Annotated in this window: 53 protein-coding genes and 1 tRNA gene (2 of these 54 cut by a window edge); 30 read left to right on the forward strand and 24 right to left on the reverse strand. The window is 49.1% G+C overall.

The features are described from left to right. Positions 1–1,315: the 3' portion of a sodium:proton antiporter gene (locus PHT49_02185; GenBank protein ID MDD5450690.1), read on the forward strand. 131 nt of this gene lie to the left of the window's left edge; the window shows 1,315 of its 1,446 coding nt (coding positions 132–1,446); the start codon falls outside the window, past its left edge; it ends in the stop codon at positions 1,313–1,315. 11 nt (positions 1,316–1,326) lie between these two features. Next, complete coding sequence (locus PHT49_02190) at positions 1,327–2,211, forward strand: universal stress protein (protein MDD5450691.1); 885 nt, start codon at positions 1,327–1,329, stop codon at positions 2,209–2,211. 156 nt (positions 2,212–2,367) lie between these two features. Here the strand turns inward: PHT49_02190 and PHT49_02195 are convergent, their stop codons facing one another. Next, positions 2,368–3,420 carry an FAD:protein FMN transferase gene (locus PHT49_02195; protein MDD5450692.1) on the reverse strand — a complete coding sequence of 351 codons (1,053 nt, stop codon included), beginning with the start codon at positions 3,418–3,420 and terminating at the stop codon, positions 2,368–2,370. 323 nt (positions 3,421–3,743) lie between these two features. On the opposite strand from PHT49_02195, the gene PHT49_02200 reads away from it, so the two are divergent. The 3 genes from PHT49_02200 to PHT49_02210 all read left to right on the forward strand — a co-directional run bounded on the left by PHT49_02200 (position 3,744) and on the right by PHT49_02210 (position 6,529). After that, positions 3,744–4,187, forward strand: coding sequence for a cytochrome c family protein (locus PHT49_02200; protein MDD5450693.1), 444 nt, complete (start codon positions 3,744–3,746; stop codon positions 4,185–4,187). Positions 4,188–4,308: 121 nt separating this feature from the next. Beyond that, entirely contained in the window at positions 4,309–5,988 is a 1,680-nt protein-coding gene (locus PHT49_02205; protein ID MDD5450694.1) for an ATP-binding protein, read from the forward strand. A 91-nt stretch (positions 5,989–6,079) separates the two neighbouring features. Then, complete coding sequence (locus tag PHT49_02210) at positions 6,080–6,529, forward strand: universal stress protein (protein ID MDD5450695.1); 450 nt, start codon at positions 6,080–6,082, stop codon at positions 6,527–6,529. 138 nt (positions 6,530–6,667) lie between these two features. On the opposite strand, the gene PHT49_02215 is transcribed toward PHT49_02210, so the two are convergent. Next, the gene (locus PHT49_02215) at positions 6,668–7,015 is read right to left on the reverse strand and encodes a TIGR02266 family protein (GenBank protein MDD5450696.1); all 348 of its coding nucleotides are present in this window, start codon (positions 7,013–7,015) and stop codon (positions 6,668–6,670) included. 292 nt (positions 7,016–7,307) lie between these two features. Here PHT49_02215 and recN point away from each other — a divergent pair, with 292 nt between their 5' ends. Together recN and PHT49_02225 are read left to right on the forward strand one after the other, a co-directional pair. Continuing rightward, complete coding sequence (gene recN, locus PHT49_02220; GenBank protein ID MDD5450697.1) at positions 7,308–9,023, forward strand: DNA repair protein RecN; 1,716 nt, start codon at positions 7,308–7,310, stop codon at positions 9,021–9,023. A gap of 5 nt (positions 9,024–9,028) precedes the next feature. Beyond that, positions 9,029–10,021 carry a 7-cyano-7-deazaguanine synthase gene (locus tag PHT49_02225; protein ID MDD5450698.1) on the forward strand — a complete coding sequence of 331 codons (993 nt, stop codon included), beginning with the start codon at positions 9,029–9,031 and terminating at the stop codon, positions 10,019–10,021. Here the strand turns inward: PHT49_02225 and PHT49_02230 are convergent. Next, complete coding sequence (locus tag PHT49_02230) at positions 10,016–11,791, reverse strand: hypothetical protein (protein MDD5450699.1); 1,776 nt, start codon at positions 11,789–11,791, stop codon at positions 10,016–10,018. The genes PHT49_02225 and PHT49_02230 overlap by 6 nt on opposite strands. Positions 11,792–12,105: 314 nt before the next feature. Between PHT49_02230 and PHT49_02235 the strand changes: the two genes are divergently transcribed. Further along, a complete protein-coding gene (locus tag PHT49_02235; protein ID MDD5450700.1) occupies positions 12,106–15,036 on the forward strand; it encodes a response regulator in 2,931 nt (976 codons plus the stop codon). A 112-nt stretch (positions 15,037–15,148) separates the two neighbouring features. Here the strand turns inward: PHT49_02235 and PHT49_02240 are convergent, their stop codons facing one another. Further along, positions 15,149–16,750: an MBL fold metallo-hydrolase gene (locus PHT49_02240; protein ID MDD5450701.1), complete on the reverse strand. Its 1,602-nt coding sequence runs from the start codon at positions 16,748–16,750 to the stop codon at positions 15,149–15,151. A gap of 74 nt (positions 16,751–16,824) precedes the next feature. On the opposite strand from PHT49_02240, the gene PHT49_02245 reads away from it, so the two are divergent. Then, on the forward strand, positions 16,825–18,051 hold the full coding sequence (locus PHT49_02245; protein MDD5450702.1) for a metallophosphoesterase: 1,227 nt from the start codon (positions 16,825–16,827) through the stop codon (positions 18,049–18,051). Here the strand turns inward: PHT49_02245 and amrA are convergent. Beyond that, positions 18,017–18,667: an AmmeMemoRadiSam system protein A gene (amrA, locus tag PHT49_02250; GenBank protein MDD5450703.1), complete on the reverse strand. Its 651-nt coding sequence runs from the start codon at positions 18,665–18,667 to the stop codon at positions 18,017–18,019. The genes PHT49_02245 and amrA overlap by 35 nt on opposite strands. A gap of 175 nt (positions 18,668–18,842) precedes the next feature. Between amrA and PHT49_02255 the strand changes: the two genes are divergently transcribed. The 4 genes from PHT49_02255 (at position 18,843) to PHT49_02270 (ending at position 22,099) form a co-directional block, all read left to right on the forward strand. Next, positions 18,843–19,358 carry a BON domain-containing protein gene (locus PHT49_02255; GenBank protein ID MDD5450704.1) on the forward strand — a complete coding sequence of 172 codons (516 nt, stop codon included), beginning with the start codon at positions 18,843–18,845 and terminating at the stop codon, positions 19,356–19,358. A gap of 273 nt (positions 19,359–19,631) precedes the next feature. After that, a complete protein-coding gene (gene purB / locus PHT49_02260; protein MDD5450705.1) occupies positions 19,632–20,924 on the forward strand; it encodes an adenylosuccinate lyase in 1,293 nt (430 codons plus the stop codon). 280 nt (positions 20,925–21,204) lie between these two features. After that, positions 21,205–21,759 carry an orotate phosphoribosyltransferase gene (pyrE, locus tag PHT49_02265; protein MDD5450706.1) on the forward strand — a complete coding sequence of 185 codons (555 nt, stop codon included), beginning with the start codon at positions 21,205–21,207 and terminating at the stop codon, positions 21,757–21,759. An 88-nt stretch (positions 21,760–21,847) separates the two neighbouring features. Continuing rightward, on the forward strand, positions 21,848–22,099 hold the full coding sequence (locus PHT49_02270; GenBank protein ID MDD5450707.1) for a zinc ribbon domain-containing protein: 252 nt from the start codon (positions 21,848–21,850) through the stop codon (positions 22,097–22,099). Positions 22,100–22,150: 51 nt separating this feature from the next. Here PHT49_02270 and PHT49_02275 read toward each other — a convergent pair whose 3' ends face one another. Beyond that, positions 22,151–22,738 carry a response regulator gene (locus tag PHT49_02275; GenBank protein ID MDD5450708.1) on the reverse strand — a complete coding sequence of 196 codons (588 nt, stop codon included), beginning with the start codon at positions 22,736–22,738 and terminating at the stop codon, positions 22,151–22,153. A 348-nt stretch (positions 22,739–23,086) separates the two neighbouring features. On the opposite strand from PHT49_02275, the gene PHT49_02280 reads away from it, so the two are divergent. The 6 genes from PHT49_02280 (at position 23,087) to PHT49_02305 (ending at position 28,604) form a co-directional block, all read left to right on the forward strand. After that, a complete protein-coding gene (locus PHT49_02280) occupies positions 23,087–24,751 on the forward strand; it encodes an ATP-binding protein (protein MDD5450709.1) in 1,665 nt (554 codons plus the stop codon). Positions 24,752–24,769: 18 nt separating this feature from the next. Further along, positions 24,770–25,606, forward strand: coding sequence for a response regulator (locus PHT49_02285; GenBank protein ID MDD5450710.1), 837 nt, complete (start codon positions 24,770–24,772; stop codon positions 25,604–25,606). A 51-nt stretch (positions 25,607–25,657) separates the two neighbouring features. Continuing rightward, positions 25,658–26,914, forward strand: coding sequence for a response regulator (locus PHT49_02290; protein ID MDD5450711.1), 1,257 nt, complete (start codon positions 25,658–25,660; stop codon positions 26,912–26,914). A 43-nt stretch (positions 26,915–26,957) separates the two neighbouring features. After that, on the forward strand, positions 26,958–27,323 hold the full coding sequence (locus tag PHT49_02295; protein MDD5450712.1) for a four helix bundle protein: 366 nt from the start codon (positions 26,958–26,960) through the stop codon (positions 27,321–27,323). Positions 27,324–27,403: 80 nt separating this feature from the next. Then, complete coding sequence (locus PHT49_02300; GenBank protein MDD5450713.1) at positions 27,404–27,754, forward strand: hypothetical protein; 351 nt, start codon at positions 27,404–27,406, stop codon at positions 27,752–27,754. Then, on the forward strand, positions 27,744–28,604 hold the full coding sequence (locus tag PHT49_02305) for an HDOD domain-containing protein (GenBank protein MDD5450714.1): 861 nt from the start codon (positions 27,744–27,746) through the stop codon (positions 28,602–28,604). The genes PHT49_02300 and PHT49_02305 overlap by 11 nt, the downstream gene beginning before the upstream one ends. A gap of 203 nt (positions 28,605–28,807) precedes the next feature. Here the strand turns inward: PHT49_02305 and PHT49_02310 are convergent. From PHT49_02310 to yedF, 10 genes are all read right to left on the reverse strand, one after another. After that, a tRNA-Pro gene (locus PHT49_02310) sits at positions 28,808–28,884 on the reverse strand. A 97-nt stretch (positions 28,885–28,981) separates the two neighbouring features. Then, positions 28,982–29,635 carry a metallophosphoesterase gene (locus PHT49_02315; protein ID MDD5450715.1) on the reverse strand — a complete coding sequence of 218 codons (654 nt, stop codon included), beginning with the start codon at positions 29,633–29,635 and terminating at the stop codon, positions 28,982–28,984. A 152-nt stretch (positions 29,636–29,787) separates the two neighbouring features. After that, positions 29,788–30,432 carry an MBL fold metallo-hydrolase gene (locus tag PHT49_02320; protein MDD5450716.1) on the reverse strand — a complete coding sequence of 215 codons (645 nt, stop codon included), beginning with the start codon at positions 30,430–30,432 and terminating at the stop codon, positions 29,788–29,790. Then, complete coding sequence (locus PHT49_02325; GenBank protein ID MDD5450717.1) at positions 30,422–31,366, reverse strand: FAD-dependent oxidoreductase; 945 nt, start codon at positions 31,364–31,366, stop codon at positions 30,422–30,424. Before PHT49_02325 ends, PHT49_02320 begins: the two co-directional genes overlap by 11 nt. Positions 31,367–31,687: 321 nt before the next feature. Then, positions 31,688–31,867: a DNA gyrase inhibitor YacG gene (locus PHT49_02330; protein MDD5450718.1), complete on the reverse strand. Its 180-nt coding sequence runs from the start codon at positions 31,865–31,867 to the stop codon at positions 31,688–31,690. Further along, positions 31,867–32,805, reverse strand: a complete 939-nt coding sequence (locus PHT49_02335; GenBank protein ID MDD5450719.1) for a universal stress protein — start codon at positions 32,803–32,805, stop codon at positions 31,867–31,869. Before PHT49_02335 ends, PHT49_02330 begins: the two co-directional genes overlap by 1 nt. Positions 32,806–32,845: 40 nt before the next feature. Further along, complete coding sequence (locus PHT49_02340; GenBank protein MDD5450720.1) at positions 32,846–33,244, reverse strand: YkgJ family cysteine cluster protein; 399 nt, start codon at positions 33,242–33,244, stop codon at positions 32,846–32,848. Between the two features lie 130 nt (positions 33,245–33,374). Next, positions 33,375–33,632 carry a DUF3343 domain-containing protein gene (locus tag PHT49_02345; protein MDD5450721.1) on the reverse strand — a complete coding sequence of 86 codons (258 nt, stop codon included), beginning with the start codon at positions 33,630–33,632 and terminating at the stop codon, positions 33,375–33,377. A 26-nt stretch (positions 33,633–33,658) separates the two neighbouring features. Then, positions 33,659–34,798 (reverse strand): aminotransferase class V-fold PLP-dependent enzyme, encoded by a 1,140-nt coding sequence (locus PHT49_02350; protein MDD5450722.1) that lies wholly within the window; start codon positions 34,796–34,798, stop codon positions 33,659–33,661. Between the two features lie 6 nt (positions 34,799–34,804). Continuing rightward, positions 34,805–35,431 (reverse strand): sulfurtransferase-like selenium metabolism protein YedF, encoded by a 627-nt coding sequence (gene yedF, locus PHT49_02355; protein MDD5450723.1) that lies wholly within the window; start codon positions 35,429–35,431, stop codon positions 34,805–34,807. 1,232 nt (positions 35,432–36,663) lie between these two features. Here yedF and PHT49_02360 point away from each other — a divergent pair. From PHT49_02360 to PHT49_02390, 7 genes are all read left to right on the forward strand, one after another. After that, complete coding sequence (locus tag PHT49_02360; GenBank protein ID MDD5450724.1) at positions 36,664–38,124, forward strand: sigma 54-interacting transcriptional regulator; 1,461 nt, start codon at positions 36,664–36,666, stop codon at positions 38,122–38,124. A gap of 405 nt (positions 38,125–38,529) precedes the next feature. Continuing rightward, positions 38,530–38,847: a hypothetical protein gene (locus PHT49_02365; protein ID MDD5450725.1), complete on the forward strand. Its 318-nt coding sequence runs from the start codon at positions 38,530–38,532 to the stop codon at positions 38,845–38,847. A gap of 80 nt (positions 38,848–38,927) precedes the next feature. Further along, positions 38,928–39,809, forward strand: a complete 882-nt coding sequence (locus tag PHT49_02370) for a hypothetical protein (GenBank protein ID MDD5450726.1) — start codon at positions 38,928–38,930, stop codon at positions 39,807–39,809. Positions 39,810–40,109: 300 nt separating this feature from the next. Beyond that, positions 40,110–40,760: a C39 family peptidase gene (locus PHT49_02375; GenBank protein MDD5450727.1), complete on the forward strand. Its 651-nt coding sequence runs from the start codon at positions 40,110–40,112 to the stop codon at positions 40,758–40,760. A 2-nt stretch (positions 40,761–40,762) separates the two neighbouring features. Then, a complete protein-coding gene (locus tag PHT49_02380; protein MDD5450728.1) occupies positions 40,763–41,350 on the forward strand; it encodes a hypothetical protein in 588 nt (195 codons plus the stop codon). Positions 41,351–41,378: 28 nt separating this feature from the next. Continuing rightward, positions 41,379–42,173 carry a hypothetical protein gene (locus tag PHT49_02385; protein ID MDD5450729.1) on the forward strand — a complete coding sequence of 265 codons (795 nt, stop codon included), beginning with the start codon at positions 41,379–41,381 and terminating at the stop codon, positions 42,171–42,173. Positions 42,174–42,235: 62 nt separating this feature from the next. Then, complete coding sequence (locus PHT49_02390) at positions 42,236–43,234, forward strand: transporter (protein MDD5450730.1); 999 nt, start codon at positions 42,236–42,238, stop codon at positions 43,232–43,234. Between the two features lie 167 nt (positions 43,235–43,401). On the opposite strand, the gene rlmN is transcribed toward PHT49_02390, so the two are convergent. From rlmN to PHT49_02420, 6 genes are all read right to left on the reverse strand, one after another. Beyond that, entirely contained in the window at positions 43,402–44,502 is a 1,101-nt protein-coding gene (rlmN, locus tag PHT49_02395) for a 23S rRNA (adenine(2503)-C(2))-methyltransferase RlmN (GenBank protein MDD5450731.1), read from the reverse strand. After that, positions 44,502–45,887, reverse strand: coding sequence for an NAD(P)/FAD-dependent oxidoreductase (locus PHT49_02400; GenBank protein ID MDD5450732.1), 1,386 nt, complete (start codon positions 45,885–45,887; stop codon positions 44,502–44,504). The genes rlmN and PHT49_02400 overlap by 1 nt, the downstream gene beginning before the upstream one ends. 102 nt (positions 45,888–45,989) lie before the next feature. Next, positions 45,990–46,664, reverse strand: a complete 675-nt coding sequence (locus tag PHT49_02405) for a thymidylate synthase (GenBank protein ID MDD5450733.1) — start codon at positions 46,662–46,664, stop codon at positions 45,990–45,992. An 8-nt stretch (positions 46,665–46,672) separates the two neighbouring features. Next, complete coding sequence (locus PHT49_02410) at positions 46,673–47,065, reverse strand: sulfite exporter TauE/SafE family protein (GenBank protein ID MDD5450734.1); 393 nt, start codon at positions 47,063–47,065, stop codon at positions 46,673–46,675. A gap of 66 nt (positions 47,066–47,131) precedes the next feature. Then, positions 47,132–48,295: an HD domain-containing protein gene (locus PHT49_02415; protein MDD5450735.1), complete on the reverse strand. Its 1,164-nt coding sequence runs from the start codon at positions 48,293–48,295 to the stop codon at positions 47,132–47,134. A 201-nt stretch (positions 48,296–48,496) separates the two neighbouring features. Continuing rightward, positions 48,497–49,507, reverse strand: a complete 1,011-nt coding sequence (locus tag PHT49_02420) for a C40 family peptidase (protein MDD5450736.1) — start codon at positions 49,505–49,507, stop codon at positions 48,497–48,499. Between the two features lie 240 nt (positions 49,508–49,747). On the opposite strand from PHT49_02420, the gene PHT49_02425 reads away from it, so the two are divergent. The 3 genes from PHT49_02425 (at position 49,748) to kdsB (ending at position 53,044) form a co-directional block, all read left to right on the forward strand. Continuing rightward, positions 49,748–50,914, forward strand: a complete 1,167-nt coding sequence (locus tag PHT49_02425) for an iron-containing alcohol dehydrogenase (protein ID MDD5450737.1) — start codon at positions 49,748–49,750, stop codon at positions 50,912–50,914. A gap of 26 nt (positions 50,915–50,940) precedes the next feature. Further along, positions 50,941–52,146: a DegT/DnrJ/EryC1/StrS family aminotransferase gene (locus PHT49_02430; GenBank protein MDD5450738.1), complete on the forward strand. Its 1,206-nt coding sequence runs from the start codon at positions 50,941–50,943 to the stop codon at positions 52,144–52,146. A 154-nt stretch (positions 52,147–52,300) separates the two neighbouring features. Continuing rightward, the gene (gene kdsB / locus PHT49_02435; protein MDD5450739.1) at positions 52,301–53,044 is read left to right on the forward strand and encodes a 3-deoxy-manno-octulosonate cytidylyltransferase; all 744 of its coding nucleotides are present in this window, start codon (positions 52,301–52,303) and stop codon (positions 53,042–53,044) included. A gap of 34 nt (positions 53,045–53,078) precedes the next feature. On the opposite strand, the gene PHT49_02440 is transcribed toward kdsB, so the two are convergent. Together PHT49_02440 and PHT49_02445 are read right to left on the reverse strand one after the other, a co-directional pair. Then, a complete protein-coding gene (locus PHT49_02440; protein MDD5450740.1) occupies positions 53,079–53,615 on the reverse strand; it encodes a hypothetical protein in 537 nt (178 codons plus the stop codon). A gap of 141 nt (positions 53,616–53,756) precedes the next feature. After that, entirely contained in the window at positions 53,757–55,091 is a 1,335-nt protein-coding gene (locus tag PHT49_02445; GenBank protein ID MDD5450741.1) for a radical SAM protein, read from the reverse strand. A gap of 415 nt (positions 55,092–55,506) precedes the next feature. Between PHT49_02445 and PHT49_02450 the strand changes: the two genes are divergently transcribed. Further along, positions 55,507–57,671, forward strand: partial view of a response regulator gene (locus PHT49_02450; GenBank protein MDD5450742.1) — the 5' portion only. The gene runs 601 nt beyond the window's last position; only the first 2,165 of its 2,766 coding nucleotides appear in the window; the start codon lies at positions 55,507–55,509; its stop codon lies beyond the right edge, outside the window.

Consider the following 57,671-nt stretch of genomic DNA (forward strand, 5'->3'; position numbering starts at 1 on the left):
CGCCATACCCTTTGCGGGAATGCTCCTTTCCATTGCCCTTATGCCGCTTTTCCTGCCCAAGTTCTGGCATCATCACTTCGGCAAGGTCTCCGCTTTCTGGGCGGTGCTGGTGGCTATTCCAATGGTTATCGCCTATACGGGTACGGCCGTGTATGAATTTATGCATGTGATAGTGGCGGATTATGTGCCCTTTATCATCCTGCTCTGGGCGCTGTTTACCGTCTCAGGTGGTATCCTCCTCAAAGGTTCGCTAAGGGGCACGCCGGTAGTAAATACGGTCATGCTCATCATAGGCACGGCGTTGGCCTCGTGGATGGGCACTACGGGAGCGGCCATGCTTATGATCCGGCCATTCCTTCGGGCCAACAGCTATAGGAAGAACCGGAGCTTTATGGTGGTTTTCTTTATCTTCCTGGTGGCCAATATAGGCGGGGCCTTAACCCCGCTTGGCGACCCGCCGCTCTTCCTCGGATTTCTGCACGGGGTGCCCTTTACCTGGACATTTAATATACTACCCCAGATGCTGGCGGTTGCGGCCATAGTCCTCTGCATATACTTTGTGGTCGATACCTACATGTATAAGAAGGAAGGGATAACCGCGCCGGTGGATGAGGGCGTCAAAGAGCCTCTTGGACTGGACGGGTCCCTGAATTTCCTTTTCTTGGCCGGTATCATTGGGGCAGTACTGATGAGCGGCCTGGTGGACTGGGGTTCCATTAATATGTTCGGCATACACCGTTCGGTGGCTGACCTGGCCCGTGACGGTATCCTGATCCTCATGGGCGTACTTTCCCTGGTGACTACCTCCAAGAAGGTCAGGGAGGATAATGACTTCACCTGGGCGCCGATACTGGAGGTGGCCTATCTATTTGCCGGCATATTCATCAGCATGGTTCCCTGCCTGCTCATCCTGAAGGCGGGAACCAAGGGCGCTTTAGCTTTTCTTATCGAGGCGGTGAAGGAACCGGCGCATTATTTCTGGGCCTCGGGCATCCTCTCCAGCTTTCTGGACAATGCCCCGACCTATTTGACCTTCTTCAGCACGGCGCTGGGGAGTTACTATCCGGGTATGCCGGAGGCACAGGCAGTGCCGAAGCTCATTGCAGAGAACGCTATATATCTCAAGGCCATTTCCTGCGGTTCGGTCTTTATGGGGGCCAACACCTATATCGGCAACGCCCCGAACTTTATGGTAAGATCTATTGCTGAGGAGGCGGGTACACCCATGCCGAGCTTCTTCGGATATATGGTCAAGTATTCTATCCCGGTGCTTTGTACGACCTTTGTGGCTATAACCTTTATCTTCTTCATGTAAGGGAGGGGTGTATGAAAAAGGTTCTGTTTGCGACTAAATTCAGGGAATTGGCCTTTGACGCCCTGGAGTCTCTTCTGGATTTGAAGGCGGCCGGGCTTAAGGAGGTAATCCTTACCTACATAATCCCACGTGAGGAAGTGGCCTTTGTGCCTTACGGGGGCTACATGAAGGATGAGGAGGAGCGCCTCAGGGAGCAGGCCCGGATCCGGTTTGAAGACTGGCAGGAGGCCCTTTCCAAGGCGGATGTGGATAGTAAAATCCGCATCGAGGTCGGTGAGCCGGTTCCAAAGCTAGTCAGAATTGCTGAAAAAGAGAAGGTCAACCTGATTGTAGCCGGACGGAAAAAGCGGACGGCCCTGGAAAAAGTCTATGTGGGTTCACATACCCTGGATTTATTGCGCCGGAGTACGGCCATCCCGGTCCTTATAAGCAAGTATATGGTCTATTGTGATATGGAGGGGCAATGTGTAAGGCGTGTTAATGAACACCCCTTCCAGAGGCCCTTGTTTGCTACCGACTGGTCGAAGCCTTCACAGAATGCTCTTGAATTTATTACAACTCTGAAGGGCGCCATGGATAAGGTGGATGTGGCCCACATCATTGGGGTTAAGATATCCAAGAGCCTCGATAAAAGTGAGCTGAACCGTATAGAAAAGGAGAGTAAGGTAAGGCTGGACAAATACTGCGCGACACTGAAGAAGGCGGGTATCAAGGCCGAACCCCATCTGACCGCCGGGCGTACTGCCAGCGAGATTATACGACTTTCCCGGGGATTAAACTCCACCATGATTGTACTGGGGACGACAGGAAAAGATCGCGTTAAGGAGTTTTTTGTCGGTAGCGTCTCTCACCGCATAGCCGAGGCATCTGAGCTTCCGACGCTGTTGGTGCCGTAAAATCCCCCCTGGCCCCCCTTTTCCAAAGGGGGGATGAATATTACCCTTCTTTAACGGGAAGGCGAGGGGAGATTTTAGTGAGATTAGCAATAAAAAACGCCAGCTCATTCTACATGACCTGGCGTTTTTGTTTTTGATATATCGATAAGTTATTTTTTAGGCCGTCTTCCAACCCTTAGAAGCGAATTTCTTATTCCCGCTGGTTATTATTACCATAGCCTCCACATTCGGCAATGCCTCTACAAGTCGCATGCCTTTTTCTATGCCTTCAACAAAGACGGTGGTAGAAAGCGCATCGGCCTCCATGACCGTGGGAGCGGTGATGCTTACACTGGCCAGATCCCTGGGAGACCGGCCGGTATGCGTATCAATAATGTGGTGGTAGAGCTTTTCCCGGTCAAAGTAAACCTCATAGTTACCGGACGTGGCCACCGCGCCATTGTTTAATGCTATTGTTTGAAGATATGGTTTTTGCTTCCTGGGATCGGTAATGCCGATTTTCCAGGACTTATTCGGGCCGTTCCCGCCGATAGCCCGGATATCCCCACCGGCGTTGATCAGTGCATACTGTACGCCCATTTTTTTCAAGGCGTTGGCGGCTTCGTCAACGATGTAACCTTTAGCTATGCCATCAAGGGTGATGCCCATGCCGTCTTTCAGAAAGCGGATACCTTGTTTATTGAACTGTATCTTATCGGCATCAACCAGGGCCAATTTTTCTTGGACTTTTTCTGATGACGGCGCATGGCCGGTCCTGGCAAACGTTTCTTTATAGAGGTCAACAAGGGGTTGGACTGTTATGTCAAAAGAACCCTGACTCAGGAAATGAAAGTAGGAGGCCTTGCTCATAACCTGTGCTAATTCCGGGCAGATATCCCTAAGCTGCCCCTTATGGTTTAACCGGGATACCGGGGTGCTGTTAGAGTAGCGGTCAAATACCTTGACCAGTTTCTCCATCCGTGCAAAGCCCTTTTCCACGGCCTCAAGGGCCTTGTCCTGAGATGGATGCAGCACGGTTATATTGACAAAAGTGCCCATAAGGGGAATGGTCCTGCTGACTTGATTAAGACCGTTAGAAAGTTTGGCCTCGGATGATGTTGGGAAAACATTGGGAACGGCCATACCGAGACCGAGCATGCCTATAATCTTAAGACAGTCTCTCCGGCTGGTTAAAGCCTGTGATCCATTTTTAATGCCAGTCTTATCCATTCTAACCTCTCCTTTCCGAATCTCCGTTAAACATTCTCACCAATGAGGTCCTTACAAAAGTCATTAATTGCGTCTGTAGCTGCAAACTTTAGCTTGCGCAGTTTACCAGTCAATACTTGATTTTCATAGACCATAACCATTCATTAGTCAAGGGTTTTCTGTGGCGTAATGGATAATTATTAATAGAGCAAAATGCCCGGTATTACAGCCCCGATTTGTGGATGGTTCATTGTGGGCTTGACTGGGGAGGGAAATACATTTAATGTATAATTTATAAATATTGCAACCGGTTATAAAAACAAATAACGGGGGGTTAGGGGATAATGAAAATATTTATTATGATAATCGCCTCTTTCTTATTTTTTACTTACGGCATGGGCTTGTTGTTTACCTTACAAACAGCGCAGGCGGCAAAGGGCAAGGCTACCTATGTGGGGATGGCAAGGTGTAAAGAGTGTCATCCTAAAGAGGTAGAGACATACTTAACGTGGAAGTACTCCAAGAATTTTCGAATTATCCAGATGAGAAAGAAAGACCGTGATCCGAATTGCCTTCGCTGCCATACTACAGGTTTTGGACAGCCGGGTGGTTTTTGCAGTGTGGAAAAAACACCGGATATGGCAAACAAACAGTGTGAATCCTGCCATGGCCCGGCCAGCCTGCATCTTAAGGCCCCAACGAAAGAGGAACATCAGAGGACTTTGACCATTCCTAAAAATCTCTGCACTACCTGTCATAGCGGACATAGACATCCAGGGTGGTACTGATTTATAGGCAATGTCACCGGGCATCAGTCATTAGTCATTGGTCAACTGTAGAGGATTGGCCGCTTTTAACGGTGGGAGATGACCGTTGACAAATGACGTTCACTACAGAAAGAAGGTCTGAATGGTGCATCTCAAAGAAAAACTAAGGGCTTTCCTCCTCTTGAGCAGTCTTCGGCTCAAGGTTATGCTGGGTATAGGGCTGATCTTGCTTGTAGGCATGGGCACCTTTACATACATAGATGTCATATCGCACCGTAAGGATTTCCTGGACGAAGAGGAGAGGAAGGCCGCAGAAACAAGCGATACCGTCATGAAGAGTGTTGAATATCCGATGCTCGACGGCGAGATGGAGCAGGTTCAGAGCATATTAGAGCGTCTGCGCATATTACGGGATATTGACGTTGTGCATCTGTGTGATACCAAAGGTGTTATACGCTATAGTGGTGTGGCAAAAGGTAACATAGGGAGGGTGACGGAATCCCGTATTACTCTGGAGGCCTTACGCACCGGTAAGCTGACCAAGGGGCTGGAGGTGCGGCGGGTAGAACATCCGGCGGAGGCGGAGAAAATCCTCCGCTATGCCCTGCCCATACATAACGAAAGGGCATGCTTTAAATGCCATGGAGAAGAGCCAGGGATCTTGGGGGTTTTGACGGTTGGTTATAAATGGACTCGTATTGAAGAAATGGTCGCTGGCCATCTGCGTCGCGACCTCTTTTATTTTATTATCTCTATTACCCTCATAGGCTTTTTTTTAAATAAGTGGCTCACAAAATCCATTACCCGGCCGATATCCGTGCTCACGGCGTGGACCGACGAGGTCAGTCGCGGCAACCTGGACGTTAAGCTTGATTTAGGCAAGAAGGTAAGGTGCTGGGAAATGGAAAATTGTGATAAGAAAGAATGCCCTGCCTATGGGCGCACCGATGTGATGTGCTGGTTTATTGACGGCACCCTCTGTAAGGGCCAGCCTATGGGGAAGTTTCCGGACAAGCTTGATGAGTGCCGTGAATGTCAAGTCTATAAGGAGCACGTGGGGGATGAGATAGTTCAGTTGGGTGATTCTTTTTGCCACATGGTCTCGGAATTAAAGAGATCCAGGGAAGCATTAAGCCGCGCGTACGAAAGGAACCTGCAGGCGGAAAGGTTAGCCACTATCGGCAAGGGCGCGGCCCATATTGCGCATGAGATCAAGAATCCCCTTATGCTCATCGGCGGTTTTTCCAAACAGGTCTTTGAGTCCCTGGGGCACGAAGACCCGAACAGAAAAAAATTGCAGATCGTAACCGACGAGATAAGGCGGCTGGAGAGCTTGCTTGTCGATGTATCAGATTTTGCGAGAATGGCCCAGCCCCAGAAGAGCATACAGAATATTAATGACGTGGCGTTGGATGTCTATAACTTGATGTCCGGAGAACTTCAAAAACAGGGGATAGAATTCACCAAATCATTTCGGCCTGATATTCCGTCCAGTTCTTTTGATCCCCGGCAACTTAAGCAGATCCTTATCAATCTGGCCAAGAATGCGGTCGAGGCCATGCCCCATGGCGGCAGGCTGGACATTGCCACGGATTTGGAAGGTCAGATGATCAAGATCGCGGTTACAGATACCGGTAAGGGAATTCCCGGTGAAAATCTCCAGGATATATTTAACCCGTTTTTTACCACAAAACCCAAAGGGACAGGGCTGGGGCTGGCTATTTCGCGGAAGATAATCGAGGACCACGGTGGGTCTGTCGAAATAAAGAGTAAGGTAGGAGAAGGCACCACCTGCATCGTTAACTTGCCGATTACATCCTAAGAGCGGGGTTTTACCTTGACAGGGGAAATGGCAATTGATAGCATAAATTATAAGGTAGTTGTCTTAACATCCCAGTGTCATGGAGGCGGCTATGAAAGAAATTAAGAAGATTTTGTGTCCGGTTGATTTTTCAGAGAGTTCAAAAAAAATCATTCCTTATGCCGTTACCTTTGCTGCGAAGTTTAGCGCCAAACTATATCTTGTTTATGTGGTCAGGGAATTGCGGCATTTTTCCGGCTTCTACATCCCACATGCCTCTATAGCTAACTTTGAAGCAGAGGTGTCCAAGGGCGCCGAGAAGAACATGCAGAATTTTGTGGAAGAACACCTGGAAGGTTTAAAAAATTTTGAAGCCCGTGTCCTGATTGGGGACGTCGGTGAGGAGATAAATAAATTAGTCACGGCCGAAGGGATTGATCTAATAGTTATGGGCACCCACGGACGGAAGGGGCTGGACAAGGCCATCTTTGGAAGCGTGGCCGAACAGGTTGTAAAATCCGCTCCCTGTCCGGTTATGACCGTAAATCCATATAAAGTTTGACGGCTTCGTAAAAAAGCCTTTGCACCGCTGAGCACGTAGAGTCCGCAGAGAAAAGCTGTAAACTATTCGATATGTTATCTCAGCGTTCTCTGCGATCTCTGCGGTAAAATTTTACTTTTTCAGCTTCTGCTCTTTGCATCAGATCTTCATGTCTCTGATAAATTTATTTATTCGTTCCTTGTCGTGGTTATTTAAACTTTCAAATTCTATTCCCATCCCTGCCCGGGGATGCCCGGCGCCTTTTTCCGGGGGACTGGTTGTGGACCAGACGACCACTCCATGCGTCTCGATGGGCTTATGGTCACCGGGTAGATAAAATTTTATCTCAACCACTGTCCCTATAGGGGCCGGCCTGTCGGTTTCGATAAAGATGCCCCCTTCATTCAGGTTTTGGCTGAGGCTGGTAAAAATATCCATTGGGGTTGAGTAATAGATCTCAAGCCTGACCGCCTTCCTGGAGACTTGCCTTCTTTCTTTTTTGTTCATTTAACTTTATGCCCTCTTTCTGTAGCCAATGTCATTGGTCAATGGTCACTTGTCACTGGCAATAGCGATCAGCTATCGGCATGAAGCCGATCCACCGTTCACTGTTGACCGTTTACCGAAAGAAGATGTCGGACAACGGTTAACGGATAACAATCATGCTGACGGCTGAAAGCTGATTGCTGAAAGCGTGAATCTGGAAACGGTATTCCCGGATGCATATAACTATCTTATCGGGAATTAACCCCCTTTTCCAAAATTTAGTCAGAGAGAGGATTGCAATCTTGAATGAAATATGTATGATGGGGTAAAACTAAAGTGCCTTTCATCTATGTTGCTTGAACTTACCATCCAGGATTTTGCCCTGATCGCTAACCTTAAGATTTCGTTTGGCCCGGGCCTGAACATCCTCTCCGGCGAAACCGGCGCAGGCAAGTCTATTATCATCCAGGCCATCCAGCTTGTCCTGGGTGGACGGGGAGGCCCACACCTGGTGCGCACCGGTAAGGAGGAGGCCAGGATAGAGGCTTATTTTGAGTATCCGGAAGACAGCCGGGTGGCTCAGAAGCTAACAGACATGGGCATAGACAGAGATGATGCCCTGATTATCCGGCGGACTGTTTCCCGTACCGGCAAGGGCCGGGTTTTTATTAACGGAACGGCCGCTACCCTGCAGATGGCAACACAGCTTGCCACTGAACTGATTTCCATCGCCGGGCAGCATGAGTATCAAATCCTCTTGCGTCCCCAAAATCATCTGTTTCTTTTGGATGCCTTCGGGGGGCTGACATATCTTCGCCTGGGGGTACAGAAGGATTATCGAAAGTGGCAGGAACTTCATGAACAGCGCCGGCAACTGATTGAACAGCAAAACGCTGCGGCTGCGCGTAAAGACCTTTTAGCCTTTCAGCTGCAAGAGATAAGAAAGGCGAATTTAAGGATTGGCGAAGAGGAGGAACTTATTCAGGAGAAGTCTTTGTTGGCTTCGGCGGAAAAACTGCGCGAGTGGGCCCAGCGCGCCTATGATTTGCTGTATGCCTCATCCGGTGCGGTTACAGAAAAGCTCAGCGAGTCCAGGACACTGGGTCAGTCGCTGGCCGGGATCGATGGCTCCCTGGCTCCGCTTGTGGAGTCCCTGGACGCTGCCTTTTTTCAGGTAGAGGATATAGCCTTACGGTTGAGAGATTATCTGCAGAAGATTGACAGCGACCCGGGGAGACTGGAGACCCTTGAAGATAGATTACAGGAATTGTCCCGGCTTAAGAAGAAATACGACGGAGACATTCAGAAAATCCTGGCCCTGAGCGCTGAAATGGAACAGGAACTGGCCGGCTTAGAAGGAAGGCAAGAGGAACTCGCCGGTCTTGAGGCATCCGCAGCCAGGGCCGAAGAAGAGGTCATCCGGCGGGCGCTGGATTTGTCGGCCAAGCGTAAGGCCGCGGCTTCACAATTGGCAGAGGCGGTCTGCCGGGAGTTGGAATCGCTCCACATGCCCCGTACCAGGGTTATGGTTGATTTCAGTCCGCTTAAGAAAGAGGTAAGGGATATACTTTCAGAAAATGGTATCGATGAAGTTCAATTTCTCATTGCCCCGAATATCGGCGAAGATTTAAAACCACTGGCGCAGATTGCCTCCGGAGGAGAGCTTTCCCGTATCACGCTGGCCCTGAAGAGCGTCCTTACAGAAAGGGATGGGGTGGAAACTACCATTTTTGACGAGGTTGACGCCGGTATAGGCGGGGCCGTGGCCGAGGTCCTGGGGCGCAAGCTGGGGGATCTGGCCGGACGCCATCAGGTTATCTGTATTACTCATCTGCCACAGATTGCCTGTTTTGCAGACAGGCACTACCGGGTAGATAAGGTGCACAAGGGGAACCGCAGCGAGACCATAGTCAAAGAACTCTCAGGGGAGGAGCGCGTGGAAGAGGTTGCGCGGATGTTGGGGGGTGTAGAGATTTCCGAAAAGACCAGGGCGCATGCCCGGGAAATGATAGAGCGGCGAAGGAGATAGGGTTTTTGACCAAGGTAAAGGCCCTGGCCCTCTTTTCCGGTGGCCTGGATAGCATATTGGCCTGTAAGTTAATGGAACAGCAGGGGATAGAGGTCGAGGCCTTACATTTTGTCTCTCCTTTCTTTGGCCGCAGGAAGGATCGGGAGTCATATCCTGAAGAGGTCTGGAGACGGTATGGAGTAAGGCTTTCTGTAATAGATGTCGGAGGAAGTTTTATAGAGGTCTTAAGAAATCCACCTCACGGCTATGGACGCTGTTTTAACCCTTGTGTGGACTGTAAGATCCTGCTGCTGACAAGGGCCAGGAGGGAACTGGCTTCGCGAGGGGCCTCGTTTCTGGTGAGCGGTGAGGTCCTGGGGCAGCGGCCCATGTCCCAACGCCGGGATACACTCCGCATAGTAGAAAGGGATGCCTCGGTTACGGGCCTGCTCTTGCGTCCGCTTAGCGCATTAAAGCTTCTGCCTACCAGTGTGGAAGAAGAGGGATTGGTGGATCGCACCAGGCTTCTGGGCATAAGCGGCCGGGGGCGCAAAGAACAGATGGCCCTGGCCCGTGAGCTGGGCATCCATGACTACCCTGCACCGGCCGGCGGGTGTGTACTCACTGACCCGGCTTTATCCCGGCGGATTAAGAATCTTTTTGGGGCCATGCCGGTGATTACGGAAAACGCCTGCCTTCTCATGCAAGTCGGACGACATTTTCTTCTCCCCGGGAAGGGTTGGCTGGTTGTGGGTAGAAACGAGGCCGAGAATAAAGAAATTAAAGGCCTTTTTCAACCGGGTGATCTGTTAATGAATATAACCGGTGGAGCAGGGCCGACCGGTCTGGTACGCGGGGCCGCTCCCTGTTCCGACAGGTCTCTGGCCGCCGGTATTGTGGCTGGTTATAGCCGGTTAAGGGGAGAACCAGAGGTGCAGATTTCAATCTGCGGGGATGGGTGCGAAACGATAAAGGCCGTGCCTGCGCCATCTGATGCGCTACGTTTATACCGGCTATAGGGGCATGTCCTCCAAGAAAGAGAGGTTTTGCCTGATCTCCGCAGGGATGACGGCAATTTTGTAATAAGCGCCCTCTTTTTTAGTCCGGCCGACGAAGAGGAGGCCATGCGACCGCAGGAGACCCAGGGGGGAGGTTGGTTTTCTTTTATCCCAGAAGTATCCATCGGTTTCTTCACTACCAAAGAGGTCGGTCAGTTTGTCATAAGGGTAAATCCCGCCATGGGTGTAAATAACCTTTAAGGCCTTTACTGCGGGCATAGATAGTGCGGCCAACCTTTCCACAATTCTGTTTAAGATTTTGAGGCTGGAGAGATTCTCCGCAATAATCTTAATATTCTTTCTTTTTGTGGTTTCCTGCGGGAGATCAAGATGTTTCTGAATGGCGGTTACCCACAGGGCCGGTATATTATTCAGCGCGGTGGTAAGCGAGGTGTGCGGGCTAACGGGTTTTTGCTCAATATTTTCACACCAGACTTTCTCAATTTCCCAGGTGACGGTATCAACCACATCTGTGGTAATGACCTGGCGGTGATCCCAGTTAGGGTCACCGATTAGCCCTTCAACTGTTTTCCTGCGCAGGTTGCCGGATAAGGTCTCTGTCTGTAGAATTTGCGTCATTTCTTCTATCTGTTCCAGTGTCCTGGTTAAAGCGGTTAGCTCTGTTTTTGTCCTTTTACCCTGCTCCAGGAAGTAAACAAGCCCTTGCAGCATGACATTTACTTCAGCCAGCCTTTGAGCCAGGGTGGTTGAGGTATTCCCCCCCGCCTTCTTAATAGCCATGATAAAACGCAGGTTGTTGTCGATCACGGTCATTATTTTTTCTTTTAGCTTTTGCCTTGTAATATGATCTTCCTGGAGCAGAGGGTGCCCGTTGAATCCCAGGATATCTATAAGACGATTGAAATCATAGAGACCTATCGACGACTTTTTAAAGGTAGCCAGGAGAGCAGCCAATCTATCCCGTTCTTTTTTGCGTTTGCTGCGGGCGCACTGGAGGGGCGTCAGCCCGTCCAGTGCCGGGATTCTTTCATGAACCCAGTGCACCTCAAAGTAGCTTTTAAAGAATTCAGGCGGCAGATGGGGAGATAGGTGATCGGGGAAGAGGGTATCTTTGCCAGCGGCTTTGCCTTTGAGAACAGAGGCCGGACTTTCACCAGAAAATCCCCCTGTATCCCCCTTTTCCAAAGGGGGAATTGATGAGACCCCGTCTTTCCCCAAAAGGGGACTTAACGGATTCCCCCCTTTATTAAAGGGGGGTGAGGGGGGATTAGTTTCATTGTTCTTTGTCTGCCGCAGGCGGATGGGTGTTTCATAGGTGGTTATCCGGTAGCGTAGATTTGGCCCGGCAACTGTTGATAGAATTTTTTGTCCCATAACGACGTGTGTTTTGGTTACACATTCCAGAATAAGTCTTTTGCGGCCCAGGGTTATAATCCCTAATAAGGGTTGACCGTCATCGCTTATCAGATGTGTCCTGTCCGGCCCTGCCTGCCGGCGGGCTATGCCACAGGTCGTGGCATAGGTCATGCCACAGTCAGATTCGCCGAGGCGAACAGGTTCGAAATCCGCCGGAGGCGGACATCCTCGACCTGGGCGAACCGGGTTGTGTATCCAAAGGATATTGGTTGCCCCATCCTCTTTTTTTTCTAATACCTTGAAATCAGGCCGGGCCTTTAACGCCTCGAGGAAATTTTCCGAATCCAGGACGTCGAAGATAACCTTACAGATGAGAATTGGGTCCCGATCCCTGTCGGTAGCCGTAAGCGGCATTGTGTACTCTTGCCTTTCGCAGATTAATATTTTAAATTAGGTTAGTTTCCATCCGAACCCCCCGGTTTTCTGGATGGAGCGGTCAGCAGTCAGCTATCAGCGTTCAGCTTAAGATGTTGTTTGTCTTATTTTTTGCTGACGGCTGAAAGCTGATCGCTGAGAGCTTTCATTCGGAAACGGCAGTTTCCGGATGAGCACTATGTTAACTTATGCCAGATATGGGCACATGGCAAGCATATTTTGTAAGAGGTTTTTAATCTGCTTGTGGCCGGGGTAATCATCTGTCATAATAAGACAAAAGACGGGCTGGATTGATGGGCATCAAGACGTTACCGTATTCTCCCCTTCGCCGGAAACTACTTTTCTGGTTTCTTCTCCTCTCCGTTATTCCCCTTATTATTGTCGGGGCGATGGCCTATTTTAGCGCCCGGAGCGCCCTGCAAAAAGAGATCGGCGAACAGTTGCAGGCTACGGCGCGCAATACCATCCAGAGCATCGATCACATAATCTTTGAGCGCATGGTGGACGTCAGGACACTGGCGCCGTCGCCTACCATCACGTTTGCACTTGAGAATAATAAAAAAGAAGAATTAACCCGTTTTCTGAACCAGCAGACGCTGGATCACCGGCTTTATGATTTCTTTCTTGTTTTCGATAAACAAGGCCGCCTTCTGGCCACAAATACCATAGACAGGCTTGGCCGCCCTATCCCCTCCCGGACGCTTTCTACGATACAAGGGCATAATTTTAGAGAAGAAGCCTGGTTTAAAAGGGCGCCCGTGCAGGGCCTGGTGGTCGGAGATTGGGACATCTCGCCTATCGGGGATGCCATTTATGGCGATGGCGGATATGGTTTAAATATAGCTACCCCTGTTATTTCTACATCTCAGTCCTATAGCCTGGCCGGGCTAACCCGCAAGCTTCTTTCCAGACCCATACCAGGGGCCGGACAACCCAGGATCATCGGTTTCTTGCTGGCCCGCCTTTCGTGGCAGCCGTTTCAACGGGTGATGGAGAATGTGCATAGGAATTTTTTACAATCAGGAATGGGTTCCAATTGCGTTTTCCTGACAACGGCTGACGGCGACAGAGTAATTGGTGACGCCGAAATAAAACTGGTAGGCAAAAGCCTGAAACGCGATGGCATCAGCATTGATTCGGGCAAGAGTTTGACTGATACCTACGGGCTTTTACGCTATTCCAGGGGCGGCCTGGCTAAAACCGCAGCTTATGCCGGCTCGGCAGGGTTTGAGGATTTTAAGGGACTCGGGTGGAAATTATTCGTCGAAGCTAATGAAAAAGAGATATTTGGCCGGATCCGTACACTTAGATATTGGTTTGCGGGCATTATGCTTCTGGTTGGCGGGGTCATTGTGTTTACTACAATTAGGGTGGGCCGGAGCATTGCCAGGCCCATTCTGACTATAACTAAGGCCTCTAAAGCGATTGCAGAAGGGCAATTTGGAGAGCGGGTCAGCGTCCCGTCGCGAGACGAGATCGGGGAGTTGGCGGAAAATTTTAATCAGATGGCCCGCAGCCTCGGTGAGTTTAAAAGGCAGGCGGAGGAATATCATCAGAGCCTTGAAAACCGTGTAGAAGAGAGGACGCGCGAACTGGAAAAGTCAGAGGAGCGCTACCGAACCCTTTATGATTTTTCTCTTAACTTGGGATCCATACTTGATTTCCAGGATGTCCTGGGTGTTATCTTAGACCGCATTTGCCGTTTCATAAAGGCACAGGCCGGTTTCATTGTTTCAGTCGGCCCCGAAGGTCAGACAAATATCGTGGCCAGGACTTCAACGCTGGATGAAAAAGTCGAGGGATTAAAAGAGAGGGTTTTGTCTGCCCCTGCCTTGCAGGCAGCCTTTAAAGACGGGGGAACGGTTATTTATCCCAAGGGGCTGTCTGAGATGGACATGTATGTTACCGGCAAGAAGATTCATTCTCTTATCGCGGTGCCTCTTGTTTGTAAAAGTAAGGTTATGGGAATGCTCTGTATCTTCAATAAAGAAGGAGAAGAGGATTTTACAGCGGATGACAAGGCATTTTTAGATGGTCTGGCCTCGCCCCTGGCCATATCTCTTGAGAATACCAGGTTATACGAGGAGTTGCACCGGGCCTTTGAGGAGCTTAAGTCCACACAGGATCAGTTGGTGGTATCAGAGAAATTTAAGGCCCTGGGACAGATGGCTTCGGGCATAGCACATGATTTTAATAACGTTATCATGTCTATTTTAGGCAACGCCCAGATATTGTTATTACAAATCGACGAACCCGATCTACGGGAAAGGCTCAAGGCCATAGAAAAGGGGGCCAGGGCGGCCTCGGATACAATTAAACGATTGCAGGAATTTACACGTATTCGCAAGGACGAAGACTTTGTCCCTATCAATATTAATGAGCTTATCCAGGATGTGGTCCAGCTTACCCGTCCCAACTGGAAAGAAAAGCCGCTGATGGAAGGTATAAATATCGATCTGGAGACGGAATTGGGTAAGATAGGGCCTGTAATGGGCAATCCTTCGGCGCTTAAGGACGTCTTTACCAATCTCATTTTCAATGCGGTGGATGCTATGACCACCGGCGGGAAGATAACAATCAGAACCGGCATACATAATGATCAGGTAGAGATTCGCTTTGCAGATACCGGCTGCGGCCTGTCCGCGGAGGTTAAGGAGAAGATATTCGATCCCTTTTTTACCACCAAGGGGAAGAAAGGTATGGGCCTGGGTCTGAGCGTTTCTTACGGCACCATCACCAGGCATGGCGGAGAGATAGAAGTAGAAAGCGAAGAAGGCCGGGGGACAGAATTTGTTCTCCATTTCCCCATAGCCAAGTTAAAAGGACAAGCAACGGCCGATGTCTCCGCTGATTTTTCTATGAAACAGGCAGATATCCTGATTGTGGATGACGATGAGGAGATTTTGACAGTGTTGGATAAACTCCTGGGCCGCGTTGGCCACCGGGTAGTTACGGCCACAAATGGCGAATCAGGCATAGAGCTTTTTCAGAAAAGCCGGTTTGACCTGCTTATGACCGATCTGGGTATGCCCGGCATGTCCGGACGGGTTTTAACCAGAAAGATAAAGGACCTGCGGCCTGATATACCAACTATAATGATTACCGGCTGGGGAGCACAGTTTGATACCGAGACCCTAAAGGACGACGGGGTGGACTTTCTCGTAACCAAACCCTTTGATTATGAGAAGATAATGCGGGTAATACAGGACGCCCTGGCCGGTTAGTGCTCCTCCGAAAACTTTCAAATCCCCCCCACCCCCCTTTGCTAAAGGGGGGAAATATTGAAATCCCCCTTTGGGAAAGGGGGATGCAGGGGGATTTTTGGATGAGAATCAACTAATTCGAGGTCATCTTGATAAGTTCCTGGAGCTCTTCATTTAATCCCTTCAGTCTGGCGCTGATTGTCTCCTCTTCTTCCAACCGGCCTTCACCCTTACTGTAGAGTTTGTTTTTTAGTTTGCGTATCTCCATCTCGATACGATTCAGATCGGGCATTACCTGTAACGCCTCAGTCTTGACGGTTTCAGCCTGTGCGGCTACAGGTGAAAGCTCTACGGTTTCCAGCCATTTTGGAGCCCTGGCCTCCAGCCAGAAGGTGCGCTCGATAGCCTTCACAAATTCCAGGCTGACGTCCTCTTCGCCGTGGACGACAAAGACCTTCAGGCGGGGATTGCTGAAGTTCCCAAGCCATTCCAGGAGTTCCCTTTGATCCGCATGGGCTGAAAAACCGCCCAAAGTGTGGATGTTGGCCTTTATGGCGATCTCTTCTCCGAAAAGTTTGATCTTTTGTGCCCCGTCGATGATCTGCCGCCCTGGTGTCCCCTGGGCCTGATAGCCGACGAAAACGATGTGAGCGCCAGGATGCCACAGGTTGTTTCGCAAGTGGTGTTTGATTCGGCCGGCGTCACACATGCCGCTGGCGGCGATGATAATGGCCGGTCCCTCACTCTGATTTATGCCCCGGGACTCTTCGGTCGTGCGCGTAAAAGAGAGGGTGGGCAAGGCCAGCGGATGATCTCCTCTTCCCAGAAGGACATGGGTTTGGTCATTCAGGAACTCCGTATTATTGCGGAAGACCTCGGTAGCGGAGATGGCCAGTGGGCTGTCTATGTAAATGGGTATTTCGGGCAGCAGCCCTTCGTGGTAAAAGCGGCTCAGGATGTAAATCAGTTCCTGGGTGCGTTCCACGGCAAAGGCCGGAATAATGACCTTCTCATGATTCTTTACGGCTTCCTGGATGGCATGCAAAAGTTCACGATGTGTCTTTTCCTTGCTCTTGTGCAGACGGTCGCCGTAGGTGGATTCCATGAAAAGGAAATCTGCTTCCTGGATGGCGGTCGGGTCGGAGACAAGCATTTGCTCTTTCTGGCCTATGTCACCGGAGAAGACCACCTTCATGGCCGGCGACGCGCTGTGATCCCAGATTTCAATGAAGGCTGAGCCCAGAATATGTCCGGCGTCCAGAAATCGGGCGCTAAGTTGCGGGGTAAGCTGGATGAGTTCACCGTAATCTATCGGTTTAAACAGGCGCATACTGGCTTCGGCATCTCTCACAGTATAGAGTGGGGCAGGGGGCAGCCCTTTTTTCCCTCTTCTTTTGTTGCGCTTGTGTTCCCACTCTGCCTCTGTCTCCTGAATATGGGCGCTGTCCCGCAACATAATTTTGCAAAGTTCATTCGTGGCCCTGGTAGTGATAATCTGGCCTTTGAACCCTTCTCTCACCAGTTTTGGCACCAGACCGCTATGGTCGATGTGCGCATGGGTAAGGAGGAGGTGGTCGATATCTCCCGGCGGATAATGAAATGCGCGGTTCCTCTTCTGTATCTCCTGGCTGCCCTGGAACATGCCGCAATCTATGAGGATGTGGATACCATTACTCTCCAGGAGGAATGATGAACCGGTAACGGTGCGTGCCGCACCCAGGCAGGTTACTTTCATGGGGATGTCCTTTTCGCGTGAGCCGTTGCTCTTTATTACTATTTTTTATGGATGGTTTTCAAGAGAATAGTGAATTGGCATTAGATAAAGCTCTTGCCTTTTCAACCACCTTAAGGCAGGTTATTATTATGAACCGCTGGCTGTCTTTTTTGATCTTCTTCTCGGTATTCTCATTGATTTACGGCGGCGTTCATTTTTATCTCTACAGACGCATTCGGTCCCATACGAATTTTCCGCGTGCTTTTTATAAGGTATTAGCCGTATTTTTCGGTATCATGGTGATCTCTCCGGTAGTGTGCCGGATGTTTGTCTGGGAAAGGTTTTTTGTCTTCGGTTATGTGCTGACCCATATCTCTTCTCTTTGGATAGGCTTTATTTTTTATTTCTTCCTGGTAAGTCTAATCTTTGATTTTGGAGGGTTGGCTTATGGTCTTTTGAGGCGGGTATGGGCCGGGAGTGGGAGTGTTGGTTTGCCCGGGAATTATAAGGTTTTTATTATGACCGTGATTATTCCCCTGGTTATATGCGTCTATGCATATTACGAGGCCCTTAACGTCCGGGTGACGAATGTCCATATCCATACTGCGAAGCTGCCGGAAGGGATAAAAGATCTGGTCATTGCCCAGATTTCAGATGCCCATCTGGGAGTCATTATCGGTGAGGTTAGGCTTAAAAAGATAACCGGGTTGCTTCGCAAGATTAATCCGGACATGATTGTTTCAACCGGCGATCTGGTAGATCAGGGGGTAGATAATATAGACCATTTGGCGGGCGAGCTTAGGTCTTTGACCCCGCCCCTGGGTAAATATGCGGTAATGGGTAACCATGAGTTTTACGCCGGGGTGGGAAAGTCTTCTGAATTTATAAAAAAGTCCGGATTTAGGTTATTGAGAGGAGAGCGCATTAATGTAGAGGGAATAATTAACATAGTCGGTATCGACGACCCGGCCGGCAGGCCTTTTGGGGGCAAGGGAGAAACCGGGGCGGCGTCATTGGTGGCCCGGTGCGATCCGGGGTTATTCACACTTTTTCTCTTTCACCGTCCGCCTGATTCGGAAGATTACGTAACTAATTTGCCCATAGACCTCCAACTATCCGGCCACACGCATGGCGGGCAGCTTTATCCATTTGGCTTTGTCACAAGGATTTTCTTTCCGCTCAAGACCGGACTTTATGTGCTAAACGGCCGGAGGCTCTACGTTAGTCGTGGAGTCGGCACCTGGGGTCCGCCTCTTAGGTTCCTGACCCCACCGGAGATCGTGGTGGTTAGATTGATCCGGGATCCTTTTCACCAAAAATAAGGGCAGTGAATACGTATATCTCGGCCCCGCTGCGCCAGCAATCCCCATCCAGACCGGCCTTGTAACAGGTATGTTCGAGGAAGGTAATTTTATCCCACTTCTGTTCGGTAGCCACCTGGGGGAGTAAAACACCGCGATTAAACCCTCTGATAATATAGAGTCCATGCTTTCCTACTTCTATTTGGTCGATATTATCGATCTTTCTTAGAGGCGATAGCACCGATATCTCGATGTCGATACCAGGGAGTTCGTCGGCCGTAAGCGGCGCAAACCGCGGATCCTTAACGGCAGCAGAATAGGCCATTTCACGCACTGTTTGATGAAGTGGTTGAGCGGAAGAAAATATGCCGATACAACCCCGAAGGCGCCCCTGTTTATGGAGGGTGACAAATGCCCCGTGAGGGGCATGGAGCTCCCCGCCGGCGGGCGGGGCTGTCTTTTCTCCGGCGCCCATCAGGTTTTTTGTGATCTCTTCCCTCGCTACCTGGAGGAGAATCCTCTTTTCTTCCGGGGTCAGGCTGAACTCTTTCATTCCCAAAATACCTTCACCGCTCGTGCCAAAGGCAGATTCGCCGTGGCGAAAAAGGCGCAAAGCACGCAGAGAAAAAATTTTCAAAGTTTAGAGAGGCTCTTATTATACATCAATCAGGATAAAATTGGGCTCTTTTTTGTAGTTGCCACACCACGATAATTTTATTAAAGTCATTTTGGTTTCTGCGAGGCTGGATTTAGCCATGCGCCACTTTTTGCTGATTATTTTAACATGTATAATTTTTAGCACATCGGGCTGTATGACTACGGCCTATCGGTTGGCAACAGACGAACGAACGGTTTGTTGTTGTGTCGATGATACGGTCATTGCAACCAGGATACGCAAGAGCTTCATCAATGACCCTATACTAAGTGTCTTTGACATCAAGGTCATGGTTCACAAGGGGCATGTGGTCTTAGCCGGAATTATTAAACCCGGCCCCCAGGTTAAACGCGCTGTTTTTCTGGCGCGGAGAGCGCCTGGGGTGCGTGAGGTGAAAACTTATTTTTTGTCCGGACGTAAACCGGGGCATTCCCTTAATGGCTTTATTGACGATTGCCTGATTACGAGCCGGATCAATACGAAGCTTATCGGTGATCCTAATCTCCGGGTTTTTCAGATAGATGTGTATACGGTTTGCGGGCATGTGGTTATGGCGGGGATAGTAAACAGCAAAGAACGCGCCGGTCTGGCTATAAAATATGCTTATGGAGTCTCGGGGGTGCGCAAAGTCCAGTCTTTTATCATGGTCGGTAAAGGAGACAGCCTTTTTTAGATAGCCTTCAGCGCTCAGCTATCAGCATTCAGCTTTCCGTTATGAGTTATGAGCCATCAGCCGTGAACTATCCGCAAACGTCACACCGGTGAAAACCGGTGTCCAGAAGGGCTGTAACTGCTTGAAAGGACTGAATTCCGGCATTCGCCGGAATGACGGGAAACGATATTTTTCGACTTTTTACGAGACCATCTCTATTAATACGTTATTGTTTCTCTGTGTGCTCTGTGGTTAATCTTTTGACAAAATGGCTCTGGATGGAGGGAAGATGAGATGATCGAACGGTACACACGGCCGGAAATGGCCCGTATATGGTCGCTGGAAAATAAATACCGCACCTGGTTAAGGGTGGAGATATTGGCCTGCGAGGCCTGGTCCAAACTGGGGGTTATCCCTAAGGAGGCCTTGCAGGTAATAAAGAAGAAGGCATCTTTTTCTGTATCCCGCATAGACGAGATAGAAAAAGAAACGAGGCATGATGTCATAGCCTTTTTGACCAACGTGGCTGAGAACGTCGGGCCGGAGGCCCGGTTTATCCACTGGGGGCTGACCTCATCGGATATCCTGGATACGAGTATGGCCCTTCTTCTCAAAGAGGCGGCAGACCTTATTATCGAGGATGTGCATAAGCTGCTCTCGGTTATCAAGAGGCGGGCCCTGGAACACAAGGACACGGTTATGATCGGCCGGTCGCACGGCATCCATGCCGAGCCCATTACTTTCGGCCTGAAGCTGGCCATCTGGCATGATGAGATGCGGCGCAACCTGGCCCGCTTAAAGGAGGCCAGAGAGACCATTGCCTGCGGGAAGCTTTCCGGCGCAGTGGGCACTTTTGCCAATATTGACCCGGGGGTAGAGGCCTATGTCTGCAAGAAGTCCGGTCTCAAACCGGCCCCGGCTTCGTCACAGATTATCCAGCGTGATCGCTACGCCCACTTCTTTAACACCCTGGCCGTCCTGGCCGGTTCTTTAGAAAAGATCGCGGTTGAGATCAGGCATCTTCAGAGGACAGAGGTTCTGGAAGCCGAGGAATATTTTAGCGCCGGACAAAAAGGCTCTTCGGCTATGCCCCATAAACGCAACCCTATCAATTCTGAAAACATCTGCGGGTTGGCGCGATTGGTGCGTTCCTATGCCGTAGCCGCTATGGAGAATATCCCTCTCTGGCATGAGCGAGATATAAGCCATTCCTCAGTGGAGCGGGTTATTGCCCCGGATGCCACTATACTGGTTGATTTTATGCTGCATCGCGCTACAAATCTCCTCGATCGTTTGGTCGTTTATCCCGAACGGATGGCGGAGAACCTGCGGAAGACGGGCGGACTGATATTTTCGCAGCAGGTCCTTCTCCTTTTGACGCAAAAGGGGGTAAGCCGGGAAGAGGCATACCGTATAGTGCAAAGAAATGCCATGCAGGCCTGGGAAAGGGGAGGGGACTTCAAGAAACTCCTTCTGAAGGATAAAGATTTGGCGCGTTATATAAGCAGAGCAGAACTTGAGCAGACTTTTGATCTCAGGCATCATCTGAAACACGTGGATACTATATTCAAGCGGGTGTTTGGGTAGAGTATTTGGACGCAGATGAACGCAGATTGCCAAGATTTTAAATATAGAAAATAAGTATCAGTTTAGCTGTTTGAAAAAGTATTCTTAAATCCCTCCCAACCTCCCTTTTTCAAAGGAAGGAGAAAGACTTCCCCCTTTGGAAAAGGGGGATTGAGGGGGATTTTAGTTCTTATAACGCCTTGTTTAGGCATATTTTTCAAAAGCCTAAAGTGTTACGAGAATAATTTTCTGCGAATATCAGCGAAAATCTGCGTCCTATTTAACCTGTTAGGAGAAACACATGGATAGTGAAAAAGAGCGCCTTAAGGCCATCCTGGTTGAAAAATCTTACCAAAAACGGAAAGTTGTCCTTACTTCCGGCCGGGAGAGTGATTTTTATATAGACTGCAAGCAGACTACGCTTTCGGCGGAAGGGGCTTATTTAGTGGGAAAGATGATGTTTGAACGTATCCGTAAGGCCCCGGTGAAGGTCCAGGGCGTGGCGGGAATGACCTTGGGCGCTGATCCAATGGTTGCGGCCATAGCCGTGGCCAGTTATATGGCCGGGGATCCCATCCATGCCCTTATCATCCGCAAGGAACCCAAGAGGCATGGAACGGCTTCCTGGATTGAGGGTAAAAATAACTTACCAGTAGGGGCCGCAGTGACTATAGTGGAAGACGTGGTAACGACCGGCGGCACACTCCTTAAGGCCATAGAGAGGGCCGAGGCGGAGGGATTCAAGGTTGTCCAGGTATTGGCCCTGGTTGATCGTAACGAAGGTGGAAGGGAATTACTTAAAGAGAAAGGCTATGATCTTGAAGCTGTTTTTACGCGTGAGGATTTAACTAAATAGTACAAATCCCCCTGTATCCCCCTTTAGCAAAGGGGGGCAGGGGGGATTTTCAGATGAAAATGCAGGAAATAGCTGAGGAGGACGACGGATGCCAATTTATGAATTTCGCTGTCTGGATTGCCAGCATATCTTTGAGCTCCTGGCGTTAAATAAAGAGGACCGGATTGAAGCCAAGTGTCCCAAATGCGGATGTGATTCCTTCGAGCGAGTTATGAGCCGCTCTAATTATACTATGGGCGGCGGCCGGTCTGGAGCAGGTTCCAGTGGTACGAGCGTGAGTAACCGTTCTTGCGCGGGAGGCAGTTGCACGACTATCGACATTCCTGGACCATCCAAATAGCTTGCGGAGGTCAAATCTAGATAACAGATGGCGGGTGGGTCTAGGTGTTCTCTATTCCTTTCGATCCGGTTGCATACCCAAGGTATCTGCAAAATATTTATTCATATCATCTTCGATCGATTCGGAAAAATATTCCTCCGGCAATACAAAAACATCTTCTGCCGCGTCTTTGGTTATACCCGGATGGCGTCTTTCCAGGTCCTGGATCAGGCGGTCCTGCTCTTTCAACCGGCACATCATTTTGTGCGCCGCACGTAAGAAATCAAAATGTTTGAGGGTCTGACGGATGGAGACCTTTACCTCCTCATTATCCCAGGGTTTGGTAAAAAACCGGTAAACCTCGCCCTCGTTGATGGCCCTGAGGACCGTCGGGGTATCGCTCTGCCCGGTAAGAATAATACGGGCCACGGCCGGGTATTTTTCCTTGACTGTCTTCAACAGCTCAAACCCATTCATTCCAGGCATCCCGAGGTCGGAAATGATCAGATCGACCGGCGCGGTCTCCAAAATGTCTAGGGCCTCTACGGCGCTGCCTGCGGTGACTAGCGCATATTCCTCATTGCGCAAGGTCCTTTCCAGGCTCCTCAGTACGTTGGCCTCATCATCTACAAGCAAAACGGTATGCGCATAATTTCCCATCGGGCACTTCCGTATTGTCAAAAATTTCACCGCAGAGACGCAAAGAACGCAAAGAAAGCATACAGAAGTCAGGAGTCAGAATGCCTCGATTCTTTCATCTTTCTTCTGTTTTCCGACTTTGATCCCCTGTATTCTGACTCCCGTCTCCTGTCTTCCATTTTCGGAGTAAGGACATAAAAACTTTAATAAACTGGCTGGTCGCAATAAAAAATATAATGAACGAAATAGGATGCTTTGCTCGTTTATCTCTTTTAATGGATTATTTTTTTAGGCCGATATGAATTTAAGAAGCAGGTAAAGTTGTGACGTGACGACATAGCGCCGCTATAATCTTTCGGGGAATATAAGATGAAGAAAGAAGGCAAAAAAATTTTATATCTGTCGGATAAAACGGCATGGGTCGCTATAGGATTAGGGCTATCCTTCTGGTTCGTTGAAGCCGCTATCCATTCTTTTATATTACACGAGGGCACTCTTATCCGGCATCTATTCAGCCCAGCAGCACATGAAGCCTGGATGCGCAGCGCAGTCACGTTTATATTCATTATATTTGGTGTCTATGCCCAACTCCTTTTCAACGCTCGCAAAAAGTTAGAAGGGGAACTGTGCCAACGTGAACAGTTTTTATCCGGCGTATTTGAAAGCATTCAGGATGGCATCAGCGTCCTTCACCCTGACCTGACCATCCAATATGTCAATGGCGTGATGAAAAGATGGTACGATCAAAATCTCCCACTCTCGGGCAAGAAGTGTTATGAAGCTTATCATAACCGTGGTACGTCATGTGAATCCTGTCCGGCTCTGCGTTCCCTAACGTCCGGTCAATTGGAGTATAACATCGTACCCGGACTCCCGGGTAGCCCCGTTGAATATCTGGAGCTTTTCACCTATCCGATTAAAGCCCCCGATTCAGATAGACTTACCGGTGTGGTTGAGTTTGTCCGTGATATCACCATGCGCAAACATGCGGAGGAGAAATTAAAGAAATACCAGACCGGGCTTGAGAAACTGGTCAAAGAGCGCACCGCTGAACTAATAGCGACTAACGAAGAACTTCAACAGGAACTTGCTGAACGCAGGCAGATGGAAGAAGAATTATTACAGATTAAAATAAACCTGGAGGAGGCAAATCAGCAACTCAAACAGAATCAGGCCCAACTGGTGCAATCGGAGAAGATGGCCTCCATCGGTCAACTGGCCGCCGGTGTGGCCCATGAGATCAACAACCCGGTGGGATTCATCAACAGCAATCTGACCACCTTGGATGAGTACCGGCGGGACCTGACCACACTCATCAATAATTACCTGGAACTCGAACAGTTGGCGGACAGGGATCCGGCGCTATCCAATAACCATGACCTAGCAGGCGCTTTAGAGGCCATCCGAAACCTGAAAGAGAAAATGGACCTGGACTTTATCCTCGGCGACTTTGATAAGGTCATCAGCGAATCCCGTGAGGGAGCGGATCGGATCAAGAAGATTGTGCAGGATTTAAAGGACTTTTCGCACGTGGACAAGGCCGATCTGAACTGGGCGGATTTAAATAAGGGTATGGAGAGCACCTTAAACATCGTCTGGAATGAACTTAAATACAATGCTAAGGTGACAAAAGACTACGGCGATATACCGGAAGTTTACTGCTACCCCCAGCAGATCAATCAGGTCGTTATGAACATCCTGGTAAATGCTGCCCATGCCATTGAGGATAAGGGTGAGATAAAGATAAGCACGGCATATATTGATGGCGCTGAGCCGATGGTGGAAATCCGGATAAGTGATACGGGGAAAGGTATCCCGCCGGAGAACTTGCCTAAGATATTCGATCCTTTTTTTACCACCAAACCGGTGGGAAAAGGGACGGGGCTTGGTCTTAGTATGGCGTACAGCATTATCAAAAAACACGATGGAGAGATTAAGGTAGAAAGCGAGGTAGGCAAAGGAACCACCTTTGTCATTGAACTGCCAGTAAATGGACCGAGGACAAAAGAAGGCGATACTTCGGATACTGGTTAGTGAAGGTAGGGGGTTAGCATGGGAAACAGCACCATACTCATCGTAGATGACGAGGCCAATATCTTACAGGCTCTGAAACGCGTCTTCCGCCGGGAGCCTTACCGGGTGCTTACGGCCTCCAGCGGCGCGGAGGGGGTCGAAATCCTGCAGAAAGAGCATATTGACCTCATCATCTCTGACCAGAGGATGCCGGAGATGGATGGAACACAGTTTCTGGCCAGGGCCAAGGAACTGTATCCAGAGACGATTCGTATCATCCTGAGTGGATACACAGACGTCAATTCCATTACCGAGGCCATCAATGTCGGCAATGTTTATAAGTTCATTTTAAAGCCGTGGGAAGATGAGGCCCTAAGAACCACTATTAGGGAATCCCTGGATATTGCGCGTCTGCAAAGGGAAAACAAGGCGCTGACCGAAACCATTAAGAAACAGAACGAAGATCTTAAGTATCTTAATAAGAATCTGGGGAAAGAAGTGGAAAACAGGGTAGCCGAAATTAAATTGCAGAATGAGGCCCTGAAACTGGCCCGGGACATCCTGGAAAGTCTCCCTATAGCAGTGCTCGGTACGGATAACGAGGGGTCTATAGCCCTGGTAAATAGTCTGGCCCGGGGTTACTTTGAGCCGGAAGGCCAGGCACTCCTTGGTTCTAACTTAAGGCATCATTTTGGCGAGGAACTGATAGGGATTATTACTTATGCCATAAATTTCGAAGAGCAGAAAGAGGGGCAATATAAACATAAAGATGGTAGCAGCTTTGACGTGTACTGTATCCCGCTTTCCAGAGGTAATTTCGAAGTGCCCCGGTCTGGAACGGTGATTTCGTTTTTAAATCGGCCACGAAGTCACTAAGAAATGGTTGAGCGGTTAAATGGTTGAGTGGTTGAAAGGAAAGGATTCACGGTGGAAGACACAACGAGAACCATCCTGCTGGTAGATGATGAAGAAAATATCCTTTCTTCCCTTCAGCGCCTTTTACGGCGGGAAAATTATAATGTCATAACGAACGCCAGTCCTGAGAAGGCTCTTGAGATCCTAAAACACGAACCTGTCTCTCTCATCATATCCGACCAGAGAATGCCGGAGATGGATGGGACTGAATTTCTGGAAAAGGCCAGAGAGATCCAGCCAGAGGCTATACGCATTATATTGACCGGATATGCGGACATTAGCGCGGCCATGGCCGCCATAAACCAGGGGCAGGTCTATCGTTTTATAACCAAGCCCTGGAACGATCTTGATCTTAAGGCAACTATCAAGCAGGCTATCGATTTTTACCACCTGCGTAGGGAAAATCAGAAGCTCTTTGAACTAACGGTCCGGCAAAACGCCGAGCTTAAAGAGCTAAACGAAAACCTGGAAAGGAAGGTAGAGGAACGGACCCAGGAGATAAGCCGCCTCTATAAAGAACTTCAGTCGAGCTATTTCAAGACCATTCGCATTTTCATGGATCTCATGCAGATGTATGACCCTGCCTTGGGAGGCCATGCCAAAAGGGTAGCCGTCCTTTCCAGACTCTTAGCTGAAAAGTGTGAGTTACGGGGAGAGGAACTGGACGTAGTAGAGGCGGCGGGCTCCCTCCATGACGTGGGCCTGATCGGTATCCCGCGGGAGATAATAAGAAAGAAGGGATCAGAGCGGACCGCAGCAGAAAAAGCCCTTTACGAGCAGCACCCGGCCTTGGGCTATGCGATACTTAATTCCGTGCCTAAACTGGATCAGGTCAGCATCTTGGTCAAATCACATCATGAGCGGTTTGATGGCGCCGGATATCCGGACAGACTGAAGAAAGAAGAGATCCCCATCGGGGCGCGTATCATAGCCGTAGCCGATGCTTATGATCATCTTTCGGTCCGCGGGGATATATCGAGAGAGGATGTGCTGCATCGCTTACATAAATTAGCCGGAGATAAAATGGATCCCTCTGTAGTTTCTGCGGCCATAGAAGTATTTTCAGCGATCGCAAAGGCTGAGAAATCAGAGGTGGCAGTTACCCTTGCGGATTTGCGACCGGATATGGTTCTGGCCCGGGAGTTAAAGACGCATACCGGCCGGCTGCTTATGCCGAAGGATGCCGTTCTTAAGGAGGCGTACCTGGAGAAGATCAAGAGGTTTCATGAGATAGACCCTATAGTGGGATGGATTTATGTGTACAGATAAGATAAATTCGAAATCCGAAACACGAAATTCAAAACAAATTCGAATGTCCGAAACAGAAAGTCCGAAACAGTATGATTTAGAAGATCGCACTCTTATATTCGCAGGAAAGATAAGAACCTTTGTAAATAAGATGCCTAAAACAGTTGCGAATATTGAAGACGGGAGACAACTGATAAGGGCCTCCGGTTCAGTTGGTGCCAATTATATTGAAGCGAATGAAGCGCTAAGCAAGAAAGATTTTGTCATGAGAATTAAGATTTGTCGTAAGGAGGCCAAGGAGAGTCGATACTGGTTAAAATTGATAGACACCGATGGTGAACAGGGGTGTGAAAACGAACGAGAGGGTTTAGAACAAGAAGCGACGGAACTTATGAATATCTTCGGAGCCATTCTACGTAAGATTGAATAATAATGTTTTGAAAATTTGATATTTGAATTTTGTATTTGTTTCGTATTTCGATATTCGAATTTCGGATTTAGGGATTGATTATGTCTAAACGGTATGTGGTCAGGAATGTAAAAATAGATGAGGCCGGGCCGGGATCGGTGGTAGGCAAGGACATGCTGAATCCCCAGGGACAGATGATCCTGGCAAAGGGATCCAAACTGACACCGGACTTCATGGATAGACTCAAGCGGTTAGGTGTCAGCAGTATCCCTATTGAGATGGAAGAGGAGTCGCCCCATGTTGACCCGAAGGCCATGGAAGAAAAAATGCAAAGGGTTGACCTGTTAATTGAGCGGAAGTTCCGCCTCGCTTCTCCCGATAACCGCACTATGATGGGCCTAAAAGAGATATTCAGGGAGTTTATGAAAGGGAAGATCACCAATGGATCGTGAAGAGATCAGGGCGAAGATAAAGGAGACCGCCGAGCTTGCCACTATCTCGGCAGTGGCCTTACAGACCGCACAGCTCCTCAGAAATCCCGATGTAGCCGTTAATAAGGTCACGGAGATTGTCAGCCTCGATCAGTCATTAACAGCTAAGATGTTACGCCTTGTCAACTCCTCGTTCTATGGATTTCAGGGGAAGATTAGTTCCCTTCCCCAGGCTATAGTCCTTTTGGGTTTCAATACAGTGCGGAATGTTATCCTTTCGGTTTCTGTCCTCAAGGCATTTTCCGGTGATAAGGGGTGTAAGGTCTTTGACGCAGGCAAGTTCTGGGGACATTCCGTAGGCACGGCCTTTGTCGCCAAAAATCTGGCCGAACATATCAAGTTTAAAGATCCTGAGGATGCCTTTATTGGCGGTCTGTTGCATGACATAGGCCGGGTCTTCATAGTCCAGTTTCTGCGCCCGGAGATGGAGAAAATCATCGATCTTATGATCAAAGAAGATATACCTATGCGGGAGGCCGAGGAAAGAGTATTAGATACGGATCATGCCTGGATAGGTTATGTGATGGCCAAGAACTGGCATTTCCCGCCTGTACTCTGTTCTGGTGTAGGCCTTCATCATGCCCCGAACGGCAAGGATGAGGAATTTCTTCTGGCCTCAATTATTCATCTGGCAGATATAATCTGCCGGGGGATGGACCTCGGCTGCGGCGGCGATGACTTTGTCCCTAATGTCAGCCCGGCCGCCTGGCGGGAACTTTCCATGTCCCTGGAAGATGTAAAGGCCCTAATACAAAAAACAGATGAAAGCCTATACCAGATCGAGGAATTTTTAAGCATCTTACGTTCGTAACCTCTCCTCCCCCCTTTAGTAAAGGGGGGCAGGGGGGATTTGATTGGTCTGTTAGAAAAAATAGAGAGGCCTTTGAGGATATTAGTGGAGTTCTTGAAAAGATATGGAACTATCTATAATCACAAAATCTCCCCTCACCCCTTTTTTCCAAAGAGGGGATTACCATAAGAATGTCTCAAGAATTTCTTTTGGCAAAGAAGAAATGGTCGGGGCGAGAGGATTTGAACCTCCGACACCCTGCTCCCAAAGCAGGTGCGCTACCGGGCTGCGCCACGCCCCGAATTCTAAAAACGTCCAGATGAATTATTAACACGGGGTATCTTGCAACGCAAGGGCTAATTGTTATCAGTTTTGTTATCCCCGCCCCTTTTGCCCGCTTAAATCCTCTTAAGGTCCGCTTTGATATTCTTGGCATCGATTAAGATCTCTACGTATCCGCCATTTTTCAGCATCCCTGGATTTATAATCATAGTCTGGCCTATGGTGTCATGGCCTGCGGCCTCGTGAATATGGCCGGTGATACATGCCTGGAGCTGGTGCTCCTCAATGAAGGAGCGCACGGCCTTGCTTCCTACATGGCGGCCACCGGTGACGACATCAACGGCGGTATTAAACGGAGGAGCGTGGGTAACGAAGATTTTCAGGGCCGCGTCTTTAACCTTTGTAAACCCCTTGTAAATAAAGTCCTTAATCTCTTCTTCGCTATATTCTATTGGGGTATTAAAGGGCGTATAATTGGAACCGCCCACACCAAAAATGCCTATATTTCCTATTAGAAATCCGTTGGCGTGGAGGTTTATATGGAGTTCAGTCAGGTAATCCTGCACTGCCTTCTGATCAAAATTGCCCGCCTGGGCATAAACCTTAGAGTTATATCTTCGGATGTTTTCCAAGACCACTTTGGCCTTATCTATCCCTCCCACGTTTGTTAAGTCGCCGGTAATAATGACACAGTCAGCACGGGAGACGTCTTTAATTTTTTTTATATTTTCCGTGCGTTCGTGGATATCGCCGAAGGCTATAATATGCATAACAATTACTTGGGGTTCATCCGAAAACTGTCGTTTCCGAATTCAAGCTTTCAGCGATCAGCTGTCAGCCGTCAGCAAAAGAATAAGAGAAATAGCATGTTAAGCTGAGTGCTGATTGCTCCATCCGGAATTTTGGGGTTTTCGGATGGAAATTACTTAATAAAGTCCGTAAGGTAAGCGTTTGTCTCTCTTTCCTCTCCCAGGGTCGAGACAGGTGAGTCTCCATAATTATGTCCCGGCCAGATGATGGTTTCGTCCGGCAACACCAAAATCCGCTCTTTTATGGATTGGAGCAGAGTTTCAAATGAGCCGCCGGGGAGGTCGGTTCGCCCTACCGCTCCCACAAACAGGGTATCTCCTGTAAAGAGATTCCCTTCGCCGTAAAGACAGACAGCCCCAGGAGTATGCCCGGGTGTGTGGATGGCTTCAAGTACAGTATTACCCACGGTTATTGTATCTCCATCTTTGATACGGATGTCCGCAGGCGGGGCCGGATCAAACCCCATCTGGCGGTAAAACATCTGAGTCTTGGGTTCGGAAAAGAGATCGTCATCCAGCTCGTGCATGACTATCTGTGCCCCGGTTAATTCCTTTATCCGCCCGTTCCCGCAGGTATGGTCAGGGTGGCCATGCGTATTGACCACATATTGGATTTCAAGCCCAAGGTCTTTTGCGGCCTGTACAACTTCATCTTCATTCCCGGCCGGATCGATGAAAAACGCTTTTTTAGTCTGAGGACAGCCGACTATGTAACAACATACCGCCATGTGGCCAACTATCATCTGCTTAATAATCATGCCCGGGCTCCTGACCTTCAGCGCCTTCCCTTCCCTGTCCTTTTACATAGGTTGCGGCGCTTATGCCGGCCACACAACCTTCGCCCACTGCTTTGGCCATCTGGAAAGGTAGCCCGCAGATGTCCCCGGCCGCAAATATGCCCGGCACGTTTGTCGCCTGCCTTTTATCCGTTATTATGAATTGATAGGATTCGGGATCGAGCGCTATATCGAGATTAAGCGTCAGCTCCGAAATTCCTTTGGCTCCTAGTTCGACAAAAAGGCCGTTTAAAGGGAGGGTGCGGGTGTCTGTTAGCACAACTTCTTTAAGCTCATCTTCTCCCTTAAGTTCCTTAATCCAATTCCCTTCCAGGCGTTCAATAGCGCTTTCCCTGATCTGGCGTTCCAGAGACGGGACGACAGAGAGCTGTTTACAGATGAGATAGACCTTTGACGCATACTTGAGGAGGGTAAGGGCGCCGGTGGCCGCAGCCGAACCGTTCCCGATAACGGCCACCACCTGATTGCGGAAGAAGTTGGCGTCACAATCGACGCAGTAGCTTATTCCCCGCCCCAACAATTCTTTCTCCCCCTTGAGTCCCAATTTCTTGCGAGCCGCGCCCGTGGCCAGAATAAGGGCCTGGGCCTGTATTTCTTTGCCGCTTTCACTTTTGACAACAAAGGACCGATCGGCCTTTTCCAACTCCAGGGCGTCTTCTCCCAGGAGATGGGCACCGAAGGCCTCCGCCTGCTTTTTCCCCGTCTCAAGCAACTCAGCGCCGCTGGATTTTAAAACCGAACAATAGTTTTCAATATGGGCAGCAGCAAAAAGGCTACTCTTGTCCAACCTTCCCATGACTAACACAGAGACTTTACGCCTCGCCGCATGGATAGCAGCTTGCAGCCCGGCCGGGCCTGTTCCCAGGATAACCACATCATAATCGAGTGGTGTCACACACAACCTCCTCATAAATTCTCGCCGCAAAGGAAAAGCTTTTTTTGTAACAATTTAGATTTTTGAAAGCCTGTCGTAAATGCGATGTGTTGTAAAGCCTAAGGTGTTACCACTTATATGAATGAATATGGAAATCAAGAACTCAGGCATAGAACAGCATTTTTCTTCATGAGTTCCTGAGTTCCAAATTTAAGAATCTGTACTATTTCAGGCTGTTGAAAGCTGAGGTGATCCAATGTTTTCAAGTAGCTAAAATGTTACCATTTATTTATTTTTTAAAACTTACTTTTTTTTGCGTTCTTTGCGCCTTTGCGTGAATAGCTAATCCCCATCTTCCTTCTCCGTATCAGCCGTTGCAGTCTCCGGTTCACCCGGGATACGATAACCTTCGTCAATCCATTTACCGAGATCGATCAGTTTGCAGCGCTCGGAACAAAAGGGACGGAAGGGATTTCCTTCCCACGAAGTTGATTTATGACAGACCGGGCATTTGATCTTCACTATACTATCCAGACGGCAAGGTTCTCAGCGGAGGCCAGAATCTTACTGGAAACGCTGCCCATAAAAAATTCCCGGGTCTTAGATACCCCTCTCCTGGCCATAACAATCGTACCAAAATCCCGCCGCTGCGCTTCACGCAGAATCTCTCTGGCTACGTTGGTTGGCCCCTTTTTGATTTTATATTTGACTTGTTTTCCCGGAAGGCCCGCGTCCTGCAGTATCTTTTTCGCCTGTTCAAAGATTGCGTATATGTCTTCGGCCTCCTTTTCCATCCACAGATCTTCAATATCCGAAAGATCGATCTCTTCTTCAGCGGTGAAAAGACCAAGTCCGGGCAGGACGTGATAAAACGTGACTTCTATGCCGGGCAGGCCGGCAATCATAAAACCCAGGTGATCGACGGCTTTCAGGGATGCATCTGAGGCGTCCATCGGCATCAGGATCTTATTGGAGGTTATCTTTCCGTCTATCACCCAGACAGGCCGTGTTTGCAGCGCTTGTACAATCTTTGTAGATATACTCCCCATGATAGCCGATTCCAACTTGGATAGACCGCGGCGTCCAACGACCACGGCGTCATAATTTCCTTTTTCGGCCTCAAAGATAATATCCCTGGCCAATCCTATTTTTTTCTCCACGATTTGAGTATTAATGACTTCTTCGCCAAGACCCGCCTTCATAAGAATGGCCCTTCCTTTATCTATGACGCTCCGGGCCTTGCGTCTGTGAATATCCATCAGTTGCTGGGCCTTCTGGCTTAACACCTGCCAGTCGCCGTACCCTTCTCCTTTCTCAGTGAGAACAGGCGGCAGTGGGGGAAGAACGTAAAAAAGAGTTGTCCGGATATTGGAATCCTTACCGAAGAGATGCCCGATATAGGCTATAGATCTTTCCGAATGTATGGAACCATCAGTGGCCACGAGTATTTTTTTGTCCATGAAGCTGGTCTCCCTTCATCCTGGATTTCTACCGCCGGTTTCATTCCTTTGCCGCCGGTTCTCCGCCAAGGATTGTCTTAACATAGGGCAGGGCGTCCTCAAAAGTGATGTCCTTATTAAACCCGGGACAATTTTGTTGAATTATCAGAAAGCTGGCCTGATCAAGGAGGCTGGGGACAAAAGGCCATTCACGGCAACGACCGGGCTTAAACGCATGTATGGAACATTTGCCATTCCAGAATATGCAGTGGTTATTCACTACGTTCATCTGGACGTATGAGCCTTTGGAGACGCAATATCTTTCCAGAAATTCGCTTTCAGTAAGACCCAGGCCGGAGGCGATACGGCGAATATCAGCCGGAGTCAGGCATATAGTATTCTCGCCATAACAGCAGTCATTACACATCTGACAGGTAAATAATATTTCTTCTGATTCCATGTGCTTCGCTTTCCAACTCATGGTTGTCACTGGTCATCGGTCATTAACCAGCGCCATAGCTATGAGCCATGACTTCAAGCAAAGGTAGCGTAGTTGTTCTTAATTGGCAAGAATTTTGTTGTTATTGATGTTATGCGGGGGCCTTGAAATAGCCTTTTCCCGCTTTTCGGAAGATAGAAAATTCCAGATGGTATTCTGCCAGCCTCTCCCTGGCGACACCGCCGGCGCTTTCATCTATAGCCAGGGCCATGCCGCAGTCTGAACTGATTTCGCGCGGGACGGGTATGAGTTCACAGGGGATATCTTCTTTTTTGAGCGCCTTCTCCGCCTTGAGGACATAGTGGATGGAGTCAAAGATAAAGATAATTTTACAGTCCGCTGATTTCATAACCAACTCTAAAGCTGATAGCTACTTTACATCTTACTGATCTCATATATCGCCCTTATGGCCTGGTCAGCCTCTTCCCTGGTATTGAAATAACCGAGGGAAAGACGGACAGTGCCGTTCGGGAACGTACCGATGGTCTTGTGGGCTACAGGAGCGCACTGTAACCCGCCGCGGGTCATTATACCATATTTCCTGTCGAGAATAAGACACACCCCAGAGGGACTTTTATCCTCAATATTCAGAGAGACAATGCCCGTCTTTTTGTCGGCAGCCCGGGGGCCATAAATTTTTACGCCCTTGATACCGCTTAGCCCCTCCATCATCTGCCGGATAAGTTGCAATTCGTGGGCCCGGATGCGTTCAATACCTTGCTCCCGGATGAATCTTATTCCGGCATCCAATCCGACGATGCCCATGGTATTGGGCGTGCCGCTTTCATAACGGTCTGGAAGAAAATCAGGATGCGCCCACGACTCAGAACGGCTTCCGGTTCCACCCCTCTTAAGGGGATTCAGGCGAATATCTTTTGACAGGCAGAGTCCGCCGATGCCCGTGGGACCCAGAAGTGATTTATGGCCGGTAAAGGCCAGAAAATCGATCCCGGCCTCCTGCATATCAATGGGTATTACCCCGGCGCTCTGCGCCGTATCTACAAGAAAAAAGGCGTCCCCCTTGATTTCACCCACTGCTTCAATCGGAAGTATGGTTCCCGTCACGTTAGAGGCATGGTTGACCGCAACGAGTCTTGTCTCCGGCCGCAGGGCCTTTCGGATATTCTCCGGGTCAATCTGTCCCTGATTGTCACAGGAAACTACAGTAAAATCTACATCGCGGGACTCCTTGAGATATTGCAGGGGGCGCATAACCGAGTTATGTTCCATAGAGGTGGTAACTACGTGGTCGCCGGGTTGGAGGAGCCCCAAAAGGACGAGGTTCAGGGATTCCGTGACATTGGCCGTAAAGATGACCTGTTCGGAAGAAGGACAATTGAAGAAATCCGCTACTCTCTCGCGGGCCTCAAAGACTGCCCTACCTGCCTCTATAGCATATTTGTGTGCCGAACGTCCTGGACTTCCCGAGGTATTGGTAAGGAATGACGAGATGGCCTCGACTACTGCTTTCGGTTTGGGGAAAGACGTAGCGGCCTGATCACAGTAAATAGGCATCATGGTTTATGGGAAAATGACTTTATCGGCCTTGGCCATGGTTTCCAGGATGGAAAACATGTTGGAAATAGTGCCGACCGCTAATTTTTCCTTCAGGTGATAATAATCCAGGCAGGTGCCACAGACCAGAATTTCCATACCGTTTGCCGCCAGGTCTTTTAGTGCCGGGAGGACCTCTGAAGCGTCTGTGGTCAGATACACCCCGCGGTTGTAAAAGATCAGCTTGTTTGGTTTTTCATCCAGGCTGGACAAGGTCTTGAGCAGGGCCTGAACGAGTATCTTGCCCAGGGCTGCATCTCCGGTGCCCATTTGATCCGATTTAAAGACAAAGACGGTTTCCTTTTTTGAGGGCATCTTCTGTTGTCCCGGCTGACAGGTAAGACCTTCAGGAGGCATTATACCGGTCGCTTTGCTCTCTTCCTTTTCTCCGATGGCGAGATAGAAAACCCCCTCCCTTTTTTTAACAGAGACCTTACATCCCTGGCTTTCCGCAAAGCGGGTAACATTTCCTTTGGCGGCTTCGTTATCAACTATAACTATTATTGAGCCTGTGGATATCTCTTCCAAGGCTTGCTTGGTGCGGAGAACAGGCTGAGGACAGGCCAGCCCCCGACAGTCAATGGTTTGTTGCACAAATACTCTCCGTTACTCCTGACTCCTGTCTTCTGTATTCTTAACATTTGATGAATATCTACAAAAACGGTCGCGCAGTCAAATAGAAAATGCCAATCTATTATCTATTTTTGATAGGTTTTAGTTATAATGGCTGATGTTATGGGAACAGCGTGGTGAAAAATATTTCCACATCTGGATGTGTGAAATATTTTTCTCTATTTTCCAGTCTTCGTCCAGAAACTAATTAATTCCCAGCCGGAAACTTTCCCTCCCTTGGCGGGAGGGGATTAACGGGAGGGAGAACAACTTGAAATTGCACATTTTTTTCACCCCCACCCTGACCCTCCCCCGTCAGAGGGAGAGGGAATATGGGAGTTTCCGGATGGAAACTATATGGGATTTTTTATTGTCTAGAACTATATATTGTATTAACAGATTACATGGCAACTATATTTATAACCTGTTTGGGATATTATTAACTTATCCGTATCACCTTAATAATGGAAACTTTTTTCACACATGCCTGCTTCAGCCACATGGTACATATTTACGCATAAATTAATCAGTCGTAATTTCCACTAGTTATCAAATATGAGACTTTAAATCGAAATGGTGGCACAACTGTTGCAAAAATAATGAGTTGCCATTCACTCACACACGCACAGGTGCGCTTTCACCCGATTATTCTTATTCCTACTTTAAGTCCCCGCTCAAACCGCAATATTTCCTGTAGCTGTAGATTAAGATCAGGGTCTGATGTCTTGCCGGAATGGCGATGGATAATTCTATCTGATCTCCTGATAAATTTACGTTGGGCAGGTATGGTTGATGAACTCGTAAAAAGTCCAAAATATCACGCAAAGCCGCCAAGGACGCAAAAAGAATAAAATTTGGAACTCATGAACTCATGAAAAGATCTTTTATTACTGGAGTCTCTTGCAAAATTCTTATGATCGGATTGTCGTCATTCCGGCGAAAGCCGGAATCCAGTGACCCCGACCAGATTAAGACACTCATGGACACCGGTTTTCACCGGTGTGACGACTTTTGCAAGAGCCTCACTGATTTCTTGATTTCCAGATCTTCTTTTTTCCTTAGCGGTCTTTGCGCCTTTGCGTGAGAAATTGACTTCTTATGAGACCGTCATGATTGGGATAATAAAATTATAATTGACATGTTAGCACCCGGCCCACAGAATTAAGATATATCTACGGTTCAACAATAGGTAACCAGGGAAGGGAGGGATAACGGTGCGAACAGAGCCACGGATACCATTTGAAAGTAAGGTCGTCTTCAGTTGTCAGAATCAAGCCGTATCCGGGTCCATTACCAACCTCAGTTTGAAAGGTATCTTTATTAACGCCCATAATTGCCCCCCAAAACACTCTTTTATTGAACTTGCCCTGACGATGCCGTTCTTACCCGAGCCGCCTAATGTCATGGCTAAGGTAAAGAGAACGGATCATGGTGGATTTGCTGCCGAATTTTTTGGTATGAATCACGAGGTTGTTTCCTCTATATGGTCCTTTGTTTGTGCCCGGCTCACATCATTAAATAATTGTCCATACTGTGGTATGCCTGTCGGGGATAAACAGTCTTCCCATTGTCCTCACTGCACCTATTTACTATCCTTTGATGACCCGGACTATTTTGAAAAACGTGATACGGCTATCACCAGGAAGGGCCTTATAGATTTCATCGGGAAGCTTTCCGATCCAGAAGTCCACGCCATCGCCAGAACCATAAGAAGATACCTTTTGGGGCGTAATACTGAGATATCTGGCAATAGCGACGAAGAGATGGTCGGGACCTGTGATAAGATGAGGACTGTATTTCATTTGATTCGTAAGGTGGCCACAGCAGACGTACCTGTCCTGATTATTGGCGAAACAGGCACGGGCAAAGAGATGACGGCCAGGGCTATTCATGAAAGGAGCCTTAGGCAAAGCGGCCCGTTTATTCCCATAAATTGTGGGGCTATCCCTAAAGACCTCCTGGAGTCGGAATTATTTGGCCATGAAAAAGGGGCGTTTACCGGGGCTAAGAGGCAGGTGCGGGGCCGCATTGAGTATGCTGCGGGTGGCACCCTTTTCTTAGATGAAGTGGGAGAGCTACCCCCACCCCTCCAGGTAAAACTTTTACGGTTTCTGGAGGATTACCGGATCGAGAGAGTGGGCGGCCGGGAGAGCATCCAAGTCGATTTACGTATCATCGCCGCTACCAATCGCGACCTTGAAAAGGATATCGCCGAAGGTCGTTTCCGGGAAGATCTCTTTTATAGATTAAACGTCGTCACGATTCACATGCCGGCCTTGTGCGAACGGGGAGAGGACATCGTTATTATGGCGGAAATATTCCTGCGTAAGTATGCCCAAACGGCAGGCAAAAACATAGGTGGTTTTACCCGTGAGGCATTGACTGCCCTTAAGACTCACCACTGGCCGGGTAATGTCCGGGAGCTTGTCAACCGTATAAGACGGGCTGCCGTAATGGCGGAACAACGTTGGATAACCCCGGATAATCTGGAACTTGCGATTGGCCAGGATCAAGGGACAGGGCTTAAGGAAGCCAGTAAGCTTTTTGAGCATAACTTAATAAAAGAGACCCTGGGAAGGCATGAAGGTAAAATCAGCCAAACAGCCAAGACCCTTAAAATCAGCCGTTCCGAAATGTACTACCTGCTGAAAAAACACGGTATTCAGCGGGCCTAAAAGACTATATTCACCGCAGAGACGCAAAGAACGCAGAGAAAAAAATATTTTTCATCTGAAAAACCCCTTACAGGCGAGACGCCTGTCCTACTGGTAAATAATTGCCCTCTAAAAGTAGGTTGGGCGTCTCGCCTGACTTGTTTCCATCCTCCTTTATGAGTCAATAGCTCATAAACTTTTTGATGTTACCAGCTAATCAATAATAATTGAATCTATGTTCAAAACTTAGAACCCGTAACCAATTGATATAGTTTCATTTATATCATCACGGGGGAAAGCGTATAAACATTAGAACACTTTAGAGGGGGTGAAGAACGACCGGCTATGATACAAATATACGTAAAATCAATGAATTAAGAAGTTGGCATCCTCTTTGCGATATAGGGAGGTAAGGAGGGCGCCACGGTGAAGAAAGTGGTAGCAGGTCTAATCTTTCTTGCTTCGCTTTCAGCGTTTGCGGCTTTGGCCCAGGAAAGCGGCGATGCAGCGTCCTTGTTGGGCGAAAAAATTGTCTGCCTTGAGGACGCCGAGTTGCGTCGTATAGCCGGCCGCGGCTTTAGACCCGCCCTGCAGCAGGGTGAAGTCTCCCGGATCATCCTCTGGGATGAATGGCGGGCAAAAGGCGATAACGCAAACGCCACCGTTGCCCCTCGGGATATGGGCGCTACGGGAGGTGCGACTGTATCCATATCGATTAGTTCAGCAAAGAAGGGGGGGATGTAGGAAGCGGGAAAAAGTAGGAAAATTGATAACATCTGAATTTAGTGAATGGCAGAAAACCAAAAAATCGCAAGGAGGAGAGTATGAAGAAATCGTTAATAGTATTGGTCGCCATGGCCTTTGTTCTGGCCCTGAGCCTGCCGGCCCTGGCGGATGTGGGGGTAACGGGGACGGTTACCGTGTCAAAAGACAAAGTGGTGACCGAGACAGTCGACATCGAAAAGGCCCATTACATCGGGGTGAAACAGACTGCTACCCCGACGCATTCTGCTGAGGCTTCAGCAGTAAAAAATGATGTAAATACGATGAATCAAGTTAATGAATCACCCATTCCGGCTGAACCACCTGTATATATCTACAACGAGATCAACGAAACGTGGCAGCTTGATCCCAACCATCCGGGTAAGGCCGCAGTACCAATAACAAAAGGCGCCGTAATTAATACGGGCGTTGGCAATGATTCTGCCGGGGTAGTAGGGATCAACCAGTCTCCGGGCAGTCTGAACAATCAGGGGAATGCCACCTCTGTCTCTATGGCCGCTGACGGCAACGCTTTTCTCCACGCCGAATCGGCTGCCGAGAAGAAAAACGGCATAGTGGGGGAAAACGGGAGCGGAAATAGCGTAACTGTCAATGAAATTACTCGGCAGAACACGATAGATGATTCTCTTAAGGGTGTGGCTGGGATCCTGGGAGTAAACCAGTCTGCAGGCAGTATGAACAACCAGGACAATGCCGCCAGCATGGCTGTGGGGTCCATGTCTATGGCCGCCCTGTCTGAGGCGGACCTGGGGATGGTCAACAGCGGCAATTGTAGCATGGAAGTCGCAGTGACATTAGCAGACACCCTGGCCAATAATGCCCTCTCCGGGGCCGACGGCATCGTGGGCGTCAACCAGTCTTCGGGCTGTATGAACAACCAGGCCAATGTCGTGGCCGTCTGTGCAGTTTCTAGCCCGTTCTAAGATGTCTTATCGTTTGTGAAACGTGAAACTGGAGGCGAGGGAAGGGGGGGTTGTCCCCTTCCCTCGCCTCCTAAGTAAGTTATCGGTAATTATGTCATTGCGAACGAAGTGAAGCAATCTCCAGCGAGATTGCTTCGTCGTTCCCCAGAGGTGAACTCCTCGCAATGACAAGCTGGATAAAATTTTTAATCTTTGAGAGTCCTTAAACAGGCGATGAGAAGAAGTAATAAAATATCAGCCCTTACAGGTCTTATTTTTATTCTATTATGCGCCTTGCACTCATCTGCCTGGGCAGGCACTGTGGTAGTTCGGATGATGTACCGCGGACCGGCCATCTATAAGAAAGTTATCAGTCTGCGAGAAAAAAAGTTCATCAAGATAGTCCCGCAAAGTAAGGATTATAGTTGTGGCGCAGCGGCCATGGCCACCATTTTATCCTACCAGTTTGGCAAGGAGACTTCGGAAACGGATGCCATGCAGGGTCTGCTGGAGGTCGCAGACCTTGAGGTGGTAAAGAAAAAGGGTTTTTCACTTTTGGATTTGAAAAGGTATGCGGAGAATATAGGTTACCGGGCCGGCGGTTTCAAGGTCAAGGCCGACCTGCTCCCAAACATAAACAAACCGACGATTGTCCTCATCGATGTCCGGGGGTATTCGCATTTTGTAGTCCTGAAGGGCGTACGCGGGGAGAACGTCTTCCTGGCTGATCCGGCTTGGGGGAACCGCATTATGAATCTCGCGGATTTTTTAAAGGCATGGAACGGCATTGTCTTCGCTTTTGACGGCCCAAAGCTGGCTGATGCCACCGGGCTGGGGTGCGAAGACCGGGAGGCTATGCCGGTGGACTGTATTCTCCGAATGAAAAGCCTGGACAGCGCCGGACGATTCATCATGGATCCTTCCCAGCAGAGCGCCATTTTTAAGACCATTTATCGGGACAGCTTGTTATGACGATGAAAATACATAGGTTGCAATTGGCGATAGTGGTGTGGAGTATAGTCCTTAACCTCCTATTCCCTCACGCGCTAACGGCCGGTCCACCAAGTGATCTGTTGGGAGTGGAGGCCGAGGCTGTGCCCGAAGAGGAACTGGGAGAAGTGCGGGGTGGCTATGCCGGTTTCTATTTCGCTTTTGACTTCTCCGGATACTGGAACAATACGAGCGGATGGGGAAGCACAGGCACGGCGCAAAGCTCTGCAACCTATCACAGCGATCTGGGGAATATTGATGTGGTAGTCAATGATACAACTTATAATAGTGGAGATGTCACTGTCGAGGCATCCTCTACAAGCAGCTCCACCACCATGCCTTTTTCTTCTCCGACCAGCACGACCTTGAGCACTGGAGATAAGGTCGTCAAGATGAGCGCCTTTGTGGGCGACATAAACCAGACCCAGGGGGTTATTCAGATCTGCCAGGTGCCCGGCAGCAACAACATAGTAACCACGGTTATGAACCTCCAGCTTACGGTGATAAACCTGAGCGATCCGTCCAAGATCGACCAGTTGTCGTCCATATTGCCCGGGCTGGTTGTGAATTGATAGTGGGTGCCTATCGGAGAACTCTGACATGAGCACAAAAGACTTCAGGACAGTATTAAGAGTAACGGTTTTTGCTTGTATAATTTTACTATTTTCATGGTTACCAGCCAGCGCGGATATATCGGATACTATAACTGATACCACCGCCACCACCGTTACGGAAGAGACGACTATCGCCACGGATATTGTCGTTGGTGTCAGTCAAACGGCTGAGGTTGACCACTCGGCGGCCAGTTCCGGCACGGCTACGGGAACGAGTAATAATAACCAGATAATCGAGAGCACAGGGATAGAAAAATCTGCCGATATCTGGGCCGATTCATTAAGCGGCTCAAGCGGTATTATCGGCATTAATCAGGCCCCCGGAACGTTGAACAATCAAGGGAGCGCCGTGAATGTCACCTATGCCACCGAGGCTTCAGATACCCTACTCCAAGCCACGACGGCCTTGCAGAACCAGAGCTCTGGAAATGAACTAAGCGCCGACACTTCCGAGATAACTAATGAGATCCACGGCAATGCCTTTTACGGGGCCACGGGCATAATAACCGTCAATCAATCCGCCGGCAGCCTTAATAACCAGACCACACTGGTAAACCTTACCGTCGGCGCCAGTTCGGCCGTTTCTCTTTCCGATGCCGACCTCGGTATGCTCAATGCCAATAATAAAGTCATGGACGCAGGCGTCTCGCGCACAGATAGCCTGAGCACCTTTGCCCTGCAAGGGGCTAAGGGTATTATCTCCATCAACCAGTCTTCCGGGTGTCTCAACCACCAGGTTAATGCCATCTCCGTATCCGTGCGAGAATTTACTTTATATTAATAAACGACTTATGCTAGCCTAAAGGTAGGGTAAAAGATGTTTTAAGAAAGGATACCCATACCGTGCTACACAAAACCCTTGCCTTTTTGTTTGTTATCTTGGTCTGTTCATCTATATCTCCCCTTTATGCCCTGGCCCAGCAAGAGGAACGAAAGCCCGTCCCCGGCGTCTCCGTAGAAAAAGGCGGGGCGCTCCTTCCCACGGGGCGATTTGTGCTGGAACCGGCATTTCAATATGCCCATAACTCCAGCAAGCAGCTTGTTTCCATAAGCGGCTTTAGCATATTCAATGCCATTCTGATCGGCCGGATCGACCTGAAGGAGATCGAAAGAGATATCTATATACCTTCCATAACGGCCCGGTTAGGTTTCAAGGACATGGAATTAAACGTCAAGGTGCCGTGGATGTACCGGAAAGATAAGGAGACAAACCCGGCCGAAGCAGGGGCGACTGTCTATTCCGCTGATGACAGCGGCCTTGGAGACGTCGAGGGGGGGTTTTATTATAGGCTGGTCAATGAGAACGGCGCTGTTCCGGATATCATCCTTAGCCTGGGCGTCAAATCGGACACAGGACGTGATCCCTACGGGCTGCAAACTGAGACAGTCGGCGGCCAGTTACGCTACAAAGAGTTTCCGACAGGCACCGGGCACTGGGGTTATTCCGGAGGTCTGATCTTTGTTAAGACTACCGACCCCGCTATTGTATTCCTGAACCTGACGTACTTTTATAATGACTCCAGAGACATCGGAACAGAGAATGGCACATTTTATGGCGAGGTTGATCCCGGGGACAGCTTTGAATATAACATCGGCACCGTCGTCGCCCTGAACGAGAAGTTTTCCATGAACTTTACCCTTAACCAGCGCATTACCGGCAAGACTGTACAAGGCGGTTCAGAAATAGCAGATAGTGATCTTAATGCCATTTCTTTTAACCTGGGCGGCACCTATGCTATCTCTAAACGATTCTCTGTAGATATGACCGCCGGGATTGGGCTGACCTCCGATGCCAACGATGTGACGTTACTGTTACGAATACCCATTAATTTTGAATTCTAATTTATTCTCTTTCGTCATTCCCGTGCAAACGGGAATCCAGTAGCCATAGTTCTGTATTCCTGCCCGCTAGGGTCGGCGTCCTCGTCTCCGCCTGAGGCGGAGGATGTGGACGGCTTTCGCAGGAATGACACAATTTATACGAAGGCATTACTGTTACACCACACTGGCTATTGCCCTGTGCTTCTTAACCCCCCGCTTTCATATACAACATGGGCGTGCAGTTGCCCGCAAGCCGCCGATATATCGGCGCCCTTGCTCCGGCGGATCATCGTCGTATAATGGTTTTTTACCAATATTTGCTGGAAGGCCAGAACTCTTTCCGGTGGCGGGGGCTTGAACTCTGAACCCGGGTAGGCATTAAACGGGATAAGATTGATCTTGGCCCGGACGTTTTTGAGTAACTTGGCCAAAGCCTGTGCCTGCTCCGGCGCATCATTTACCCCGTATATAAGAAGATACTCAAAGGTTATCATACGCCGCTGCGGCAGGGGAAAACGCCGGCAGGCCTCAATCAATACCTCCAGGGGATAAGTCCGGTTTATGGGCATGAGGAAGCTGCGGGTATCATTATCCGGGGCGTGGAGGGAAATGGCCAGGTTAACCGTAATATCCCTGCCCAGTTTCTCCATTTGTGGGACAAGACCACAGGTAGATACCGTCACCCTGCGGCTGGAAAAGCCGCAGCCCTCATCTGCCAGCAGTATCCGCAGGCTCTTCAGAACATTTTCATAGTTGGCTAAGGGTTCGCCCATGCCCATAAAGACCAGATTGGTCAGCCCGCCGGGGGCGGACGTGGACGGCTTCTCCCCGGGGAGAAGTGTCCTTTGGATCGCTAAGACCTGATTTACAATCTCCGGGGCCTTTAAGTTACGTTTGAACCCACCCTTTCCGGTAAGACAAAACCGGCATCCCATGGCGCAGCCTGCCTGGGATGACAGGCACAACGTGTAATGCCCCTTTTCCGGGATGAGAACACTCTCAATATAGTTTCCATCGGAAAGCGCAAAAAGGAATTTTTGTGTGCCGTCTTGCGATCTCTCAATCTCTTTGGGATGAAGGTGGCTGATGTAAGAAAGCTCTGATAGTTTTTCCCGCAGTTCCTTCCCGAGGTTGGTCATCTGGTCAAAGGACGCTACATCACCGCGCCATAGCCAGCGGAAGATCTGCCCGGCTCGAAAACGCTCCAGACCGGCAGATAAAACCCAGTCCTCTAATTCGGGCAAGGTCATATCACGTAAGTCTATTTTTGTCGCTTCTATACTTGGCATCATTTTCTTGCAGCCGATTCTCCCGCTACCCAGCCGGAGGTGAAGGCCATCTGTAGGTTATAACCACCGGTCCTGGCCTGGAGGTCTATAATCTCACCGCAAAAGTAAAGCCCCTGAATTTTCTTAGATTCCATGGTAACGGGGTTGATCTCCCTCGTCAATACCCCGCCCGCGGTCACAATAGCCTCGGCCAAAGGCCGGGCGCCGGTTACGGTAAGCCGCCAATCGTGCAGAAAACCTGCCAGCTTGCGCCGCTCTTCTATGGTAATCTCTGCGCCTTTTTTCTCTCCCGGAATAGCAAGCAGATTGGGGACAATAGCCGCCAGCCGCTGAGGAAGCAGCGCTAACAGGATATTCTTAAACTGCCTCTTTCCCTGACTCTGGAATTCCCTTATCAATCTGGCATCCAGGGTCTGGGTGTCCAGGGCCGGTTTCAGGCAGAGGGAGATTTCTATCCGGCCCTTTTCCAGGTGGTCCACTACCGCCCGGCTCAGGCTCAGAATGATCGGGCCCGAGATGCCGAAGTGGGTAAAAAGCATCTCTCCGAATTCTTCGTCGATCTTTTTCTCACGGGCATAGACAGAGGCCCGGACGTTTTTGAGGGCCAGCCCCTGGAGTTCTTTGACATAAGGTTCTTTTATCAAAAGGGGCACGAGATAAGGTCTGATGGGGGCTATGGTGTGCCCTAACTCCTGAGCCATCCGAAACCCATCCCCGGTGGAACCGGTTTGGGGATACGAGGCCCCGCCCGTAGCCAGTATGACCCGGTCGGCGGCGAGATAGCCGCAACTCGTGTCTAATCCAACTACCTGGTTATTCTCCATCCGAAAATCCCCCCATCCCCCCTTTAAAATCCCCCTATATCCCCCTTTTCCAAAGGGGGACTTAATGGCTGTCCCCCCCTTTACTAAAGGGGGGTAAGGGGGGATTATTTCCATTGCCCGTTGCCCGCCGCAGGTGGATGCGGGTTCCACCCGGATATGTTTCACCGCACAGTTTTTAATAATGGATACACCGTGTTCTTTGGTGAATCGCAATAGGGCGCTAACTACATCAAGGGCGCGGTTGGAGGCCGGAAAGACGCGTTGTCCGCGTTCCACCACCGTCGGCACCCCCCGGGCATCTAAAAAGTCCGTGAGATCGTGATGGAAAAAGCGATTCAGGGCATTTATCAAAAAACGGCCATCCGGTGTAAAGTTGGCTACATAGTCGTTGATAGCGCCGATATTGGTAACATTGCAGCGTCCCTTGCCTGTGATGCCCAGTTTTAGGCCAAGCCGCGGCATTTTTTCCAGCAAGGTTACACTGGCCCCACAAGCCGCCGCCCTGCCTGCAGCCATAAGACCCGAGGCCCCGCCGCCAATGACTATGATCTTTGCCGGCACTTTATGCCCAACACCTGTTTGGATATTTAGACTTAGGATTTGAGTATTGTTTCGAATTTTCCGCCGTGGGCGGATCGACCTCTGTCGAACGCGCTTCGGATTTTATGATTTGGCCACTTTCATGGTGCGCAATTTGGCCAGTTCCCAGGCATAGTCATACAGATGGAGACCCTTACTGCTGGCGATGATCTCTCCGTCTCCCACGCCGATCTCCTGGGCCATATACTCCTTAAGCATCTGTATGGCCGCCAAATTAGCCGGAAAGCCGTTCCACAGGTCCCAGGAGCGGAAATAGACCATGAAATGGAGTTTGCCGTAGCGGATACGCGTATCAATACCGCGCAAACAGGGAGGGTCATTGAGGTATATGGTAGAGGGGTCGCCCACGGTCATATAGGCCTGATTGGTGCCGTGGCCGTCTTCTCTATACATGCGAATGACTTCCTGGATCTGCGGTTCCAGATATTGACCGTATGTATATTCTTCGTTCGGCCTGCGGGCCGAGGTCATGAGGTAAGGGAGATATTCCTCTACATAGCCCGGCGCTACAGGATTAGGGATGCCAAGGGACGGCGGGATGTCCGGAATAAGGGGCCGCACGCCGGGATATTTTATGCGCACGACCACAAAGTCAAACTCCAGCCGCTTTTGCCCTTCGTAACTGCCGCGTTCGATGGTATAGGTGTGTCCCTTTTCTATGATGTGATAGACACATTGGAACCAGGCATCGGGCAGGTCCCGGGCCTCAATATTTTCGATGTGCAGTCCTTGGTTCATTTTGGCGTTCATTTTTGAAAAAATATCTTTGCCGCCAGGAGTAGCAGGACGACGGCAAATATCTTCTTAAAGGTACCTGTAGAAACGTTTTGCAATAGTCTTGCTCCAACCTGGGCGCCTAAAATTCCACCCAGGCCAAGCAGGGCTCCTACTTTGAAATCCACGTGCTGAAACTTACTATGGGCAAACACCGCTGAGAGGGAAATAACCAGTATGGCCGCAAAAGAAGTCCCCACCGCCTCCTGGGCTGAAAAGCCGATGAAGATCAGGAGCGGAACCATGATAAAACCCCCGCCCAATCCGGTAAAACTGGCCGCTATACCCACTATTATCCCGGCCATTATAAATAAAAAGTTGCTGTAGGTGGGGTTGAACGTCATGACACCTGGTAATTTAGCCAAAGAGCGCCCATTAGTCAATTGTTTTCCCTTGATGCCGTAAGGTGAAGGGTTGCTTATCCGGTTCTGTCAAAATTTACGTGGCAAGGGGTGAGGCATGAAGGCTATTTGCCCCTGCTCCAGAAAATACTCATCTGTCATCCCGGCGATAAAATCGCGCACTACTTCGGCCGGCTCTGTTTCTTCCAGGTAGGATGGACTCATCCCATCTAGAAAGTCTTTGAAGATGCCTGATTCTTGATTGTTGTCCAGGAGATCCTTTAGATATTTTGCAAAGAGATCAGCGTAGAGGCGTTTGATCTTTGCTGCCTGGGTCTTTATCGCCGGATTTCGATATATCCTTTCGATATTGAAATCTTTCAGTTCCTTCAGGGTATTGGCCACTTCCGGACTGAAGGCAACAAAATTTTTCCCCATACTCGACAGTAGAATATCTTCTACCAAGTTATAGACTATCGAGCCGTTTGTATCACCCAATCTTTTTTTACAGCGCTCAGGAATATCTTCACGCCGGATAAGATTAAGGCGGATGGCATCTTCTACGTCCCGTCCTATGTAACTGATGGTGTCTGCTATGCGCACTACACATCCTTCCGTGGTCATGGGGATAAGTTCCGTCATGGGAGTTTTTTTCTTACTCTCCATCTCCTGTTCTAACGCAGAGAATGTTTTTTTCTTATGCGGGGCAAGACGGGCGCTGTGCACTTCACCATCATGGCATAATATGCCGTCCAGAACCTGTAAGGATAGGTTCAATCCACGGCCTTTACGTTCAATCTTTTCCAGGAATCGCACGCTCTGGATGTTGTGTTGGAACGCACCTATACCGTGCTTTACACATATTTCAGAGAGATAAGTCTCTCCATCATGGCCAAAAGGAGGATGCCCGATGTCATGGCCCAGGGCGATAGCCTCAATAAGGTCCTCGTTCAGTCCCAGGTACCGGCCAATAGTCCGGCCTATCTTTGACACCAATTGGACGTGAAGGACGCGGTGCGTAATGTGGTCATTTTTGATAAGGGAGAAGACCTGGGTCTTGTCAATATAGCGGGTATAAGCCTGGGAGTGCAGGATGCGATCGGCATCGACTGAAAATTCCTGTCTATGGCCATGGAGTAAGCGTTCTTCCGGTTGTCGGCGCACTGCTTCAGCGCTGAATGTAGCATAGGATGAGAGATGTTGTCGTTCTCGCGCATTTAATCTCTCTTTCAACAAAACAAGTTCGTTAGCCATAGTGACATTAATATAAACGATAGGTCAAATTGAGCAAATATTTTTAAATCCCCCTTTTCCGCACTCAGACGGACATCTTCGACCGAGGCGAAGGGAAAAAGGGGATTTAGGGGGATTTTCATGGTTCGCGGGTGGTGCCTCACAATAGGCATTTACTTATAATATCGGAGATGCGCCGTAGGTGTGACGGATATAGGTCTTTTAAATGTTACTGGACTGGAGCGGGGAGAAGATAAAAAATCGCTTCGCGGCTACGAAGGTCTTCTTATAGTAAGGCTTTTCCAAGGAAGAAATGGTCACACTCCTGTCTCTCCGGGCGGCATGGATCATCTTGCCTTCACCTATGTAAATTCCAGTATGCCCAATTTGCCCTGACGATGGAGACCGCCTAAAAAACAGGACATCGCCTATTCGGAGCTTTGACCAGTCAAATTTATTTGTCACCAGCATGCCTACTTTTATTTGTTCCCGGCTGGAGCGGGGTAAGTGCACGCCGAATTTAGCAAAGACCTTTTGTACAAATCCGGAGCAGTCAATGCCACTTAACCCCGACACACCACCCAGCCTGTAAGGAGCGCCTAACAGTTGTTTTGCCGTTGTCAGCAACAGGTTGGCAAAACGCTTGCAGTAGCCTTCTTCTCTGGGCTTATCTGTGTGCGAGAGGCCTGTTGGCTCGGGGCTGACCGCCTTTAAAGAAATGGGGTCACCCCGGGAAGATACGGGATTTGGGGAGGGTTTTAAACTGCCGCCAGAGCTCAGGGAGTCTGCTATAGAGTTCTTACCCTCCGTATCTTCCTGAGACTTGTTCTGAACATTACTACCATCAACACGCCCCGGCGTATCTTGGAGGGGTTTAAGGAGATAATCCCCATTTTCCAGGGGGATAACCTTCATAAGGGGCTTGCGATCGGGGACAAAATTTTCTTTTTGAACTACGCTGGATGCCTTAGCGCCCGAGACGTTGGAGGCGACATGTCTTTTTAGTCTTTTCCGTGCATGGCGAGATTTTGATTTCTTGCTAGAAGTCTTCTTATGAGCTACTATCTTTTTGGCTTTAGCCTTAACAATCAGTGGTCTCTTAGTTTTAGCAAGGCTGTCAGATGCAGGGAATACCAGGCAGAGACTAATAACGGAAAGAATCACTACAATAAAGCGGATAAATGAGGACTTATCTTTTCTCCTGGCTATGCTTTCCTGCCATGGAAAGCTCATTCGTACCTCCATGTTCGACCTTACATTTAGCTTCTATTTATACTTATCGAGCTTTAAAGAAATTACTTTAGGATAATTTAGGAAGTTTTTTTTTAATATCTGATTCTTACCGGATAGTCAAGGGAAATGTGAAAAGCTGTCAGCACTCAGCTAAATTGTTTGAAAAGTGGAGGTGACTCTGTTATACTGATTGCGCTTTGTTATTTATAACTTATTGAAATTACAATAAAAGGAGTAATAATGGCCTCTTTTTCCTTTAAGCTTGCGACATCTATAAGATTTGGGGTCGGAGTGATTGACGAACTGCCGGATGCTGTCAAAAAACTAAAGGGGACTAAGCCTCTTTTAGTTGCCGATCCGTCCCTGCGCAAGGCCGGTCTGTTAAACAAGCTGGAAGAACCGCTCAAGAAGACAGGCATTTCGTATGCACTGTTTGAAGAGGTTGATCCTGAACCGGGTCTGAAACTGGCTGACCGCGCTACGGAGATAGCCCGCAAAAACGGGTGCGATTGTGTTATCGGGGCCGGCGGCGGCTCGGCTATGGACATTGCCAAGGCAGCGGCTGTTCTTCTGACAAACAAGGGGAAAGCGGTCGATTATGTCGGGCTTAACAAGGTGGAAAAACCAGGTGTCCCCAAGATCATGGCGCCCACTACGGCCGGGACTGGCAGCGAGGTCACGTTTACGGCGGTCTTCATCAATGAAAAGACCAGGTCTAAGGGAGGGATAAACTCTGATTTCCTTTATTCGGAACTGGCTATTCTCGACCCGGCGTTGACTGCCTCTGTGCCTCCTTTAGTGACCGCCTATACAGGCATTGATGCCTTTACCCACGCCCTCGAGGCCTTTGTCTCGCGAGCCGCTCAACCTTTCTCCAACCTCTGGGCCCTGGAAGGAATAAGGCTTATCAGTGGAAGTCTGCGGCGGACCTACTGCCAGGGTGATGACCTGGAGGCCAGAAGCGATATGCTCCTCGGCAGTCTCTATGGCGGACTGGCCCTGGCCACGGCCGGGGTAGGGTTGGTCCATGCCATGGCCTATCCTCTGGGGGGGCTATACCGGATACCGCACGGCCTGGCCAACGCGGTGCTGTTACCTTATGTAATGGTCTATAATCTGGTCGGAGACCTCCCAAAGTTCGCTACCATTAACGACGCCATGGGAGAAGATGTATCACACGGCTCACTGCGCGAGACGGCCGAGATGGCCTGCGAGGCGGTGCGCCTCCTGTGCGCGGATGTGGGCATTCCTGAGTCTCTTAAAGACCTTAACATCCCTGAAAAAGATATACCGAAGATGGCCGAGATCGCCATGACCGTGGCCAGGCCTATTGCCAATAATCCGCGCACCGTGACCGTGGACGAAGTGATCGCACTTTATGAGATGGCCTATGAAGGGCTCGATTAAAGGCCATAAGGAAAGGAGACTGACCAATGCCTGGATATGAAGTCTTTGGCAAAGAAGAACGGAGACAGATAATGGACGTCCTGAAAACAGGCGTCCTCTTTCGATATGAGTTTCCTAATGAACGCAAAGGCATCTATAAAGTCAAAGAATTTGAAGAGGCCTTTGCCCGCTACTGTGGCGTAGCCCATGCCCAAGCCGTCTCCTCCGGGACAGCGGCCCTGAAGGTGGCCCTGGCCGCCATAGGTATCGGCGCCGGCGACGAGGTCATAACCCAGGGATTTACCTTTGTGGCCACCTGGGAGGCCATCTTTGCCATCGGCGCTATACCGGTGTTCGCAGAGATAGATGAAACCCTGAATATGGACCCGGCAGATGTGGAGAAAAAAATAACCCCGCGCACCAGGGCCATTATCCCTGTGCACATGTTAGGGGCGCAGGCCAGGATTGAAGAGATCGTGGCTATCGCCCGCCGCCATAACCTGAAGGTGATAGAAGATACCGCCCAAGCCGCCGGGGGCCGGATAAACGGCAAACATGTAGGCGCTTTCGGCGAGATGGGCACGTTTTCCTTTGATCCGGTTAAGACCATCACTACCGGCGAAGGCGGTATGGTCATTACCAATGACGCCGGCCTCTACCGAAAGGCCTGCGAATACCACGATCACGGCCATGATCATGTGCCCAATCCCGGCGGGAGGGGCGGGGAAGGGCGGAGTTTTATCGGTTTGAACTACCGTATGATGGAACTCCAGGGAGCCATCGGCCTGGCCCAATTGGCAAAGCTTGACAGCATCATTGCCCGGCAGAGGAAAAACAAGGCCCGTATAAAGAAGGCCCTTAAGAAAATTAAAGGGATAACCTTTCGCAGGCTCGTCGATGAGACCGGGGATACGGCTACTTTTCTGGCCTTTTTCCTGCCGGATGCAGAAAAGGCACGGGCCTTTAATGCCGTTCTCAAAGAAAATGGCGCCGGGGCCATCTATTTTGCCGAAAATACGTGGCATTACTACCCGAAATGGGAACATCTCCTGGCTGGTTCCACGCTGGCGGCGAGTGGCTGGCCGTTCCAGCATAAAGAAGCCGGCCGTGACCTTAAATACCGGCCCGACGCCCTGCCCCAGTCGGCAAGGATCGTGGAACGGTGTCTGGTCTATCCCATCCCGGTAAAGATGCCGAAAGAGCGCCTGGCCCAGATTCTAGGCGCCATTGAAAAGGCCGCTAAAGTCCAATGAAACGCGCATCCGCCAGCGGCGGACAAAAGACAATGAAAATAATCCCCCCTCCCCCCCCTTTAGTAAAGGGGGGGACATCCATTAAGTCCCCCTTTTCCGCACTCAGGCGGATTCGCCGGGGCGAAGGAAAAGGGGGATACAGGGGGATTTTCGGGTGAAGATCGTGGCCATAATCCCGGCCCGCTACCCATCGACGCGCTTTCCTGGAAAGCCTCTGGCAGACATCCTTGGAAAGACCATGATCCAGCATGTCTATGAGCGGGCCAAACAGGTGCAGGAAGTGGCCAGGGTGGTCGCGGCTACGGATGATGAACGCATCTATGATGCTGTGCTCGGGTTTGGCGGCGAGGCGGTCATGACTGCTGCCAGCCACCCCTCCGGCACAGACCGGATCGCTGAAGCCGCGGATAAGCTATCCCTGGCCGATGAGGACATCGTCGTCAATATCCAGGGCGATCAGCCTTTGTTCCCGCCTGAAATTATCAAAGACCTCACCGCGCCTCTCCTGGGCGATAAGGCCATCCCCATGTCCACTCTTATCTATAAGATCGTGCGGCCGGAGGAGCTTACCGACCCCAATCACGTAAAGACCGTATTTGACCGGGATGGTTATGCCCTTTATTTTTCCAGGGCCACCATCCCTTTTTTTCGCGGAGAAGGCGCACCACCTGACTACTACAAACACCTCGGTTTCTATGCCTACCGCAAGAGTTTCCTCACGCGCTTTGTCGTCCTGCCCGTGGGGGTCTGGGAGGCGTCGGAGAGGCTGGAACAACTCCGCGCCCTCGAACACGGCTACCGTATTAAAGTAGTTCTGACCCCGCACGATTCCATCGAGGTGGATACCCCCGTGGATTTAGAGCGGGTCAGAGAGGTGATGTTGGCAGAGAGCCGATAAAAAACAAGACGAAAGCTGAATGTTGCTCAATTAGTCATTTCTGCCCTGATGGTTTCATAACGTACTCCCAGGCATTAACTCCTGACGGTAAAATGGCATCCAGGGCCGCCGAGAGGGCAGAAACCTTTTCTTCAAGTTCTTGAGTTTTTTCGTCCGCCGCATCGGGAAATCCCTTGAATATCGCCACGGATAACCTTTCAATCTCTCTCAATTGCTGTCCCATCCCGGCACCGATTAAGTTTAGATGATCAACCAATACCTGACACACAAAGGTATTGCATACTGGAGACCTGTATTTGTTTAAGGCACAACCGGTGGAGGTCAGGTATCCGCATCCTTTCCCACTGGTCAGGGGATATTTTGTGGCCCTCAGGATAGAGATATCTGATGCAATGCCGTTGACTCTGATCTCGGTGATGCGCGGGGTCTGGTCTATGCAGCAGTCACGTTCCTCCTCATCTTTCACACAATAGCCTACACAAATAGGCACAGTATAACGGTCAAAGAATCCCCTGAGAATCCGCTCGGTTTTCAGATATTGCTCTATAAGCAATCCCTTGTCGATAGACATGGAAGATTTATGTCTTTGCTTTATTTCTTACATTTTCCAAATAGGTCAGTAGTATAAATAGCATATCATCGATATTAATAGGAACTTTTGGCTTGGCTGGAAGAGGTATATTATAGATGGATTAGGACCGGGGGGAAATAACTATCCGCCGAAAGTGTGATAGCCGTTCATAACACGTTGCCGATAGTAGAGGTTTTGTTTAATACAGGCGACATATTGAGATAGCGGCAACGGTTTACTGATTATCACCCGTTTTAAAATGGATTTCAAGGAGTATATGTCTTTGAATTTTGACCAATAAAATTCTTCGAGCTCTGTAGGACTAAAATTTTTCGGGGAAAACAAGACTCTTGTCCCATTGTAATGGGACCAATCATTGTCGAAAATTCTACCCTCTTCTTCAAATCTGTTTCTTAAAGCTGTCCCAACAACGGGTGTCAAGATGAAGATATGAACCACGCTTACCCTATTGTCCTCTAAGAAATCGACTGTTTCTTGCAAGGATTCAGGGGTGTCTTCATCGAAACCAAAAATGATACTGGCTTGAATCCAAATACCGGCTTTTTTGAATAATTTTATGATATCCTGATATTGCTCTACCTTATTAAAGCCCTTGCCAATGCCTTTAAGATTTCGTTGTGAAATGGATTCGAATCCGACGAACATTCTCTGGCAACCACTTTCAGCCATCAGATCAATTAACCCCTTGTCTTTTAAAATGGTAGTGCTACATTGTCCACTCCAATTAATTTTTAAGGGCTTTATTGTCTTGAATAATTGACGGGCGTAGACCGGATTCCCAATGATATTGTCATCAGAAAAGAAAAAATTAAGAGCTCCTTGGCTCCGATAACAGGCAATTTCCTTATAGACATGTTCTACTGGTTTTGTCCTGAACCCCTTTCCCCAAAACCGTGTGACTGTACAAAAATCACAGTTAAATGGGCAACCCCTGGTTGTCTGGATGGGCAATCTTGGCATAGTAGAACCGTGAGTAATTCGATAGCTGTCTAATTTAACATACTTGTATTCCGGGATAATCAGCCTTTTAAGATCCGGTTTTTTATCAGATTGATAAATCGGTTTTAGCTGGTCTCCTTTAGCGTCATCAATTACATTTTCCCATATATCTTCCGCCTCACCTATCACAATAGAATCCGCATACTGTCTGGCCTCATCAGGGAGAGTAGTGACATGAATCCCTCCCATGACAACCTTTTTGCCCCGTTTTCTAAATTCACCAGCAATTTGATAGGCCCTGGGAATTTGGGATGTCATGCCGGTAATTCCTACTAGGTCTACTTCCTGGTCAAAATCGATTTCCTGCACATAATCATCCACAATGGATACATTTACGTCTTTTGGCGTCAGGGCGGCAATGGTAGCCAAGGCGTTACTGGGCATAAGTGAGATCTTATATTTTCTTACTTGTCTATATTGGTCAAAATGAGAAGGCTGAATGAGTAATAACTTCATAATAATCCTAAAAAATATAAAGGCTGATCAAATGCTTTTTTCAAAAACCGCCATAGAAAGTTTGCCCTTTACTAAATCCCTTTTAGTCTAAAAAGTTAATACAGTCTTTCTGTGGCTTGTCAAGCTAATTTTGCCGCTCTAGAATTAGCTTTCAATGGATTTGGGTTGCGGAAACGTTTACTTCGGCAGCTTATTGTGGTATTTTTACATAAGATACAGAAGATACAAAACCTGTCGCTTTTAGGTGATGGATTAAAACTGCTAATGACATTGCAGGTGAAAATTCTATGGGTTGCTAAAATATCGGCAAGAGCATGCCGAAACGGTTTATTAAAAGGATGAGTATAAGGCAAGGGGATCTATACGCAAAGCATATTCTGTATGTGTACATGTAAATATACATAAGTAGTTAGGCATGGAAAAACATCATAGCTGTATCAACACGTTGTCTGTCATTGAATATTTTCAAGAGCATGCTCCCGGGCTTGTCGACGAATTGCTTCAACAGTTAGGCCCGGAGGTGGATGACCTTCCAGATGTCAAGGGCTTCCTCATGGATCCGAACAACTGGGTGTCCGGCTATGTGTTGATTAACATGTATAGAAATGCCAAACGGCTCCTGGGCGATGATGTTATCTTCAAGATTGGCTATGATTCGGTGATAAAAAAACGTTTGGGCTACATACAAAGAATCCTCCTATGTGCCCTTCGAGGTCCAGAACAGGCTATCAAGAGGATTCAGACCCTAAACGATAAATTTAACCGGAATAAAGCCATCCATACGGTTGACCTTAATAACAAAGGCGCGATTCTGCAACTGCACTGGTTCCGTAACGTTCCCCTTTCCGAAGACTTCTGTTCCGTAAATAAGGGCATATATACTGCTGTCCCCGTATTCTGGGGTCTGCCGCCCGCTCATCTTGAAGAGACCAGGTGCTTTTTTAAGGGCAACGAGTGTTGCGAATACCATTTAACGTGGAAAAGGGAATCCCCTCTTAAAGAATACTTTTTAAAGGTTTTCCTTCCATGGAAGGTTATTGAAAACAGTGTTAAGGTCGTTGAAAATAGTATTAGAGAGGTAGAAAGAGACAAGGAACTAATAAAAAAGAAGTATGACGAGGTACACAGGCTAAACATCCAGCTTAAGAATAAGATCGACCAGCTCTTAAGCCTTCAGGAAGTGAGCACAGCGATCCTTTCCACCCTGGAGACAGAACGTCTATTTGATTTGATCTTAAGACTACTGGTCAAGGTGGCCCGACTGGACAGGGCGGCCATCTTTATTGTGGACGAAGAGAAACAGGCCCTTTCTCTGGTACACGCTGTCGGCGTCTCGCCGGAAGATTTTTCAGAGATCAAGGATTACACGGTATCTTTATCCAAAATAGATAACATCATTGCCCGAACTGCGGCCCGGAATGAGCCTGTTTTTGTGGAAGATGTGGCAGGATCGGCATTGAACAAGGATAACCCACTCATCAGAAAATTCAGACCCAAAGCGTTCATTTTGGTTCCTCTGGCCGCTCAGGGTAAAATACTTGGTGTGCTGGTAGGTGATCAAGTCCAGGATAGCCTGAATGTGGCCTTTCCTGATAAGGAATTCTTAACCAGTTTTGCCAACCAGATCGCCATGGCCCTGAACAATAGCAATCTCTACAGAAAACTTGCCGAATCCGAAAGAAGATATCGACAGTTGATAGAGAATGCCCATGATGGCATCTGGGTCCTGGACGATAAAGACAACTTGATTTTGGCCAATCGGCGAATGTCAGAAATCTTTACTAATGGACATCTCATAGGCCAAAATATTCACCGCTACGTGGATGGGGAGAATGAGAGGATTCTCAAGAGGCTGCTTGACCAAAACAGGGCTGGTTTAGTGGCCCAGGGAATGATGGAGTTAAAGGGTAAAGACGGCGGGCAGATCTCAGCCATAATCAGCAGTGTGCCTTTAATGGAAGAAGGACTGTGCAAAGGCAGTTTTGCCATAGTAACTGATATTAGCCACATAAAGAGATTGGAACGGCAATTGTACCAGGCCCAAAAAATGGAATCCGTAGGGACTATGGCCGGTGGGATCGCCCATGACTTTAATAATATTTTGACCAGCATCCTGGGGTATACGGCCCTTCTCAAACAGCAAGTTCAAGATATGGATGCCCAAAAACATCTCGACGTTATAGAAAAGTCGAGCTTAAGGGCCGCAGATCTGGTCAAAAAAATGCTCACTTTCAGCCGGGGAGGCCAGATTCAAAACCTGGCGCCGGTTGATGTCAATGAAATCATCCTGGAAACAGTACGGTTGTTAGAAAACGTTATTGATAAAAGGGTGGAGATTCAACTGGGGCTGGATGCTAGCCCGGCTACCATTCTGGGGGATGCCACCCAACTACAGCAGGCCATGCTCAACATCTGTCTCAACGCCCGTGACGTAATGCCGGATGGCGGAGTACTAGGCATTAAAACGGAAATTTGTACGATAAGTAATGGTTACGACACACACTATCTCTCGGTCGCACGCGGCAAATACGTAAAAATCAGTATATCTGACACCGGGCCGGGCATTCATGAAAAAGACCT

Source organism: Desulfovibrionales bacterium (assembly GCA_028715605.1).
Classification (GTDB): Bacteria; Desulfobacterota; QYQD01; order QYQD01; family QYQD01; genus QYQD01.

What these genes read in the sequence shown, in the direction of transcription:
- PHT49_02440 (MDD5450740.1), bottom strand. Translation starts at nt 53,615, where the DNA reads ATGTCTATCGACAAGGGATTGCTTATAGAGCAATATCTGAAAACCGAG.
- PHT49_02445 (MDD5450741.1), bottom strand. Translation starts at nt 55,091, where the DNA reads ATGAAGTTATTACTCATTCAGCCTTCTCATTTTGACCAATATAGACAA.
- PHT49_02195 (MDD5450692.1), bottom strand. Translation starts at nt 3,420, where the DNA reads ATGGATAAGACTGGCATTAAAAATGGATCACAGGCTTTAACCAGCCGG.
- PHT49_02305 (MDD5450714.1), top strand. Translation starts at nt 27,744, where the DNA reads ATGGATCGTGAAGAGATCAGGGCGAAGATAAAGGAGACCGCCGAGCTT.
- PHT49_02405 (MDD5450733.1), bottom strand. Translation starts at nt 46,664, where the DNA reads ATGAACCAAGGACTGCACATCGAAAATATTGAGGCCCGGGACCTGCCC.
- PHT49_02300 (MDD5450713.1), top strand. Translation starts at nt 27,404, where the DNA reads ATGTCTAAACGGTATGTGGTCAGGAATGTAAAAATAGATGAGGCCGGG.
- PHT49_02255 (MDD5450704.1), top strand. Translation starts at nt 18,843, where the DNA reads ATGACTACGGCCTATCGGTTGGCAACAGACGAACGAACGGTTTGTTGT.
- pyrE (MDD5450706.1), top strand. Translation starts at nt 21,205, where the DNA reads ATGGATAGTGAAAAAGAGCGCCTTAAGGCCATCCTGGTTGAAAAATCT.
- PHT49_02275 (MDD5450708.1), bottom strand. Translation starts at nt 22,738, where the DNA reads ATGGGAAATTATGCGCATACCGTTTTGCTTGTAGATGATGAGGCCAAC.
- PHT49_02230 (MDD5450699.1), bottom strand. Translation starts at nt 11,791, where the DNA reads ATGCCGCTTACGGCTACCGACAGGGATCGGGACCCAATTCTCATCTGT.
- PHT49_02425 (MDD5450737.1), top strand. Translation starts at nt 49,748, where the DNA reads ATGGCCTCTTTTTCCTTTAAGCTTGCGACATCTATAAGATTTGGGGTC.
- PHT49_02295 (MDD5450712.1), top strand. Translation starts at nt 26,958, where the DNA reads ATGTCCGAAACAGAAAGTCCGAAACAGTATGATTTAGAAGATCGCACT.
- PHT49_02215 (MDD5450696.1), bottom strand. Translation starts at nt 7,015, where the DNA reads ATGAACAAAAAAGAAAGAAGGCAAGTCTCCAGGAAGGCGGTCAGGCTT.
- PHT49_02285 (MDD5450710.1), top strand. Translation starts at nt 24,770, where the DNA reads ATGGGAAACAGCACCATACTCATCGTAGATGACGAGGCCAATATCTTA.
- PHT49_02315 (MDD5450715.1), bottom strand. Translation starts at nt 29,635, where the DNA reads ATGCATATTATAGCCTTCGGCGATATCCACGAACGCACGGAAAATATA.
- PHT49_02280 (MDD5450709.1), top strand. Translation starts at nt 23,087, where the DNA reads ATGAAGAAAGAAGGCAAAAAAATTTTATATCTGTCGGATAAAACGGCA.
- rlmN (MDD5450731.1), bottom strand. Translation starts at nt 44,502, where the DNA reads ATGCCAAGTATAGAAGCGACAAAAATAGACTTACGTGATATGACCTTG.
- PHT49_02190 (MDD5450691.1), top strand. Translation starts at nt 1,327, where the DNA reads ATGAAAAAGGTTCTGTTTGCGACTAAATTCAGGGAATTGGCCTTTGAC.
- PHT49_02320 (MDD5450716.1), bottom strand. Translation starts at nt 30,432, where the DNA reads ATGATTATTAAGCAGATGATAGTTGGCCACATGGCGGTATGTTGTTAC.
- PHT49_02420 (MDD5450736.1), bottom strand. Translation starts at nt 49,507, where the DNA reads ATGAGCTTTCCATGGCAGGAAAGCATAGCCAGGAGAAAAGATAAGTCC.
- PHT49_02385 (MDD5450729.1), top strand. Translation starts at nt 41,379, where the DNA reads ATGAGCACAAAAGACTTCAGGACAGTATTAAGAGTAACGGTTTTTGCT.
- PHT49_02370 (MDD5450726.1), top strand. Translation starts at nt 38,928, where the DNA reads ATGAAGAAATCGTTAATAGTATTGGTCGCCATGGCCTTTGTTCTGGCC.
- recN (MDD5450697.1), top strand. Translation starts at nt 7,308, where the DNA reads ATGTATGATGGGGTAAAACTAAAGTGCCTTTCATCTATGTTGCTTGAA.
- PHT49_02415 (MDD5450735.1), bottom strand. Translation starts at nt 48,295, where the DNA reads ATGGCTAACGAACTTGTTTTGTTGAAAGAGAGATTAAATGCGCGAGAA.
- PHT49_02210 (MDD5450695.1), top strand. Translation starts at nt 6,080, where the DNA reads ATGAAAGAAATTAAGAAGATTTTGTGTCCGGTTGATTTTTCAGAGAGT.
- PHT49_02240 (MDD5450701.1), bottom strand. Translation starts at nt 16,750, where the DNA reads ATGAAAGTAACCTGCCTGGGTGCGGCACGCACCGTTACCGGTTCATCA.
- PHT49_02380 (MDD5450728.1), top strand. Translation starts at nt 40,763, where the DNA reads ATGAAAATACATAGGTTGCAATTGGCGATAGTGGTGTGGAGTATAGTC.
- purB (MDD5450705.1), top strand. Translation starts at nt 19,632, where the DNA reads ATGATCGAACGGTACACACGGCCGGAAATGGCCCGTATATGGTCGCTG.
- PHT49_02200 (MDD5450693.1), top strand. Translation starts at nt 3,744, where the DNA reads ATGAAAATATTTATTATGATAATCGCCTCTTTCTTATTTTTTACTTAC.
- PHT49_02335 (MDD5450719.1), bottom strand. Translation starts at nt 32,805, where the DNA reads ATGGACAAAAAAATACTCGTGGCCACTGATGGTTCCATACATTCGGAA.
- PHT49_02340 (MDD5450720.1), bottom strand. Translation starts at nt 33,244, where the DNA reads ATGGAATCAGAAGAAATATTATTTACCTGTCAGATGTGTAATGACTGC.
- PHT49_02350 (MDD5450722.1), bottom strand. Translation starts at nt 34,798, where the DNA reads ATGCCTATTTACTGTGATCAGGCCGCTACGTCTTTCCCCAAACCGAAA.
- PHT49_02345 (MDD5450721.1), bottom strand. Translation starts at nt 33,632, where the DNA reads ATGAAATCAGCGGACTGTAAAATTATCTTTATCTTTGACTCCATCCAC.
- PHT49_02430 (MDD5450738.1), top strand. Translation starts at nt 50,941, where the DNA reads ATGCCTGGATATGAAGTCTTTGGCAAAGAAGAACGGAGACAGATAATG.
- PHT49_02270 (MDD5450707.1), top strand. Translation starts at nt 21,848, where the DNA reads ATGCCAATTTATGAATTTCGCTGTCTGGATTGCCAGCATATCTTTGAG.
- PHT49_02205 (MDD5450694.1), top strand. Translation starts at nt 4,309, where the DNA reads ATGGTGCATCTCAAAGAAAAACTAAGGGCTTTCCTCCTCTTGAGCAGT.
- PHT49_02235 (MDD5450700.1), top strand. Translation starts at nt 12,106, where the DNA reads ATGGGCATCAAGACGTTACCGTATTCTCCCCTTCGCCGGAAACTACTT.